General features: G+C 74.2%; 38 protein-coding genes (1 of these 38 cut by a window edge). 17 read left to right on the top strand and 21 right to left on the bottom strand.

What is annotated here, in order from left to right; all coding sequences use genetic code 11:
• Window positions 1-896, bottom strand: an 896-nt coding sequence (locus IEY99_RS09135) for an MFS transporter (RefSeq protein WP_229798373.1), incomplete at its 3' end; no start/stop codon positions are given.
• 206 nt (window positions 897-1,102) lie between these two features.
• On the opposite strand from IEY99_RS09135, the gene IEY99_RS09130 reads away from it, so the two are divergent.
• Window positions 1,103-3,028: a pectate lyase-like domain-containing protein gene (locus IEY99_RS09130; RefSeq protein WP_189201366.1), complete on the top strand. Its 1,926-nt coding sequence runs from the start codon at window positions 1,103-1,105 to the stop codon at window positions 3,026-3,028.
• A gap of 124 nt (window positions 3,029-3,152) precedes the next feature.
• The gene (locus IEY99_RS09125) at window positions 3,153-4,532 is read left to right on the top strand and encodes a hypothetical protein (protein WP_229798371.1); all 1,380 of its coding nucleotides are present in this window, start codon (window positions 3,153-3,155) and stop codon (window positions 4,530-4,532) included.
• An 82-nt stretch (window positions 4,533-4,614) separates the two neighbouring features.
• Here IEY99_RS09125 and IEY99_RS09120 read toward each other — a convergent pair whose 3' ends face one another.
• Window positions 4,615-5,082, bottom strand: a complete 468-nt coding sequence (locus tag IEY99_RS09120) for a hypothetical protein (protein WP_189201364.1) — start codon at window positions 5,080-5,082, stop codon at window positions 4,615-4,617.
• 218 nt (window positions 5,083-5,300) lie between these two features.
• Here IEY99_RS09120 and IEY99_RS09115 point away from each other — a divergent pair, with 218 nt between their 5' ends.
• Genes IEY99_RS09115 through IEY99_RS09105 form a run of 3 tightly spaced genes read left to right on the top strand, consistent with a single transcriptional unit; the run spans window position 5,301 to window position 7,997 of the window.
• The gene (locus tag IEY99_RS09115) at window positions 5,301-6,473 is read left to right on the top strand and encodes an EAL domain-containing protein (RefSeq protein WP_189201362.1); all 1,173 of its coding nucleotides are present in this window, start codon (window positions 5,301-5,303) and stop codon (window positions 6,471-6,473) included.
• A 29-nt stretch (window positions 6,474-6,502) separates the two neighbouring features.
• Window positions 6,503-7,243, top strand: coding sequence for a YdcF family protein (locus IEY99_RS09110; RefSeq protein ID WP_189201360.1), 741 nt, complete (start codon window positions 6,503-6,505; stop codon window positions 7,241-7,243).
• A 40-nt stretch (window positions 7,244-7,283) separates the two neighbouring features.
• Window positions 7,284-7,997, top strand: coding sequence for a glycosyltransferase (locus tag IEY99_RS09105; RefSeq protein ID WP_189201358.1), 714 nt, complete (start codon window positions 7,284-7,286; stop codon window positions 7,995-7,997).
• On the opposite strand, the gene IEY99_RS09100 is transcribed toward IEY99_RS09105, so the two are convergent.
• Together IEY99_RS09100 and IEY99_RS09095 are read right to left on the bottom strand one after the other, a co-directional pair.
• Window positions 7,977-9,800, bottom strand: coding sequence for a sensor histidine kinase (locus IEY99_RS09100; protein ID WP_229798369.1), 1,824 nt, complete (start codon window positions 9,798-9,800; stop codon window positions 7,977-7,979). The genes IEY99_RS09105 and IEY99_RS09100 overlap by 21 nt on opposite strands.
• Window positions 9,797-10,492 carry a response regulator gene (locus IEY99_RS09095; RefSeq protein ID WP_229798367.1) on the bottom strand — a complete coding sequence of 232 codons (696 nt, stop codon included), beginning with the start codon at window positions 10,490-10,492 and terminating at the stop codon, window positions 9,797-9,799. The genes IEY99_RS09100 and IEY99_RS09095 overlap by 4 nt, the downstream gene beginning before the upstream one ends.
• 143 nt (window positions 10,493-10,635) lie before the next feature.
• Here IEY99_RS09095 and IEY99_RS09090 point away from each other — a divergent pair, with 143 nt between their 5' ends.
• Complete coding sequence (locus IEY99_RS09090) at window positions 10,636-11,334, top strand: DivIVA domain-containing protein (RefSeq protein ID WP_189201354.1); 699 nt, start codon at window positions 10,636-10,638, stop codon at window positions 11,332-11,334.
• A 21-nt stretch (window positions 11,335-11,355) separates the two neighbouring features.
• Here IEY99_RS09090 and IEY99_RS09085 read toward each other — a convergent pair whose 3' ends face one another.
• Window positions 11,356-11,979: a TetR/AcrR family transcriptional regulator gene (locus IEY99_RS09085; RefSeq protein ID WP_229798365.1), complete on the bottom strand. Its 624-nt coding sequence runs from the start codon at window positions 11,977-11,979 to the stop codon at window positions 11,356-11,358.
• A 182-nt stretch (window positions 11,980-12,161) separates the two neighbouring features.
• Here IEY99_RS09085 and IEY99_RS09080 point away from each other — a divergent pair, with 182 nt between their 5' ends.
• Together IEY99_RS09080 and IEY99_RS09075 are read left to right on the top strand one after the other, a co-directional pair.
• Window positions 12,162-13,778, top strand: a complete 1,617-nt coding sequence (locus IEY99_RS09080) for a CocE/NonD family hydrolase (protein WP_189201352.1) — start codon at window positions 12,162-12,164, stop codon at window positions 13,776-13,778.
• Between the two features lie 119 nt (window positions 13,779-13,897).
• A complete protein-coding gene (locus IEY99_RS09075) occupies window positions 13,898-14,869 on the top strand; it encodes an EamA family transporter (RefSeq protein WP_189201350.1) in 972 nt (323 codons plus the stop codon).
• A 12-nt stretch (window positions 14,870-14,881) separates the two neighbouring features.
• Here IEY99_RS09075 and IEY99_RS09070 read toward each other — a convergent pair whose 3' ends face one another.
• Window positions 14,882-15,877, bottom strand: coding sequence for a hypothetical protein (locus IEY99_RS09070; protein WP_189201348.1), 996 nt, complete (start codon window positions 15,875-15,877; stop codon window positions 14,882-14,884).
• On the bottom strand, window positions 15,874-17,622 hold the full coding sequence (locus IEY99_RS34870) for a YncE family protein (protein WP_189201346.1): 1,749 nt from the start codon (window positions 17,620-17,622) through the stop codon (window positions 15,874-15,876). The genes IEY99_RS09070 and IEY99_RS34870 overlap by 4 nt, the downstream gene beginning before the upstream one ends.
• A gap of 149 nt (window positions 17,623-17,771) precedes the next feature.
• On the opposite strand from IEY99_RS34870, the gene IEY99_RS09060 reads away from it, so the two are divergent.
• Window positions 17,772-19,232: a GGDEF domain-containing protein gene (locus tag IEY99_RS09060; protein WP_189201344.1), complete on the top strand. Its 1,461-nt coding sequence runs from the start codon at window positions 17,772-17,774 to the stop codon at window positions 19,230-19,232.
• Window positions 19,233-19,246: 14 nt separating this feature from the next.
• Here IEY99_RS09060 and IEY99_RS09055 read toward each other — a convergent pair whose 3' ends face one another.
• Window positions 19,247-20,821 carry a methyl-accepting chemotaxis protein gene (locus IEY99_RS09055; protein ID WP_189201342.1) on the bottom strand — a complete coding sequence of 525 codons (1,575 nt, stop codon included), beginning with the start codon at window positions 20,819-20,821 and terminating at the stop codon, window positions 19,247-19,249.
• Between the two features lie 92 nt (window positions 20,822-20,913).
• Here IEY99_RS09055 and IEY99_RS09050 point away from each other — a divergent pair, with 92 nt between their 5' ends.
• Together IEY99_RS09050 and IEY99_RS09045 are read left to right on the top strand one after the other, a co-directional pair.
• On the top strand, window positions 20,914-21,762 hold the full coding sequence (locus IEY99_RS09050; protein ID WP_189201340.1) for a transporter substrate-binding domain-containing protein: 849 nt from the start codon (window positions 20,914-20,916) through the stop codon (window positions 21,760-21,762).
• 34 nt (window positions 21,763-21,796) lie between these two features.
• The gene (locus IEY99_RS09045; RefSeq protein ID WP_189201338.1) at window positions 21,797-22,987 is read left to right on the top strand and encodes a MarP family serine protease; all 1,191 of its coding nucleotides are present in this window, start codon (window positions 21,797-21,799) and stop codon (window positions 22,985-22,987) included.
• 48 nt (window positions 22,988-23,035) lie between these two features.
• Here IEY99_RS09045 and IEY99_RS09040 read toward each other — a convergent pair whose 3' ends face one another.
• Window positions 23,036-23,785 (bottom strand): SGNH/GDSL hydrolase family protein, encoded by a 750-nt coding sequence (locus IEY99_RS09040; protein WP_189201336.1) that lies wholly within the window; start codon window positions 23,783-23,785, stop codon window positions 23,036-23,038.
• Window positions 23,786-23,818: 33 nt separating this feature from the next.
• On the opposite strand from IEY99_RS09040, the gene IEY99_RS09035 reads away from it, so the two are divergent.
• Window positions 23,819-24,841, top strand: coding sequence for an alpha/beta hydrolase (locus tag IEY99_RS09035; protein WP_189201334.1), 1,023 nt, complete (start codon window positions 23,819-23,821; stop codon window positions 24,839-24,841).
• Between the two features lie 79 nt (window positions 24,842-24,920).
• The gene (locus IEY99_RS09030; protein ID WP_189201332.1) at window positions 24,921-26,030 is read left to right on the top strand and encodes a hypothetical protein; all 1,110 of its coding nucleotides are present in this window, start codon (window positions 24,921-24,923) and stop codon (window positions 26,028-26,030) included.
• 13 nt (window positions 26,031-26,043) lie between these two features.
• Here the strand turns inward: IEY99_RS09030 and IEY99_RS09025 are convergent, their stop codons facing one another.
• The gene (locus IEY99_RS09025) at window positions 26,044-26,823 is read right to left on the bottom strand and encodes a hypothetical protein (RefSeq protein ID WP_189201330.1); all 780 of its coding nucleotides are present in this window, start codon (window positions 26,821-26,823) and stop codon (window positions 26,044-26,046) included.
• Window positions 26,824-26,905: 82 nt separating this feature from the next.
• Window positions 26,906-28,672, bottom strand: a complete 1,767-nt coding sequence (locus tag IEY99_RS09020; protein ID WP_229798363.1) for a methyl-accepting chemotaxis protein — start codon at window positions 28,670-28,672, stop codon at window positions 26,906-26,908.
• Window positions 28,673-28,877: 205 nt separating this feature from the next.
• Here IEY99_RS09020 and IEY99_RS09015 point away from each other — a divergent pair, with 205 nt between their 5' ends.
• Complete coding sequence (locus IEY99_RS09015) at window positions 28,878-30,032, top strand: RNA ligase RtcB family protein (RefSeq protein ID WP_189201328.1); 1,155 nt, start codon at window positions 28,878-28,880, stop codon at window positions 30,030-30,032.
• Here the strand turns inward: IEY99_RS09015 and IEY99_RS09010 are convergent.
• The 3 genes from IEY99_RS09010 to IEY99_RS09000 all read right to left on the bottom strand — a co-directional run bounded on the left by IEY99_RS09010 (window position 30,029) and on the right by IEY99_RS09000 (window position 32,133).
• Window positions 30,029-30,394, bottom strand: a complete 366-nt coding sequence (locus IEY99_RS09010) for an STAS domain-containing protein (RefSeq protein WP_189201326.1) — start codon at window positions 30,392-30,394, stop codon at window positions 30,029-30,031. The genes IEY99_RS09015 and IEY99_RS09010 overlap by 4 nt on opposite strands.
• Window positions 30,391-31,173, bottom strand: a complete 783-nt coding sequence (locus IEY99_RS09005; protein WP_189201324.1) for an ATP-binding protein — start codon at window positions 31,171-31,173, stop codon at window positions 30,391-30,393. The genes IEY99_RS09010 and IEY99_RS09005 overlap by 4 nt, the downstream gene beginning before the upstream one ends.
• A gap of 117 nt (window positions 31,174-31,290) precedes the next feature.
• Window positions 31,291-32,133 carry a nitroreductase/quinone reductase family protein gene (locus tag IEY99_RS09000; RefSeq protein WP_189201322.1) on the bottom strand — a complete coding sequence of 281 codons (843 nt, stop codon included), beginning with the start codon at window positions 32,131-32,133 and terminating at the stop codon, window positions 31,291-31,293.
• Between the two features lie 331 nt (window positions 32,134-32,464).
• On the opposite strand from IEY99_RS09000, the gene IEY99_RS08995 reads away from it, so the two are divergent.
• The gene (locus IEY99_RS08995; protein ID WP_189201320.1) at window positions 32,465-33,049 is read left to right on the top strand and encodes an AMIN-like domain-containing (lipo)protein; all 585 of its coding nucleotides are present in this window, start codon (window positions 32,465-32,467) and stop codon (window positions 33,047-33,049) included.
• Window positions 33,050-33,177: 128 nt separating this feature from the next.
• On the top strand, window positions 33,178-33,981 hold the full coding sequence (locus tag IEY99_RS08990; RefSeq protein ID WP_189201318.1) for a hypothetical protein: 804 nt from the start codon (window positions 33,178-33,180) through the stop codon (window positions 33,979-33,981).
• Here the strand turns inward: IEY99_RS08990 and IEY99_RS08985 are convergent.
• The 6 genes from IEY99_RS08985 to IEY99_RS08960 form a co-directional block, all read right to left on the bottom strand.
• On the bottom strand, window positions 33,978-34,160 hold the full coding sequence (locus IEY99_RS08985; protein WP_189201316.1) for a hypothetical protein: 183 nt from the start codon (window positions 34,158-34,160) through the stop codon (window positions 33,978-33,980). The two genes, IEY99_RS08990 and IEY99_RS08985, sit on opposite strands and share 4 nt — an antisense overlap.
• Window positions 34,161-34,418: 258 nt before the next feature.
• Window positions 34,419-34,844, bottom strand: coding sequence for an SSI family serine proteinase inhibitor (locus IEY99_RS08980; RefSeq protein ID WP_189201314.1), 426 nt, complete (start codon window positions 34,842-34,844; stop codon window positions 34,419-34,421).
• A gap of 229 nt (window positions 34,845-35,073) precedes the next feature.
• Entirely contained in the window at window positions 35,074-36,096 is a 1,023-nt protein-coding gene (locus IEY99_RS08975) for an SMP-30/gluconolactonase/LRE family protein (RefSeq protein WP_189201312.1), read from the bottom strand.
• Window positions 36,097-36,228: 132 nt separating this feature from the next.
• Complete coding sequence (locus IEY99_RS08970; protein ID WP_189201310.1) at window positions 36,229-41,880, bottom strand: peroxidase family protein; 5,652 nt, start codon at window positions 41,878-41,880, stop codon at window positions 36,229-36,231.
• A 146-nt stretch (window positions 41,881-42,026) separates the two neighbouring features.
• Window positions 42,027-42,809 (bottom strand): hypothetical protein, encoded by a 783-nt coding sequence (locus IEY99_RS08965; protein WP_189201308.1) that lies wholly within the window; start codon window positions 42,807-42,809, stop codon window positions 42,027-42,029.
• A complete protein-coding gene (locus IEY99_RS08960) occupies window positions 42,809-44,479 on the bottom strand; it encodes a multicopper oxidase family protein (protein WP_189201307.1) in 1,671 nt (556 codons plus the stop codon). The genes IEY99_RS08965 and IEY99_RS08960 overlap by 1 nt, the downstream gene beginning before the upstream one ends.
• Window positions 44,480-44,676: 197 nt before the next feature.
• Between IEY99_RS08960 and IEY99_RS08955 the strand changes: the two genes are divergently transcribed.
• A complete protein-coding gene (locus IEY99_RS08955; RefSeq protein ID WP_189201305.1) occupies window positions 44,677-46,395 on the top strand; it encodes an AfsR/SARP family transcriptional regulator in 1,719 nt (572 codons plus the stop codon).
• A gap of 54 nt (window positions 46,396-46,449) precedes the next feature.
• Here IEY99_RS08955 and IEY99_RS08950 read toward each other — a convergent pair whose 3' ends face one another.
• Window positions 46,450-47,610 carry the 3' portion of a PKD domain-containing protein gene (locus tag IEY99_RS08950; protein WP_189201303.1) on the bottom strand. Its footprint extends 960 nt past the window's final position, so only the last 1,161 of its 2,121 coding nucleotides appear in the window; its start codon lies beyond the right edge, outside the window — the gene reads right to left on this strand; its stop codon occupies window positions 46,450-46,452.

Here is a 47,610-nt window from a genome sequence, read left to right as displayed (position 1 = left end):
CCGCCGAAGCGGTCGACGAGCCAGCCGGTGGCGGGCGACGGCAGGTACATGGCCGCCACGTGGACGGCGATGACCAGCCCGGAGGCGGCGATGCCGAGGCCGTGGTCGTGCATGTGGACCGGCGTCATGGTCATGACGGCGACCATGACGACCTGGGTGAGGACCATGATGGCGGCGCCCACCGCGACGCGCCCCGGGCCGGTGCCGGCGGCGCAGGGTGCGGCGGCGGGCGCGGAGCCGGCCTCGGCGGTGGCCAGCGAGCGGGCCAGCAGCAGCGGGTCGGGACGCAGCCAGCAGGTCAGGGCCAGGGCGGCGAGCGCGTAGGCGGCGCCGGAGAGCAGGAACGGCCCGGCCAGGTGCGGGACGCCGAGGGCGCGGGCGAGCTCGCCGGCGGGCGCGGCGAGGTTCGGGCCGACGACGCCGCCCACGGTGGTGGCGACGAGGACGGTGGAGACGGCGCGGCCGCGGTGGGTGCGCTCGGCGAGGTCGGCGCCGGCGTACCGGGCCTGGAGGTTGGCGGCGGTGCCGGCGCCGTACAGGAAGAGGGCGGGGAACAGCAGCAGCGCGCTGCCGGCCACGGCGGCGACGATGACGCCGGCGCTGCCGGCGGCCCCGGCGAGGTAGCCCAGGGCCAGGCCGGGCCGGCGGCCGCGGGCCTGGGAGAGGCGGCCGACGACCACCGACGCGAGGGCGGAGCCCGCGGTGAACAGCGCGCTGGGCAGTCCGGCGAGGCCGGTGCCGCCGAGCATGTCCGCGGCCAGCAGCGCACCGACCGTGATGCCGGCGGCCAGGCCGCCGCCGCTGAGGATCTGCGAGACCACCAGGACGGTCAGGACGCGGCGCTGGGTCGCGGCGCGGTCGGGGACGGCGGGCGGCACCGTGGTGGCAGCGGTCAAGGGACTCTTCCGGTCGCAGGGCTCGGCCCGCGGATGGTATCTGCGGGCGCTCCTCCGTTCGGGCCGGCCGGTTCCGGAACCGGGGCGGGATGTCCGCATGCGGACCTGAATGTGCCGGCGGGAGAGCGCTCCCTCCCTTGACATCGGCCCTGGCCTATCGCTTGCTGTGACCTGGGTCATGGATCCCTACGGAAAGGACCACCCGCATGACGACTCGCCCTTCCGGGCGCCGGCGCCCCGGCCGTCTCCTCGCCGCCGGCCTCGCCCTGGTGGCCGCCGGAGCGCTGACGGGTACGTCCGCGTCCGCGGCACCGACCGTTGCCGGCGACGCCGTGCCGGCCGTTGCCGGCGACGCCGTGCCGCCTGTTGCCGGCGGTGCCGTGCCGGCCCTCGGTGCCGGCGTGACCGTGTTCGACCCGAGCATGCCGGTCGAGCGGATCCAGGCCACTCTGGACGCCACGCACGCCCGGCAGGTCGACAACGAGATGGGCACCGGCCGCTACGCATACCTCTTCAAGCCCGGCACGTACGGCACCGCGGAGAAGCCGCTGCAGATCAAGGTCGGGTACTACACCGAGATCTCCGGGCTGGGCGCCTCCCCGTCCGACGTCGTCATCAACGGCAAGGTCGAGGTCTACAACCGCTGCCTCGCCGACGGCGGTACGGCCAACTGCCTCGCGCTGGTCAACTTCTGGCGTACGCTCTCCAATCTGACGATCAACGTCAACGGCGCCGGTCAGGACGGCTGCCGCGCCTCGGCCAACTTCTGGGCCGTGTCGCAGGCCGTGTCGCTGCGCCGGCTCGACATCAGGGGCGGCAACCTGTCGCTGATGGACTACTGCACGGCCGGCCCGCAGTACGCCAGCGGCGGCTTCATCGCCGACTCCGCGCTGCCCGACGTCGTCAGCGGCTCGCAGCAGCAGTGGCTCACCCGCGACAGCTCCGTCAAGAGCTGGTCGAACGGCGTGTGGAACCAGGTCTTCTCCGGCGTCGAGGGGGCGCCGGACGACGCGACGTTCCCGGTGCCGCCGTACACCACCGTGGCGCGGACGCCGCTGAGCCGGGAGAAGCCCTACCTGTTCGTCGACGCGCGGGGCCGGTTCCAGGTGCGGGTGCCGTCGGCGCGCCGGGGCACCGCCGGCACGTCCTGGGGCGAGGGCGCGACGCCCGGCCGTACGCTCGCGCTCGGCGACTTCTTCGTGGCCCGGCCCACCGACCCGGTGTGGCGGATCAACGCCCAGCTCGCGCTCGGCAAGCACCTGTTGCTCACCCCCGGCGTGTACGACGTGGGCCGCAGCATCGACGTACGGCGTCCCGGCACGGTGGTCCTGGGCATCGGGCACGCCACGCTCACCGCGGTCGGCGGCGCGACCCCGCTGACCGTCGCCGCGGTGCCGGGCGTCGTCGTCGCGGGTGTCACCATCGACGCCGGCACCGAGGAGTCGCCGGCGCTGCTGCGCGTCGGCCGCAAGCACGGCATCGGGATCAGCTCGCCGGAGAACCCGACCACCCTGTCCGACGTGTACTTCAGAGTCGGTGGGCCGCACATCGGCAAGGCCGGCACGGCGCTCGAGATCAACAGCGACGACGTGCTCATCGACCACACCTGGGTGTGGCGCGCCGACCACGGCGTCGAGGGCTTCACCGAGGGCGTCGAGGGCGACACCGAGCGCTGGCGCACCAACACCGGCCGGCAGGGGGTGGTGGTCAACGGCGACGACGTCACCGCGACGGGCCTGTTCGTCGAGCACTTCCAGCGCTACAACACCACGTGGAACGGCGAGCGCGGCACGACGATCCTCTACCAGAACGAGCTGCCGTACGACCCGCCGACGCAGGCCGACTGGATGAACGGGACGGTCGAGGGCTACGCCGGCTACAAGGTCGGCGACCGGGTACGCCGGCACACCCTGCACGGCGGCGGCGTCTACGTGTTCCACCGGAACGACCCGTCGATCCACACCGAGAACGGCTTCGAGGTCCCGCGGCGCCCCGGCGTCGAGCTGCACCACGTCATGACCGTGAACCTCGGCGCGGGCACCATCGACCACGTCGTCGACGGGGTGGGCGGCCCGGCCGACACCGGCCACGTCGGCGTGCCGGTCTACGTGAACGACTACCCGGCGCCGTGAGCGCCCCCGGCCATGTGCACCGCCCGCCTGCCGGTGCACATGGCCGGTCTCTCCGGGTTGTTTGCCGATGGGTGCGGCACCCGTTGTCCGGACGCCGCGGTGGCACTTACCGTCCGGGCATGGCGTGCGTGCCGGACGGCCGTCGCTCGCGGCCGGCCGGACCCTGGCCGCCGCGTGCGCCCCGGCGGAGGAGACGACCGTGCACTACTGGGAGCTGGCGTACGACCGCCACGGCACGCTGACCGCACCCGCCGAGGCCGCCTTCCTCGACGAGCTGGCCGCGCGCGCGGTCACCGACCTGTTCGTGTTCGTGCACGGCTGGGGCACCGGCGAGCACCGCGCCCGCGGCCTCTACCGGTCGCTGTTCCCGCTGATCGAGGGCATGGCGCCGGGCACACCCGGCTTCGCCGGGATCCTCTGGCCGGCGCTGTGGTTCCCCGACCCGCCGCCGGAGGCCGAGGCCCGGGTCCGGGCGGCGATGGAGGCCGACCGGCCGGGAGTGGCGGACGCGGCGGTGTCGGGGGCGGGGATCGCCCGCTTGCTCGTGGACTCCTTCGAGGAGGACCGGCACGCGGACCTCACGCGGATGGGCGAGCTCGTCGACCAGGGGCTGGCCGGGATCGGCACCGACCGTACGGAGGTCCAGCAGGCCCGCCTCGGCGAGTTCCACCGGCTGCTGGCCACGGTCTTCGGCACGGCGCCGCAGGGCGCGGAGGACTCGGGGGAGCAGGCGTTGTTGCTCGCCGAGCGCCCCGAGGTGGCGTACGCCCGCATCGCCGGCATCCTGGGCAGCGCTCCCGCCGGCGGCGAGCGGGGGGTCGGGGACATCTTCGGCAAGGTCTGGAACGGCGCCAAGAACGCGCTGCGGATCGCCTCCTACTTCGAGATGAAGGGCCGCGCCGGCGACATCGGCCGCCGCGGGCTCGGGCCGCTGCTGGAACGGCTCCGCCGGCGGCTGCCCGGCGTGCGGGTGCACCTGGGCGGGCACAGCTTCGGTGCCCGGCTGGTCTCGTTCGCGCTGGCCGGGATCGGCTCGGCGGCGGCCAGCCCGGTCGCCTCCCTGTTCCTGGTGCAGGGCGCGTTCTCGCACTACACCTTCACCCCGCGCGGCGCGACGCCGTCCGGCTCGGCGGGCGCCCTGCACGGGGTCGCCGACCGGGTCGCCGGGCCGCTGGTGGCGACGTTCACCCGGCACGACTGGGCGCTGTGCCGCTGGTATCCGAAGGCGTCGTTCCTCGCCCGCGACGACAAGGCGGCCCGGGTGGACCCGGCCCTGCGGTGGGGGGCGCTGGGTGCGCACGGCTTCCAGGGCGCGGCTCCGGCGCGGCGGCTGGCGGTGCAGCCGGCCGGGACGGCGTACCGTCTGACGCCCAGGACGTTCCACAGTGTCGACGCGGGCGCGGTCGTCGCCGACACCCGGCAGTCGCCGTTCTTCGGGGCCCACGCCGACATCGTGCATGCCGAGATCGCCTGGCTCGCCGCGGCGGCGGCCGCCACCGGCTGAGCGCCCCCCGGAAACCGCCGCCCGGATGGGCGCCGCCCGGAGGCCCGCCACCCGCTGAGCGTCCGGGGCCCGGCCGGTTCGCTCAGCCGATCCGGACGGTTTCGGGTGGGGGCCGCTCGGCCGCGGTGGCCGGGGCGGGCCGTCCGGCCGGGGCGAGCCGGGAGTGCCGCTCGGCCCGGCGGGTCAGCCGGGCGATGATCCGGCGCAGGCCCGGCCGGTTGCGGGTGGCGACCAGGGCGACCGCGACGAGGGCGGCCGGGACGGGCGCCGGTGACCCCGGTTCGTCGGCGCCCGCGGTGACGTGGGCGCAGATCTCGACCACCGCCGCCACCGCGCCGAACAGCGCCGCGGGTTTGCCGGCCCCGGCCGCCGCGGCGACCACGACCGCGAGCCAGACGGTGCACCGCAGGGTGGCGTCGAACGGCTCGGCCGGGCGCAGCAGCGGCAGCGCGGCGAGGACGACGGCGCCGGCCAGCGGCAGCAGGGCCAGAGCCGGGCGCAGCCTGCGGGCAGGGCCCGGGAGACCGCGATCGCGCGCCGTGGTGCTCATGGCCGGAGAATATACCGGTGTCCTGACTATGCGGAAAACGCTGGTCCTTTGGTCGGGATTTGCCGGGGGATCGACCTATTTATCGTGTTCCCCGGACCGTCGGGTGGTCGCCGCCGGAAGATGCGGGGAGGGCCGGGCCGCCGGGCCGGGCGGTCGCTCGAGTCCGCGGCCCAGGTGTCGACAAGAGTGCCGAAGCCGTCAGGTAGGGAGCTTTGATCATGCAAACCGCGTCCGCGCGGAGCACGGCGACTCCGGACACCGACGTCGCGATCGGTGCGGTGCTGCGGGGGCGGCTCGTCCAGCCCCTGTTCCAGCCGATCGTCGACCTCTCCAGCCAGGCCGTGGTGGGGGTCGAGGCGCTCGCCCGCGGCCCGGCGGGTACCGCCCTCGAGTTCCCGGATCGCCTGTTCGGCGCCGCCCGGGACGCGGGCCGCCTCGGTGAGCTGGACATGCTCTGCTCCGAGCGGGCGCTGGAGTGCGCCGTGGCGGCCCAGGAGGCGCCGCCGCTCGTCTTCGTCAACGCCGAGCCGGCCGCGCTCAACCAGCCGCTGTCGCCCCGGCTGGTCGAGCTGGTGCAGGGTGGCCTGCCGTTCCGCGAGGTTCTGGAGTTCACCGAGCGCGCGCTGCCCGCCGTACCCGGCAGCATGATGCGCATCGCCGCGCAGGCGCAGGCCTGGGGCACCGGCCTGGCCCTCGACGACGTGGGCGTCGACCCGATGTCGCTGGCCTTGCTCCCCGTCCTGGAGCCGGAGGTCATCAAGCTCGACATGAGCCTGATCCGCGACCCGGACACCGAGCACACCCGCGCCACCTGTGCCGTCGTGCGGTCGCAGGCGCGGCGTACCGGCGCCGTGGTGGTCGCGGAGGGCATCGAGACCGAGGCCGACCTGGCCACCGCGCGGCTGCTCGGCGCCGTGTGGGGCCAGGGCTGGCTGTTCGGCCGGCCGGCCCCGCTCGACCAGCTCGACCCGCACCGCTACGACCCCTCGGGGGTCCACGCGCTGCGCCCGCCGCGGCCCGGGTTCCACCGGCCCGCCGGCACGGCCTACGAGACCGCGGAGCGCCACACCGTGGCGACCGCCGCCACGCCCGAGAGCATCTCCGTGGCCCTCGCCCGGCTCCGGGACACCGCGGCGGCCCAGGACGCCGCCATCGTGGTGGCCTCCGTGCCGGAGACCCGGCCGGAGCTCACCGCCGCCCTGCAGGAACTCGCCGACCAGGCCCGATCGGTGATCCTGCTCGACCGGCCCCGTCCCGACGAGCTCACGGCGGTGGTGCTCGGACCGGGGCAGGGGTACGCGGTGTGCACCCGGGGCGACCACCTGGTGACCCTCGACGACCTGACGCCGGTGGCGGCGGTCACCCGCATCCTGCTCAACCAGCTCGCCTGAGCGCCCGGCGGCGGAGGTACGGTCGGATCATGCCGGCGCCGACCGCCACCGTGCTGCTCGTCTTCGGGCGCGGCGTGCTCCGCTCCGGCGACGGGTACGCGCTCACGCCCGGCAGCGCCGCGCGGGTGGACGCCGCGGTCGCCTACGTCCTGCGCCACCGCGACGCCTTCCTCGCCGCCGCCCGGTGCGGCGGACCGGCCCGGATCGTGTTCAGCGGCGGCTGGGCCGAGGCGTGCGAGGGCGCGGCGGAGCCGCCCGTCGGCTGCCGCGAGGGTGACCTGATGCTGCGGCGCGCGCTCGCGGCCGGCATCGGCCGGTACGCGGACCTGCGCGCCGAGACCCGTTCGCGCAGCACGCTGGAGAACGTGCTCCACGTCGCCGCCGAGGGCCTGCTCGCGGACCTGCGCGAACCGCTCGGCCTGGTGTCGCACTCGTGGCATCTCCCGCGGGCGCGCTACCTCACCGGCAAGGTGCTCGGGTTGCCCGGCGCGGGGCTGGTCGACGTGCCCGTCACCGGCGGGGACGACGGCGCCCGGCGCGGCGAGCGGCTGGCGTACCTGATCTCCCGGGTCTTCCTGCTGGGTACCCGGGACGCCGCCGCCCTGCTGCGCCGCGAGCGCCGCCTGGTCGCGGGGCTGCGGCGGGCCGAGCGGATGCTGCGCCGCGCCGAGCGGACGGTGCGCCGCCGGGCGCCGGTGGCCGACCCGGTCGCCGTCGACGTGCTCGATCGGGTCACAGAAGCGCGTTCGGCGCTGGACGGGCGGGTATAGGAGCCCGCGAGGCGGAGGGGCCGCGTCGAAAGGATTGCCGATGGAGTCGGGCGAGGATTCGGCGGTCGTGCTGCTGCCGGCGTACCAGCCGGGGCACCGGCTGCTCGAGCTGGCCGGCGGCCTGCGCGCCGCGCGGGCGGGAGTGTCCGTGGTGGTGGTCGACGACGGCAGCGGCCCGGCGGCGGCCCCGGTGCTGACGGCCGCGGCCGAGCTCGGCTGCACCGTGCTGAGCCACCTTGCGAACCGGGGCAAGGGCGCGGCGCTCAAGACCGGTTTCCGGCACATCGCCGCCGCGCATCCCGCGCGCGCCGTGGTCTGCGCCGACGCGGACGGCCAGCACAGCGTGGACGACGTGCTCCGGGTCGGTGACCGTACCCGGGCCACCGGCCGTGCCGTGCTGGGCGTGCGCCGCTTCGCGCACATGCCGCTGCGCAGCAGGGTCGGCAACACCGCCACCCAGCTGCTGTTCCGGGCCGCCACCGGGCGGCGGGTCGGCGACACCCAGACCGGGCTGCGCGGCTTCCCGGCAGACCTGCTGGGCTGGCTCGGCTCGGTGCCCGGCGAGGGTTTCGACTACGAGATGAACGTGCTGCTGTACGCGTCCCGCCGCGGCCTGACCTTCGACGAGGTCACCATCGCCACGACCTACCTGGACGACAACGCGTCCTCGCACTTCGACGCGGTGGGCGACGCGACGCGGATCTACTGGCCGCTGCTGCGCTTCGCGGTCTCCTCACGGGTCCCCGCCCGCTGAGACCGCGGACGGCAGCCGGACGGTGAAGACGGTGCCGGCGGCCGGTTCGCTCGCCACGGAGATCTCGCCGCCGTGGGCCTCCACGAGCTTGCGGACGATGGACAGCCCCAGCCCGCTGCCGCCCGTGGCGCGGTTGCGCGACCGGTCCGCCCGCCAGAACCGGTCGAAGATCCTCGGCAGGTCCTCGGCCGCGATGCCGGTGCCGGTGTCGCGCACCTCGATGGTGAGCCCGGCGCCGCCGGCGGATGCGCCGACCGTCACCGCGCCGCCCGCCGGGGTGTGCCGGATGCCGTTGGACACCAGGTTGCCGACGAGCTGGCGCAGGCGTACGGGATCGGCCGTCACCTGCGGATCGTCCACGACCTCCATGCTGAGCCGCACGCCCGCGGTCTCGGCCGCGCTGCGGTGCGCCTCGGCGACCTGGGCCAGGATGTCGCGGACGTACACCTCGTCCGGATGTACCCGCAGGTTGCCGGCGTCGGCCGCCGCCAGGTCGCTCAGGTCGTCGATGATGTGCTGCAGCTGCACCGCCTCCTCGTGCAGCAGCTCCAGCAGCTCCGGGCCGGTCGCGGTGAGCCCGTCCTGCGCGGCCTCCAGCCAGCTGCGGATGTTGGTCAGCGGGGTGCGCAGCTCGTGCGCGACGTCGCTGACCATCGCCCGGCGCAGGCTCTCCGAGCGCTCCCGGCGCTCGGCGAGGTCGTTGAGGGCCCGGGCCAGGGAACCGATCTCGTCGGCGGTGGTCACCGGCACCCGGGTGTGGTGGTCCGCGGGCCCGTCGGCGGCCGCGGCCAGCGCGCGCAGCGGCCGCACCAGGCGCCGGCCCGCCAGGACCGTCACCAGGACGGCGACGACCAGCACCGCGCCGGTCACCACCGCGATCCGCAGCGTGTTGGTCCGCGACAGGTTGAACACCGGCTGGCCCGCCTGGTCGTCCGGGTCGGTGACGAACAGCAGGGCCGGCGGGGCGACGTACTTCGCGAGCTGCGCCTGCCGGGCCGTCTCGATGCAGCGGGCGGTCTTCTCCGCGACGGCGGTGTCCGGCAGCGGCCCGGCCACGGGCGCCTTGAGCACCTGCGCCGTGAAGTCGGCATCGACCCGCAGGAACCGCGGGTCGGTCAGCCCCAGGCAGCCCGCCGCCCGTCGTTCCAGCTCGGTGAACGCCTTGTCCTCCGTGCGGGTCCGCCCGTACTCGGCCAGCCGGTCGCACCGCACGCCCAGTTCCAGCGGGGTGAGGTTGCCGCCGGTCCGCACCGACGGGCGTCCGGTGGCGGAGCTGACGAGCTCGCCGTCGAGGCCCGCGTCGCGCAGGCAGGCGAGCTCGGCCTGGGCGATCTTCTCCAGCAGCTTCCGTTCGTCCGCGGGCAGCCGGTACGGGCCCGCCACGCGGGGGTCGATGCGCACGTCGCCGCCGGTCAGGGCGAGGTCGAGGCGCAGCGGGTCGACCGTCGCGGACGGGCGCGCCGCGGCCAGCGACGGGCCCGGCGCCGAGTCGGCGATCGGCCGGCGATCCTCGGTCATCAGGGTGATGCGCCGGCCGGTTCTCGCGGCGCGCTCGGCGACGACCGTCTCCACGCCGGTCCAGTCGCGGTGCGTGGCCGCGTAGCCCACCAGCGTGTCGTAGACGCTCTTGTCGTCGGCGAGCGAGCGGCCCTGCTCCTGCTGGATCGCGCGGGTGACGGTCTGGGTGGCCAGCCAGGCGGTGGCCACGATCGCGGCGACGGCGACCAGGACGGAGGTCGCCAGCAGCCGGGTGATCAGGCTGCGGTGCAGCGGTACCCGCCGGGCGGCCGGTGCGCCGCTCACTCCGCGCCACCGGTGAGCTTGTAGCCGATGCCGTACACGGTCAGCAGCAGCTCGGGCCGGCGCGGATCCGCCTCGATCTTGCGACGCAGGTTCTTCACGTGCACGTCGATGGTGCGTTCGGTGGAGCTGCGGTCGATGCCGCGGGTGTGCCCGAGCAACTGCGCGCGGGTGAAGACGCGGCCCGGGTGGGCGGCCATCGCGGCCAGGATGGCGAACTCGCCCGGGGTGCAGCCGACCGGTTCGCCGTGGGCCCGCACCTCGTGCCGGGTGGGGTCGACGGCGAGCGGGCCGGCCCGCAGGACCGGTGCGGTGGCCGCGCCGGCCCGGCTCCCGCCCCGGCGCAGCAGCGTCCGGACCCGCGCCACCAGCTCCCGCGGGCTGTACGGCTTGGTCAGGTAGTCGTCGGCGCCCAGCTCCAGGCCGAGGAGCAGGTCGTCCTCGGTGGAGCGGGCGGTGAGCATGAGCACCAGCAGGTCGGACTCCTGGCGCAGCTTCCGGCACACGTTGAGCCCGTCGAGGCCCGGCATCATGACGTCGAGGACCAGCAGGTCCGGCGGGTCGCGGCGGGCGCGTTCGAGGGCGCTGCGGCCGTCGTGCACCACCACGGCCTCGTGACCCTCCGCTTCCAGGTAGCGGCGCAGCACCTCGGCCTGCCGCGGGTCGTCCTCGGCGACGAGTACGTGGGCACACACGCCGGCGACTATAGGTGCGCCCGGCCAGCGGCCGAGGGACGGCGGCGGCACCCGGCGGGCGGCTGTCTCCGGTCCGGCGTGAGCGGTTTTGCGCGGCGGCATAGGATCGACCCCCGTACGGTCGCCGAATCCAAGGGAGCGCGATGCCGCTGACTCCGGCCGACGTCCACAACATGGCCTTCAAGAAGCCACCCATCGGTAAGCGGGGGTACGACGAGGAAGAAGTCGACGCCTTCCTCGACGAGGTGGAGCAGGAGCTCATCCGGCTGCTGGAGGAGAACGGGGCGCTGCAGGACCAGATCCAGCGCGGCGGCGCGCCCGGTGGTGCCGCCACGACGATGGTGCTGTCCTCGGAGTTCGCCGACGTCGCCGCGAAGCTGGAGCGGATGCAGGAGGCCCGCGCCCGGGCCGAGCAGAACGCCCGTAGCCTGCAGGCGCAGCTGGAGCAGGCCCGCGCCGCGGCGCCGGCCGCCGCCCCGGCGTCCGCCGGGGACGAGGAGCGCCACGCCCGGGTGCTGATGATGGCGCAGCGCACCGCCGACGACCACCTGATCGAGGCCCGCCAGGAGGCCGAGGCGCTGCTCGCCGCCGCCCGCGACCAGGCCGCGCAGCTCACCGGGGAGGCCCAGCTGCAGGCCGGCACGATCGAGGGCGAGGCCCGCCGCAACCATTCGGACGCCATGACCAGCCTGGTGGGCAAGCGGGAGGCGCTGCTCGACGAGATCGACCGGCTGGCCCACCTCGCCCAGAGCTACCATGTCGCGCTGCAGAACCACCTGCTGCACCAGATGGAGGAGCTGGACAGCGAGCCGAAGCTGCCGCCGGGCGACGCCCTGGGCTGACCGGCGCCGCGGCGCCTCACCTCACGGCGCGGGGTGGTTCGCGGCCGGGAGGGTCCGGTCGCGCGGGGGACAGGCGTGGGACCCGCGGAAGACGCCGTCGAGCATCAGGTCGATCGAGCGGTCCGCGGCGGCCCGGGCCGCTGCCGTGTCGTCCCCGGTGGCGGCCACCGCCTGCACCATCGCGAAGAGCAGCAGCAGGTCGCCGGGCACGAGGTCGCGGCGCACGTATCCGCGCTCCTGGGCCAGCCGCAGCGGCTTGGTGAAGGCCGTGACCAGCCGATGCTGGTAGCGCCGCCGGACGCCGGCCTCCAGCCCGTCGGCGAGGGCGATCAGGGCGCGCATCTCGATCAGCCAGTGCAGGACCGTACGCAGCAGCGCCCGGAAGCTGACCGGGCGGTCCGTGCTCGCCGCGGCGGCCGCTTCGAGCTCCTGCAGCTGGTGGCCGATGACGGCGGCGGTGAGCGCGTGCCGGTCCGGGAAGTGGCGGTAGAGGGTGGCCAGGGCGACGCCCGCCCGGCGGGCTATCTCCGGCATCAGGGCGGCGGATCCGCGGCCGCGCAACACCTCGATCGCGGCCTCGACTATGGCCGCCCGGTTACGCCGGGCATCCCGCCGAAGCGACGTCCGGGCACCGTAGAGCACCACTGTCCCGCCCCCTCGAGTCGGCGTACATGTTACCGACAAGTAACGAGAATGTCACGGGCTTCAATTTCTCAAAACCGGCTCCTACGCTGCCGCCACTGACGCGCTGCAGCTCGCCGCCGCCCCCGACCGGGGGCGATGGCCGTCGGAAGGTCCACCGACAACCGACACCCTCAGGAGTGCCCATGGCGCCCCGTCGCCCTGTCGTGCCCGCTCTCGTGCTCTCGCTGACGACCGCCACCGTCCTCGCCGGCCCACCCGCGCCGGCAGCGGCCGCGACCACGCTCGCCCCCGCCGCCGCGGCACCCGCCGTGTCGGCGGGGTCCACCACCGGCCTCAAGTTCGTCGACATCACCAGCGGCGACGCGGTCCTCAAGGCCAACGTCGTCGCGCCGGCCGCCGCCGGCCGCCACCCCGCCCTGATCCTGCCGTCGAGCTGGGGCCTCAACGACCTCGAATACGCCGCCCAGGCCCAGGCCCTCGCCGGGCGCGGCTACGTCGTGGTGTCGTACACCCCGCGCGGATGGTGGTTCTCCGGGGGCGAGATCGACACGGCCGGTCCGAAGGACATGGCCGACCTGTCCCGGGTGATCGACTGGACGCTCGCCAACACCCCGGCGGACCCGGCCCGCATCGGCACCGCCGGCATCTCGTACGGCGGCGGGATCAGCCTGATCGGCGCGGCCCACGACAAGCGCATCCGGGCCGTCGTGATGATGAGCGGCTGGACCGACATGGTGACCTCGCTGTACGCCGAGGAGACCCGGCACCGGCAGTCCGCGGGCTTCCTGAGCATCGCCGCCGAGACGCTCGGGGATCCCAGCCCGGAGCTCGACAAGGCGCTCGACGACTTCTTCGCCAACCGCAACAAGCCCGAGGTCGCGGCCTGGGCCAAGTCGCGGTCCGCGGGGACGTACCTGGACGCCCTCAACGTCAACAAACCGGCCGTGCTGCTCGCCCACGGCTGGGGCGACAGCTTCTTCGCGCCGAACCAGCTCGTCGACTTCTACCGCAACCTCGCCGGTCCGAAGCGTCTCGAGCTGCGCCCGGGCGACCACGCGATCGCCGAGCTGACCGGCCTCGCCGGCCTGGACAACGAGGTCTGGAACAGTTTGTACCGCTGGTTCGACCACTACCTGCGCGGCGTCTCCAACGGCATCGACTCCGAGCCGCCGGTGGCGGTCAAGCCGCTCAACGCGGGCACCGAGAGCTACGCCGACTGGTCCGCCCTCTCCGGTGGCAACCGCCGCTACGGCCTCGGTTCCATCCGTACCTGGGACGGCACCGGTCTGCTGGGCGGGGCCCCCTCGACCGGCTGGAGCAAGACCCTGCCGACCGACAAGGACACCTTCGCCAACGGCGGCATCGCGCTGATCACCAACGGCCTGTCCGCCTTCACCGGATGGCAGCCGTGGGTCTGGCTCCCCACGGTGGACCGCTCGCGGGCCGGCGTCTGGGCCTCGGAACGGCCGTCCGGGACCCAGCGCATCCGGGGGATCCCGAAGCTGCACCTCGAACTGACCGGCACCGAGCCCAAGGGCACCCTCGTGGCCTACCTGTACGACCTCGATCTGCTGGGCAACGCCTGGCTGATCAGCCACGCCCCGACCACCTGGCTCGACACCGAGGGCGGTGCCCGCACCGTCGACCTTCCCCTCACGGCCACCGCGTACGACCTGCCGGCGGGGCACTCGCTGACCCTGGTGATCGACACGGTGGACTCGCTCTACTACGACGAGAACGCGCCCCACAAGTCGGTCACCGTCACCGGCGGCTCGTACCTGGACGTCCCGCTGCAGTGACCCGCTCCGGTCCCCGGTAGCCCGCCGACCGCGGGCTGCCGGGGGCTCCGACCGGATCGACCTAGGCCGGCTACTGTGTGGCTGGCCTCGGCGGATCCGGGGCGCGGGAGGGGTGTCGCATGCAACGGTCGGCCGGAGTGGGCTTCGGGCTGGCGCTGCTGTCCGCGGCCACGTTCGGCACCTCCGGAACCTTCGCGAAGTCGCTGATCGACGCCGGCTGGTCGGCCGACGCCGCGGTGGCCGCGCGGGTCGGTGCCGCCGCGGTGATCCTGCTGGTGCCCGCGCTGCTCGCGCTGCGCGGACGGTGGTCGGTGGCCGGCCGGTCGCTGGGTGACATCGGGCTCTTCGGGCTGCTCGCCGTCGGCGGGGCGCAGGTCGGCTTCTTCAACGCCGTACGGTATCTGCCGGTCGGGGTGGCCCTGCTGCTGGAGTATTCCGGGATCGTGCTGGTCGTGCTCTGGATGTGGGTCCGGCACGGTGAGCGGCCCCGCGGGCTGACCGTGGCCGGCGCCGTGGCCGCGGTCGCCGGGCTGGCGCTGGTGCTCGATCCCGCCGGCGGCGGCGCGGACGTCGATCCGGTGGGGGTGCTGTGGGGGATGGTGGCCGCCGTCGGGCTCGCCGCCTACTTCGTGCTGTCCGCGCGGGTGGATCCGCGGCTGCCGTCCATCGTCCTGGCCTGCGGGGGGATGGCCTGCGGGGCGATCATCCTGCTGGTTGCGGGCGCGGTCGGCGCGATGCCGATGCGGGCCACCTTCGCGACGGTCGTCCTCGGCGGGCACGTCACGAGCTGGGTCGTGCCGGTCGCCGGCCTGGTGCTGGTGGCGGCGGTCGTCGCGTACGTCACCGGCATCGCCGCCGCTCGCGTGCTGGGCGCCGCGCTGTCGTCGTTCGCCGGGCTCACCGAGGTGGTGTTCGCGGTCGTCATCGCCTGGCTGGTGCTCGGGGAGCTGCCGAGCGTGGCACAGGCCGTCGGGGGGAGCTGCATCGTCGCGGGCATCGCGCTGGTCCGCCTCGACCAGCTCCGCCACGCCGCGCCGCCGCGCGACGGCTGCCCGGCCGTCGCATCCGCTCCGGCCCGGCAGGGCAGCTGAACCGCAGGCCCGTCAGAGGTCGTGCCACGGACTCCCGGGCAGGGCCGGCACCGGCTCCGGCGGGCTCCCGGCGAGCTCCCGGGCCGGCGGCGCGGCCAGGGCGGCGAGGGCGCGGCACGGGGGGATCCAGATGGGCGGCGGGCCCCACCAGATGATCCGTTCGGGCGCCGGGGCGCGCGCCGGTCGCGGGCTCGCGTCGGACGGCGGCACGGCGATCGCGTGGGTGGCCGGCGCGGTGGCCAGCAGGACCGCGGCCCCGACGGTGACCAGTCCGGCGAACGCGGCCGGCAGCTGCCAGCCGGGCCGGACGGTGTCGCCGAGCAGCACCAGGGCGACCGCGGACGGCGCGACGACCTCGGCGGTCCAGTGCACCGCTGTCACCGGCCCGACCTGGCCCCGCTGCAGGGCGTGGGCGTAGAGCATCATGCCGGTGACCGCGAAGGTCAGCAGCGCGAGCATGAGCGGCTCGGTGAGCAGGTCGCCGGCCGCCGGCAGCGAGCGGCCGGTCAGGGCGGCGCCGCCGAGGCAGAGGCCGCCGAGCGCGGCGACCACGCCGGGCGGGCAGGTCCGGGCCGCGACCCAGCCGGCGACCGCGAGGACGACCGCCGCCGTGCACAACCAGCCGCGTACGTCGCCCGGGGCCACGTCGTGCTGCGGCCCGGCGGACAGCGCCAGGACGGCCAGCGCGGCGACGCAGACCACGACGGCGGCGACGTCGCGGCGGCGCAGCCGGGACCCGAGGACGAACCGGGCGGCGATGACGGTCACCGCCAGCGAGCCGGCGAGTATCGACTCGACCAGGTACACCGCCAGCTCGCGCAGGGCGACCATCGAGCCGAGCCAGGCCAGGGCGTCGCAGCCGATGCCGAGCAGGTACAGCGGGTGGCCCAGGGTGCGGACCGTGCCGGCGCTGCGCCGGGCCGCGACGGCCTGCAGGATCGACGCGGCGCCGTAGCTCAGCGCCCCGAGCACGGTGATGCCGAGCGCCACCCACCCCGCGGTGCTCATTCGCCGATCCGCAGGACGGTGACGGTGTCGTCGGCACCGTTCGACACGTAGGCGAGGCGGCCGTCCGGTGCGACCGCGATGGCGCGCGGGCTGCCACCCACCCCCACGGTCGCCGTCGCGGCGCCGGTGCGGGCGTCCAGCACGGTCACCGAGTTGTCGCCCTCGTTGACCACGTACGCGTGCCTGCCGTCGCCGGCGAACGCGACGGCCTGGGGCTTGCCGCCGACCCGCAGCGGCCCGGTGCGCCGCAGGGTGCGCGCGTCGATCAGGTCGGCGGTGCCCGCCTCGTAGCCGGCGACCAGGACCCGGGCGCCGTCCGGCGACACCGCGACGCTGTGCGGGGCGCGGCTCACCGGGATGGACCGCAGCACCCGGGAGGTGGGCATGTCGATCACCGCGAGCGCGTTCGACTCGTGGTTGGCGGTGAAGGCGCGCCGCAGGGCCGGCGAGAAGGCGACGGCGTGCGGGTTGCGCGGCACGGTCAGGCGCCCGGACGCGCGCTGCGTGCCGGTGGTGGCGTACATCTCGACCCGGCCGCTGCTGTGGATCGGCACCCACAGGCGGTCGTCCGGGCCGACCGCCAGCGTGAACGGCTGCACGCCGGTGGCCAGGTAGCGCACGGGCCGGCGGCCGGCGGCGTCGACCACGGCCACGCCGCTGCCGGTCATGTCCTTCTCGTACATGGAGACGAAGACCAGGCCGCCGTCGCGGGAGGTGGCGACGAACCGGGGGGTGTTGCGCAGCAGTACCGGAGTGACCCGCCGGGTGGCCGTGTCCACGACGGAGAGCACGCGGGAGCTCTGGTTGGCGACGTACACGGTCCGGCCGTCGGGGGAGACCGCGACGCCCTCCGGCTCGGCCCCGACCCGGATCGTGCCGACGGCGGTGGGTCTGGCGAGGCTCGCCGCGCGCAGGACGAGGGGCTGTCTCGCCACGGCCGCCGGGGCCGGTGCGGCGGCCGGCGGGCCGGACGCCGCCGTGGCCGGCGTCCCCCCGGTGGCGGCGGGCCGGGGTGCGGCCACCGGCGGGGGTGCGGCCGCGGGCGCCCGGTCGCCGGGTATGCCGCTGGTCAGCGCCACGGCCACGCCCGCGCCGCCGAGCAGCACCAGGGCCGTGAGCCCGGCGATCAGCAGGGTGCCGCCGGGGCGCCGGCGCGCGGGCGGGCGGAGCACGGTCACCCGGGTGGCGGGCAGGGCGCCGACGCCCGCCTCCGCCGCGAGCTGCTCCCGCAGCGCCGGGCCGGTCGCGGAGAGCGGTGCCGGGCCGGCCGGCGCGACCTGGCCGGTCACGCGGACGTCGGCCCAGCCGGCCGGGCCGCGCACGGTGACGGACCCGTCGAGCCAGTCCGCGGCCGGCTGCCACTCGATCCGCAGGCGGTGGCCGGTGAGCGCGGCGTGCAGACCCGGACCGGCGGCGGTCACCGTGGCCGTGGCGACGGCCAGGGGCGGGCCGTCCACCAGGACCTCCGTGACGAGCGGCGGCGTCTCCTGCGGGACCTGGCCGAAGTCCACGTGGTCCGGGGTGATGCGCAGCGCCGTACGCCCCAGGGCCGCGGCCGCCGCCGCGGCGACGCTGCGGCTGTCGTCCTCGGTGAGGTGCCGCAGGGCCAGCCGTGCGGCGGCCGCCACGGTGAGGTCGGCGCTCATGGCAAGCTGGGCCAGTTCGCCGACACCCAGCAGGCGGGCGTCCCGGCTCGGGCTGGCGATCTCGGCCCTGACGTGCGGTGGCAGGTCGTAGTCACTCATAGTGCCCCCTCGATCAGCATGCAGTTACCAGAGGGGTCAGGGGAACCCGTGGGGCTAAATTGGCATTCTCTTGTGGCCGGACGGCGGACGCTCAGGTCCGTACGGCCGCGACCGATCAGGGATGGCGGTCCCGACGGAAGGAGTCGCCGATGCCCCGGCGCCGCGGCACGGCGCAGGCCTGGCTCGTCCACGCCGGCTTCCTGGCCACCGCGGCGGTCGTCGGCACGGCGTACGCACTGGCGGGACCCGAATGCCGCCCCGCGATCGTCACGCTGGTCACGCTCCTGCCGATCGTCACCTTCCTGGCCGCCCTCGGCAACGGCAACCTGCCGGACCGCAGGCCGTGGCTCATCGCGGTCGCCGGGCTCGTGCTGCTCTTCGCCATCCAGGTGCGCTGGCCCACCTGGATCGGGGAGCTGCACCTGGGCCGCGCCGAGGGCTCGTCGAAGGACCTGACCATGTCGAGCGCGCACACGCTCTTCCTGGCCGGTACGGCCGCGGCACTGCGCCGCCGGGCCAGCGCCGACCCGGGCGGCATGATCGACGCCGCGCTCTTCGGGCTCTGCGCCGGCGGGCCGCTGTGGGAATGGGTGCTCCGGCCGCATCTGCCGCCCGGCGCGTCACCCGCGGGACAGCTGTTGCTGCTGGCCGACCTGCTGGTGCTCTGCGCCGTGGCGGGCTGCCTGCTGCGGATCGGCATGCTGGCCGAGGCCGGGCGCGGCACCCTCGCGTACCTGCTGGGCACCACCGTGTTCACGCTGGGCGCCATGATGACCTCGGCGCTCGCCCCCGGCGGGAGCGTCGTCTGGGGCGTCGAACTGCTGCTCGCGGGCTTCCTGACCATCGCCGCGGCACCGCTGCATCCGGGCGCGGGCTCGCTGACCGTGCCGCCGCCGGCGGCCGACCGGACCGCCCGCAAGCAGCGGCTCTGGTGGCTCGCGGTCGCGCTGAGCGCCAACCCGGTCATCGCGGCGGTGCAGGTGATCCGCGGCGAGACCACGTCGAGCCTGCTGCTGCCCGTCGGGACGCTGCTGGTGGTGCCTCTGGTGCTGCTGCGGATCCGGCTGCTCTCCGCCCAGCGGGACCGCGCCGAACAGACCCTGGCCTACCACGCCACGCACGACGAGCTGACCGCGCTCTACAACCGCCGGCACATCACCGCCGAGATCGACCGGGCCCTCGCCGACCTCGATCGCGGTGCGCTCGACGAGGTGACGATCATGCTGTGCGACCTGGACGGCTTCAAGCCCGTCAACGACCGGTACGGGCATGCGGCCGGCGACGCCGTGCTCCGGGCCGTGGCGGCCCGGCTGGCCGCCGTGGTCCGCTCCGGCGACCTGGTGGGGCGGCTGGGCGGCGACGAGTTCCTCATCCTGTGCCGGGGCAGCGCGGGCCTGGAGGCTTCCGCCCTCACCGCGCGGATCGCCGACGCCGTCCGCGCGCCGATCCCGGTCCCGGGCGCCGAGGTGTCGGTGGGCGTGACCACCGGCGTGGCCCAGGCCCGCCCGGGCGAGGTCGTCGACCGGGAGGCGCTGGTCGGCCGGGCCGACGCCGCCATGTACGCCGGCAAGGCGGCCCGCGGACCGCTCCGGGACCGGGCGCGGCTCTAGGGAGCCGGGCCGGGTCAGCGCCTGAACCGGTCCGAGACCAGGCGCAGCTGGCCGGAGAGGTGGGCGAGCTCGATCGCGGCGGACTCGGTCTGGTTGGCCGCCTCGTGGGTCAGCGACGTCGTGCCCGACACCCGGCCGATGGAGTTCGCCACGGCCGCGGCTGACCGCTCGGCGACGTCGACGTTCGCGACGATCCGGCCGGTGGCGCTGATCTGCGCGTCGACCGCGGCGGAGATGGAACGCTGCAGCTCGTCGATGCGGTCGATCACCTGGCTGATCCGGCTGATCGCCTCGAAGGCGCCGGCCGTGTCCGCCTGCATCGCCGTCACCTTGGCCGAGATGTCGCCGGTCGCCGAGGCCGTCTCCCGGGAGAGGTCCTTGACCTCGCCGGCCACCACGGCGAAGCCCTTGCCCTGCTCGCCGGCGCGGGCCGCCTCGATGGTGGCGTTGAGCGCCAGCAGGTTGGTCTGCTCGGCGATCGCCGTGATGATGTTGACGACCGCGGAGACCTCGTCGCTGGAGCTGCGCAGCCGCTCGATCATGCGGTTGGTGTTGACCGCCAGCTCCACCGCCTCGCGGGCCACCGCGTCGGCCTCGCCGACCGCGGAGGTGATGTCCTGGATAGAGGTGTCCAGGCCCCGCGCGGCCTCGGTGGTCTGCGCCACGCTGGTGGTCACCTGGTCGATGTCGCGGCTCGCCTCGGCGGCCTCCGACGACGCCGTGCCCGCGCCCTCGGAGAGGTGCCGGCTGGTCGCGGTCAGCTCCTCGGAGGCGGCCGCGACCGAGGTCGCGTTGTCGCCGATGTCGGTCAGGGCGGTCCGCAGCGACGCGACGATCGCCTGCAGGCTGCGGCTGAGCTGGGCGAGCTCGTCGCTGCCGCCCAGGGTGGCGTCCTTGGTGAGGTCGTAGTCGGCGATGGACTGCGCGCTGGCCAGGCAGTAGTCCACCCGGCGGGCGATCCGGCGGGCGAGCAGCATCGCCGCGCCGCCCAGCACCAGGGCCGCGAGCAGGCCGGTCACCAGCGTCGCCGCCTCCGCGCGCCGGGCCAGCGAGTCGGCGTCGCGGCCCGACCTCGTGACCCGCTCGGTGATCGCCGCCTGGAGCACGTCGATGGCCTCGGCGACCTTGGCGTCGACGGCGTCCATCGCGGGCCGGGCGGCGAGAGCCGCCGTCCGGGTGGGGTCGGAGGCGACCCGGCTGGCCAGCGTCACGATCCGCTGCCCCGACGCGATCAGCTCGTCCAGGACCGGCAGCACCGCGTCGGCCTGCGGGCGCAGCTCCGGCACGAACTTGATGACGTCGTCCAGGCCGGCGCGGGCCTGGCTCACGTTCTCGCCCAGCTTGTCGAGGACTTCCTGGCGCTCGGTCGCGTCGTTGGTGACCAGCGCGGCCAGCACGTTGCCGCGGAACAGCGACCGTGCCAGGTCCGCCGACTGCACGGCCTGCAGCGCGGACGCGGCGTCGCGGACCGTCCGCTGCTGGTCGCCGAGCGCGGACGTGCCGGTGAAACCGATGACGCCCGCCGTGATGACGAGCAGGAAGCCGACCACTGCGAGCGCGGCGATCTGCCGCCGGATGGTGAACGTCACGGTTTACCTCCTCCGATTCACGGTATTGCCCAGAGCCGCGATCGGTGGCCGCTTCGGCTCAGTTCGGTCCCCGGCCGACCGAAGAGGCGGTCATGAGGCGACGCATCGTTTCCTTGCTGCTCACCGGGCTGCTCCTCGGCGCGGGCGTGGCGGGCTGCGGCGGCGGGCCCGAGACCGGCAAGGCCGTGGACCGCCTCGCCGAGGCCAAGGCCGCGCTGCCCACCTCCGTCAAGGAGTCCGGCGTGCTGGTCGGTGGCACCGACCCGACGTTCGAGCCGATGACCTTCAAGGACGGCGAGACCTTCACCGGCCTCGACGTGCAGCTGGCCGAGGCGCTGGCGGCGAAGCTCGGGCTGACCGTCAAATGGCAGGCCATCGGCTTCGGCGAGCTGCTCGACGCGGTGGAGGCGCACAAGATCGACTTCTCGGTCTCCTCCATGTTCGACCGGGCCGAGCGGCAGAAGAAGGCCGACTTCGTCAACTATCTCAACGCCGGCACCTCCATCGTCGTGAACAAGGGCGTCGGCGACATCGGCGGCATGCCGGGCCTCTGCGGGCGGCGCGTGGCCGTGCAGCCCGACACCGTGTACGTCGACATGGCCCAGGCGCAGGCCGACAAGTGCACGGGCAAGAAGGCCGTCCTGGTGCGCTCGGCCACGCCGTCGGCCTCGGTGGCGAAGAAGGAGGCCGACGCGGCCCTCAACGACTTCCCGATCGCCGCCCTCGACGTCCAGAAGGACGGCAGCCTCGAGCTCTCCGGGCCGCAGATCGAGGCCATCCCGTACGGCATCGGCGTCGCCAAGGACCGCAAGGAGCTGACCATGGCGCTCCAGGCGGCCCTGTACGCGCTGATCAAGGACGGCACCTACGACGCGCTGCTGACCAAGTGGAAGGTCACCGAGGGGGCCCTGCGCACGGGCGCCATCAACGGCGGCGCCTGAGCCCGCTGGCTTTGCCTTTGTACGCTGCGCGCAAATGCGCGCCGTCGATACGATTCTGATCCTCCTGGTCCTGGTTTCCGCGGTGGCGGGATACCGGCAGGGCCTGCTGTTCGGCGCGCTCTCGCTGGCCGGGTTCTGCGCCGGGGCACTGCTCGGCGTGCAGGCCGGGCTGCTGGTCGCCGGCCCGTTCACCGGCGCCTGGCGGGTGGTGGTGTCGCTGGCGGCCATTCTCGTGCCCGCCGTGCTGGGCCAGCTCCTCGCCGCCCGGGTCGGACTGCGGTGGCGCGACGCCGTGCGCACCCACCGGCTCAGGCGGCTGGACGAGGCGGGCGGCGCGGTCATGTCGGCCCTCGCCGTGCTCCTCCTCGCGGCGCTGGTGGTCGTGCCGGTGCGGGCGTCCTCGCCGGCGTGGCTCGACCGGGAGCTGCGGGGCAGCGCCCTGCTCGCCGGCGCCGGCGAGCTGCTGCCCGCGCCGGCCCGGGCGCTCTCCGCCGACCTCGCCCGGGCGCTGGACGACGACGGCCTTCCCGCGGTGTTCCACGGGCTCAGCCGCATCTCCGCGGAGCAGGTGGACGCCCCGGACCCTGGACTCGCCGCCGCCTCGGTCGTCGCGGCCGCCCGGAGCTCGGTGGTCAAGATCCGCGCGGTGCCCGACCCGGGCCCGCACTGCGCCCGGGGCACGGTCGGATCGGGTTTCGTGTACGCCCGCGAGCGCGTCATGACCAACGCCCACGTCGTCTCCGGCGCCCGGGAGGTCCGGGTCCGCGCCGGCCGCGACGAGCTCGACGCCACGGTGGTCGCCTTCGACCCGGACCGCGACGTCGCCGTGCTGCGCGTCCCCGGCCTGGCCGCGCCGGTCCTGCGGTTCGCCGACGAGCCGGCGCGGACCGGCGCCGACGCCGTCGTGCTGGGTTTCCCGCTCGACGGGCCGTACGACGCCCAGCCGGCCCGGATCCGCAGCGTCGGGCGCGTCGAGGGGCCGGACATCTACGGTGCCGGCGCGGTGGACCGGGAGATGTACGCGGTCCGGACCCTCGTCCGCGGCGGCAACTCCGGCGGCCCGCTCGTCGCCCCCGGCGGTCAGGTCCTCGGCGTCGTCTTCGCCGTGGCCGACGAGGATCCCGGCACCGGCTTCGCGCTGACCGCGGCCGAGATCTCGCGCGTCGCGGAGCTCGGCGCCGCGAGGGCCCAGCCGGTCGGCACCGGCCCCTGCCGAACGCGTTGACAACCATCGATTGATGAGATGGGGTGGAGCCATGTCACCCCGCTGCGCTCAGGGGAGCCCGACCGGCGTCCACGACGGGAACTTGGCGGTCCGGTGATCACCGGACGAGCGGCCGCGCAGGCGCCGGTGGATCCAGGGCAGCACGTGCTCGCGGTAGTAGCGGGCCTCACCGAGCAGGCGGCGGCCCTCGGCGCCCGCCGGGTCGGCCAGGTGGGCGGCGGTGGGATGGCCCATCGCGGTGAGGATGAGCCCGGCCGCGCGCTGGTGGCCGGCCGCGTTGAGATGGAGGCGGTCGGGTGACCAGTAGCCGGCGCGGCGGATCTCGGTGTCGTGGAAGACGTCCGCGAACTCCAGGCCGTGGCGGACCGCCAGCTCGCCGAGCGCCGCGGTGAGCAGATCACCGCGGCGGCGCATCACGCCGCCGAACGGCAGCCGGTCGGACGGGTCCGCGCCGCTGATCAGCACCAGGCGCACGCCGGCGTCGGCGCAGCGGCGTACGGCCCGCTCGGTGAGCTCGATGAGCCGCTTCATGTCGCCGCCCGGGCGCATCATGTCGTTGCCGCCGCCGTTGAGCGTGATCAGCGTCGGCGCCGGGGTGAGCGCCAGCGCCGCGTCGAGCTGCTCGGTGACGATGGGCTCGAGCAGGCGCCCGCGGATGGCCAGGTTGGCGTACTCGACGGGCTCCCCGGTCGCGGCCAGCCCGGCGGCGACCCGGTCCGCCCAGCCGCGCACCGTGCCGTCGGGCAGCTCGTCGCCGAGCCCTTCGGTGAAACTGTCGCCGATCGCCACGTATCGCATCCGTCCGAGCCTATCCAGGAGGTGGACCGGGCCATGACCACCCTCCGCGTGCTCGGCGCGCTGGCGGCGGCCGCGGTGCTCGCCGCCGTCGCCGTACGCCGCCGCGCCGTCGCCGCCGTGCCGCCCGGGCTCCGGCACCCGGTCCTCTACCTGCCGCTGAGCGTCACGAACGCGGCCACCCTCGCCGCGGGCCGCCGGCTGCGGTTCCCCGGCGGGCGCGTCCGGCCCGGCGTCCGCGTCGAGCGGCGTACCGTCCCCGCCGGTCCCGGGTCGCCGCCCGTCGGCGTGGTCGTGTACCGGGGCGCCGCAGCGGCCCGGGCCACCGGTGCCCTGCTGTGGATCCACGGCGGCGGCACGGTGCTGGGCACCCCGGCGATCGGGCACGCCTGGTGCAGCCGCGTCGCCGCCGAGCTGGGCGTGCCCGTCGTCAGCGTCGACTACCGGCTGGCGCCGGAGCACCCGTACCCGGCCGCCCTCGACGACTGCCACCACGCGCTGCGCTGGCTGCACGAGCAGGCCGCGGCCCTCGGCGTGGACCCGGCCCGGATCGCGGTCGGCGGCGACAGCGCCGGGGGCGGCCTGGCGGCGGCCCTGGCGCAACGCGCCCGCGACACCGGCCCGGCGGTGGCCCTCCAGCTGCTGGTCTATCCGATGCTGGACGACCGTACGGTGCTGCGCGAGCGCCCGGACCGGCCGGTGTTCACCTGGACGCCCGCCTCCAACCGCTACGGCTGGACGGCGTACCTGGGACACCCGCCGCGGGAGGACGACGACCGCCCCTACGTGGCCGCCGCCCGGCGCGCCGACCTCACCGGCCTCGCCCCGGCCTGGATCGGCGTGGGCGACCTGGACCTGTTCCACCGCGAGGACGTCGACTACGCCCACCGGTTGCGCGCGGCCGGCGTCCCGTGCGAGCTGGTGGTCGTCCCGGGCATGTACCACGGCGCCGACGCCCTCCTCGACCGCCGCGAGCCCACCATGACGGCCTTCCGCACGGCCATGCTCAAGACCCTCCGCTCGGCTCTCGTGAACCCACCTCGTCCAGGTGTTCCATAATATCTTGCCTAGCAGTATATTGGGCGGTGGCCGCGTCGGCGGCTTGCTGCACACCGGTCCGTACCTGCCGGAGGTCGGGATGACCAGTTTGCTGGAAGAGCGGTATCGCCGGGTGCTGCGGCTGCTGCCGGCTGACTACCGGCAGGCGTGGGAGGAGGACATGGTCGCCTCCTTCCTGCAGGCGGCCCATGCCGCCGACCCGGACGATCCCGAGGGCGTGGAGATCGGTGTGCCGAGCCGGGCCGAGGTGGCCAGTGTCGCGGCGTTGGCGCTGCGTCTGCGGCTGGGCGGGGTCGGCGCCGCCCCCCGTCCGTTCGCCTGGGGCGAGGCGGTGCGCCGGGTCGCGCTGATCGGTCTGCTGGCGCACGCGATCGGCGCGCTGGTCGGCGTGCTGTTCATGGTGTGGATCGCCGGGCAGCTGCCGGGCCTGATGCGCCTGCCCGACGCCGAACCGGCCGGGTTCACCGACCGTTGGCTGGCGTTGTGGAGCCTGACCGGGCTGCTGTGGCTGCCGGCGTACCTGTCGGCCGTCCACGGCCACCGCCGCGCGGCCCGGAACCTCGCCGTCGTCGCCTTCGTCCCCGTCTTGATCTCCAGCGTGGTCGGGCTGGTGGACGGCGTACCCGGGTTCACCCTGACGCAGGTGTACTGGCTGCTCTTCGACGCCGTCCCGGTGCTGGCTCTGGCCGCCTTCGGCCCGCAGTCCCCGCCGGTGCGGGCCCGGCCGTGGCTGGTCGCGCTGCCCGTCGGCGGCGCGGCCACGTTCGCCGCGCTGCTGGCGGCGCAACCGGTGCCCGGCCGGGAACTGCTGGCGCAGGCCCTGGCCGACTGGCCCGGTCTGTGGTGCGCCGCGCTGACCGCGGCCGCCGTCGTGCATCTGGTCGCCGCGCGACCGTCGCGGCGGCGCGCGCCCACCTGGCCGCTGGCGCTGGCGCTGCTCGTCCCGGCCGTGCTCGGCCTGCGCCTGACGACGTTGCTCGACTACCTCGGCTTCGCCGTCCCCACGGCGGACAACGCCGCGCTGGCCACGGTGGGCGTCATTCAGTGTGCGGTGGTGGCCGGCGTCGGTGCCCTGCTGGCAGGCGTGGCCGCCCGCCGGCTGCGGCGCCTGCCGACCGTTGCGCCGTCCACCCCGGCGCCTTCGTCGTCGCCGGGCGGTCCCACCGCGACCCACACCCCTCGGAAGTGAGCGGCGGGCGTGGCTACCGTGGGCGTCCCTTGGGCTTGAAGACGAGCTCGTCCACCGGCGTTTCGCGCAGGGAGTCCACCAACGCCGACAGTTCGGGCGGGAGCGGATACCCGCCGCGGATGTAGTAGTTGCTGATGAGGACCACCGTGTCCCCGACGACGGCCGCCGCGAGGGTGTTGCCACTCTGGTACACGGGCCGGCCCGCCGGGGTTCGCTGTGCGGCGCCGAACCTGGAGTCGAGCCGCACCCGCCCGTCGGGTCCCAGTCGCGCCTCCAGCAGCGCGAACGCGGGGGAGTCCCGCACATAGGTGACCAGGATGGACGGCTGGCCGCGGACGAAGTCCGCGCCCAGGGGCTTCCGGGGCGGATCGAGCTCCAGGAAGCGCTGCTCGAACCCGCGGGGTGGCGGATCGGGCAGGTAGACCGTGAAGTCGATGTCACCGGTGTCGACCTCGGAGGCCGGGATGGTCACCGGGAAGTGGTTGTCGAGACAGAGGATCCGCTCGCACGGGTACGACACCGGGTCGGACTCGTGCTTGCTGACGTAGCCGTACTGGAGATAGGCCGGGATGTCGATCAGCGGGATCAGCAGGAGCAGGGCGACGACCTTCCGTCGCGTGACGAACCGGTGCGCCGCCTCCGGCCGGACGGCCTTGCGGACCAGGTGGAACAGCCCGTACAGGAGCGTGATGGCCGCGCCGGTGGCCAAGCCCAGCGGGACCAGGACGATCGCGAGGAAGATCGGGCCCCAGTACCACTCCGTGAAGATCGGCCCGGCGAGCGTGGAGCTCATGACCTCAGCCTGACACGTATCGTGCCCGGATCGGCCCGGTTGTGGCCGCTGCCGCCCGGGCGGGCAGCAGCGGCCGTCCCGGTCAGTAGCGGAAGCGGGAGACCAGGCCGGTCAGCTCGCCCGACATGCGGGCCAGCTCGGCGGTGGCCTGCTGGGTCTCCGTGATGCCCTCGCTGGTGGTACGCGCGGACGCGGCGACGCCGTGGATGGTGCGGGAGATGTCCTCGGTGCCGGAGGCCGCCTCGCCGATGCTGCGGTTCATCTCCGCCGTGGTCGCGGTCTGTTCCTCCACGGCCGAGGCGATGGTGGTCTGGAAGTCGCTGATCCGGGTGATGACGTCGGTGATGGTCTCGATCGCCGTGACCGCGCCGCTCGCGTCGGCCTGGATCGCCTGGACCCGGCGGGAGATCTCCTCGGTGGCCCGGGCCGTCTCCTGGGCCAGGTCCTTGACCTCGGCCGCCACGACCGCGAAGCCCTTGCCGGCCTCGCCCGCCCGGGCCGCCTCGATGGTCGCGTTGAGCGCGAGCAGGTTGGTCTGCCCGGCGATCGCGGTGATCACCTTGACCACGTCCCCGATCTCCGCCGACGACGCGCCGAGCTGGTTCATCGTGGCCGAGGTGGTGGTCGCCGCCTCGACCGCCTCCTGAGCCACCTGCGCCGCCTGCGCCGCGTTCACGGCGATCTCCTGGATCGAGGCGGCCATCTCCCCGCCGCCGCCGGACACGGTCATCACGCTGAAGGACACCTGCTCCGCCGACTCCGAGACGATCTGCGCCTGGCGCGAGGTCTCCTGCGCCGACTCGGCGATCTGGCGGGCGGTGTGCGACATCTCCTCGGACGCGCCGGCCAGCGAGACCGCCGAGCCGTCGATGGTGGATACCGTCTCGCGCAGCCGGGTGACGGCCGTGTCCAGCGCCCGGCCCATGCGGCCGGGCTCGTCGCGGGCGGTCAGGCCGCTGGTGTGGGTCAGGTCCCCGTCGGCGAGCGCGTTGCAGACCTCCTCGACGCGGGCCAGCGAGCGGACGATGTTGCGGGAGACCAGCACCCCGGCGAGGGCGGCGGCCAGGACGCCGCCGATCAGCAGTGCCATCGACAACGCACGGCTGGACTCGTACTCCTGCTGCGCCGACGCGGCGGCCTGGGCGGCGTCGGCGGTCTCCACGGCGACCAGCTTGTCGACCTTGGCGGTGATCTCGGACATGAGCGGCACCACCTGGGTGTCCCGGACCTTCGTCCAGGCCTCGACGTCCTGGTTCTCGCTGATCGACATCAGGTCGGACTCGACCAGGCGGGTGTAGGCCTGCCACTTGGTCTGCAGGTCGCCGACGGTCTTGGTGTTGCTGCCCGGCTGGCTCTCCTGGTACGCCGTCAGGGCCTCGTTGAACGCCCGGACGTCGGCCAGGAAGGCGTCCCGGAAGGCCATCTTCGCGTCGGGCGACGGGGCCAGCGCCTGGTTCGCGACGTTGACCTGCGCCTGGACGAGCGCGGCACGGACCTCGCCGATGGCGGTCACCGCGACGACGTTGCGGCTGTGGATGCGCTGCGCCGCCTCGCTCACCCCGGCCAGCGCGTGCATGCCGACCAGGCCGACGGTGAGGGCCACGAGCGCCGCCGTACCCACCGCGGTCAGGATCTTGACGCCGGTGGGCAGGTCGCCGAACCGGCGCGGCACGAACCGCTTCGGCCGGGCGGCTCCGCCGCCCAGCGCACCCCGGGCAGATCCGGGCCTTCGGCCGAAGCGGAGCTGGAACCGCGGACGCCGGCGGTGCGACGTCGGCTCGGCGCGCTCCGCCGGCTCAACGGGCTCGGTGGGCTCAACGGGCTCAGCGGGCACGGCAGCGCTCGTCACGGCGGCTCCTGTCGGTGGTCCGGCGGCCCGGAGCAGGCCGCTGGTGCCGGATTCATCGTCAAAGCCCCGGCCTACTTGACAGATTGGCACCACCGCCGGAATTCCGTTGCCGAGCCCGGGTGGTTACTCCAAGGTAGTGATCATGACGTTCTGACGGACCGCCTTCCGCCCTTCACCCAGCTACCCGTCCGTAGGAGAAACGTCCTTGTCTCAGCAGGAGTCCCTGCCGCAGTCCGCCCGCGCCACGGTCACCGTGTTCGCATCCCCGTCGAGCTGGATCGAGTCCGACGCCGTGGCGCAGTGCCACCAGGTGGCCGCCCTCGCCGGCATGATCCACGTCGCCGGGATGCCCGACCTGCATCCCGGCAAGGGCGCGCCGATCGGGGCCGCCATGGCCTCGACCGTGCTGTACCCGTTCCTGGTCGGCTCCGACATCGGGTGCGGCGTGGCGGTGTTCCCGATCAAGCTCAAGCGCGCCGTACCCGAGAAGCTGGCGGCCCGCTTCCCGGACCTCGACCGGACGCCGGATCCCGGCGACCCGGCCTGGGCGGCGGTGCCCGGCGACGTCCCGGCGGAACACCGCGAGGGCCTGGGCACGGTCGGCCGCGGCAACCACTTCGCCGAGCTGGCCCGCGTCGACGCCGTCCTCGAGCCGGTCCACGCCGGCCGTCTCGGGCTCGCCCTCGGCGACCTGGTCCTCGTCGTGCACAGCGGTTCCCGCGGCCTGGGTGAGCGCATCCTGCGCGACCACACCGAGGTCCACGGCGCGGGCCCGGCCCCCGACCCCGCCGCCTACCTGGCGCGCCACGACGAGGCCGTCCGGTGGGGGTCGCTCAACCGGCGGCTGATGGCCGCCCGGATCGCCCACGCCCTCGGCGCCGAGCCCGCCGCGCCGATCGTCGACGAGTGCCACAACTCGGTGGAGATCCGCGACGGCGGCTACCTGCACCGCAAGGGAGCCGCCCGCGGCGACGGCCGTGACGTGCTCGTCGCCGGCACCCGGGGCACGCATTCCTACCTGGTGGCGACCCACGCCGGGCCGGAGGCCGGCTACTCCGTCGCCCACGGCGCCGGCCGCAAGATGTCGCGCGCGGACGCGCTGCGCCGGGGCAAGGCCAAGCACACCGTCGAGGAGCTGCGCCGCACACCGGTCGGTTCGGTGGTGGTCTGCGGCGACCGGCAGCTGCTGTTCGAGGAGGCGCCGACCGCGTACAAGCGCATCGAACAGGTCGTCACCGACCTCACCGAGCACGGCCTGGCCACCCCGGTGGCCACGACCGTCCCGCTGGTCACGTACAAGACGGCCGCCGCGGCGCCCCGCGACCGCCGGCACGACCGCCGCCCGGCCGGGCGGCGCTAGCCGGGTTCCCCGACCGGCTCGATCAGGTGGCCGGCGTCGAGATGATGCAGGAGCCATCGGATGTGGGCGCGGGGGCGGCGCAGGCAGAACGCCGCCCCCTGGCCGAGCACGACCTGCCTCAGCTGCAGGAACATGCGCGCGCCCGCGATGTCGCAGAACTCGAGGCCCGCGACGTCGATGACCACCTGCCGGACCGGGCGGCGGTCGAGGATCATCCGCATCCGGGACGACAGCGCCGGCGCGGTGGCGCAGTCGAGATCGCCTTCCAGGGCGATCGTCAGCCGCCCGTGCACCGGGTCGGAGACGACCGTGATCCGGGGAGAGGGCGGAACGGTCGCGAAGCAGTGGCTGATGCTCGTCATCGGCGACGTGCCCACGGGTAGAGAGTGGCCCAGACCATCTTGCCGTCACGGGTGGGCAGGGCGCCCCACACGGTCGCGGCCGCGTCGACGAGCTGCAGGCCGCGTCCGCCCGTCGGCTCGCACGGCATCTCCTCGGGCAGCGGCAGGGGCGCCGGCGTGGCGCGCGGCGCGGGTGGTGTGGGCAGGCGTGGATCGCCGTCGGCGACCACCAGATGGATGCCGGTGCTGCGCCGGGAGACCAGCACGGTCATCGGCGTACGGGCGTGCAGCGCGGCGTTGGCCACCATCTCGGAGATCACCAGCCGGCCGCGGTGCAGCAGCGTCGGGGTCTCCCACGCGGTGCAGACCTCGGTGATCAGGGCACGGGCGGCCCCGGCGGCCTCGACCTCCGGGGGCAGCAGCAGCCGCCGGCGGTAGGCCAGCGACGGAGGCCCGGTCGCATCCGCCTGCGCCTGGTCCACGTTCTCGCACACCGGCAGGTACCGGGGGGCGCCGAGGCGGCGCAGCCGGTCCGCGAGCACGGTGTCGGTCGACACGCACACCAGGACCCGTACCGGCGGATCCATCGCCTGGCCGACCCGGCGGGCGGTGAGCCAGGCGGTGAGGCTGGCGGCGTGCGGGTCGTACATGCCCTGCAGATCGATGATGAGCGTGCCGGGATGCTCGCTCATGCACTTGTTGAGGATGCGATGCGACTCTGCGCCGAGGCGCCGGTCCCAGTTTCCGTGTACGGCCATGACCACCGTCTCGGTCTCGATGTCCGCGCTGACGGTCAGCATGCGAAGCTCGCGGACGTCGCGGTGGCCGGACCTCTGAGGGGGCTCACGTGGGCACAACGCCGCTCGGGCGCGGAAGTGACGGCCGTTCACCCGAAGGGGTGAACGGCCGTCACTGGGTCAGGCCGCTTGCGCTCCGTCGAGGACGGGAATCAGTTCCTGCTCCTCGTAGTCGAGGTGGCGAACCAGCGTGGCGGTGAGCTCGTCGACCCGGGCCTGGAGCTCGGGCTGACCGAGGCCGGCGTCGCCGAGCACCTCCTGGAGCTCGGCGAGGAGCGCGGCGATCTTCTCGTGCTCCGCCCGCAACCGGTCCAGCACCGGGCCCAGGTCGGGCCGTTGCCGGCCGATCCCCGGGAACATCGCCCCGTCCTCCATGGTGTGGTGCTGGTGCAGGCCGCGGCACACGGTGAGGCAGTTGACGCGGAGCTGGGCGCCGAGCACGGGTCCCGACTTCGCCACCTCCTCGCGGATCAGCCGCAGTTCCCGGCGGAACGCATCGTGGATCAGCCGCAGCGCGCCGCCCGCCGAGCCGGCGCTCGTCCGCGGCGGGCCGGGTATCTCGGTGAGGGCGACCACCGGCAGGACCCGGGTGGTCTTGGCTTGATAGTCCGCCCAGCCGGGGTCGTCCTCGACCGCGCGGGCGAACAGCCGGTCCCGTTCCTCGCCGGTCAGGACGGTCGCCGTCGCCTCGTACGTGAAGACGCCGTCCTCGATCGTCACGACCGGGTTGGCGAGCAGGTTGTGGTACCAGTCGGGGTGGCGCGGCGAGCCGGCCGCCGAGGCGATGACCAGGACCCGGTCGCCGCCGTCGGGCAGGTAGCCGACGGGCGCGGTGTGCGGCCGGCCGGACCGGGCGCCGACCGTGGTCAGCAGCAGCAGCCGGGCGCCGGCGAACCAGCCGCCGACGCGGCCGTGGTTGGCGCGGAACTCCTCGATGATGGGCGTGTTGAAGTCGTTCGGCATTCTCAGCTTTCTGAAAAGGGGGCAGCAAGAAAAGGGCGGCGACGAGCCGCAGACAAAGACGATGGTGTGACGGAGAAGGCGGTACGCGCACAGCAGGCGGCGCTCGGGGCCGCCCGGCGATCACGCGTCGGCCGGGTGCCCCACTCGGTAGTGGCCCAAGGCCGACCCGGCAGTCACGCCAGACACGGTAGTGCCATCCCGCACCTTTAGGCAAGATCCACAGTGGCATGCGGCGGATCGGACGCGCGGATTCCCGACTCGACGCCGCCACCTGGTCCGGCGGCGCTCATACTGCCCTGACCATCAGCCGCAATCGTCCTCGGAGGCAGTCATGCGGCGTCTTCGATCCATCACCGTTCTCATCGTCCTGCTGGCCCTGACCGGGGCCGGCTCGGCGGGTGCCACCGCGTCCCGCCCGACGCACCGGCCCGTTGCGGCCGCCGCGCCCTACTGCGGCATCACCTGGGGAAGCCTGCCCAAGGCGGGCGGCACCCACAGCGTGGCCTCCCTGCTGCGCGTCACGACGAGCAGGCAGGAGTGCTACGACCGCACCGTCTTCGAGTTCACCGGGCCGGCCAACGGCTACCGCGTCGAGTACGTCGAGGCGGTGCTCACCGGTGGCGAGGGGTTCGACGTCACGCCGTACACGGCGGGCGCGGAGCACCTTCAGGTCGTCCTGCTCGCGCCGGTCTACTCGACCGACGGCACGGTCACCTACAACCGCAGGCTCGGCGACCACGCGGTCAACGTGGTGCGCTACAGCACGCTGCGGGACATCCTGTACGCCGGCAGCTACGAGGGCTACACCACCTTCGACCAGGGCGTCCGGGCCCGGCTGCCGTTCCGCGTGACCACCTCGACCGGCTCGGACGGCCACGGCAGGATCACAGTGGACGTGGCGCACCGGTGGGAGTGAGGGCGCGAACTTGAGCATTTTTCTCGTGGAGAATGCCACATTCTAGACAAAAACTGCCATGAGGTACGTAGCCGCGCGGCCCGAACGGCTGACCTGTCCGCGCCCGCGGCTACCTACCGTTGATGGTCATGGACACCGACATTTTCCACAATTCGACCTCCCGCCGCCGCTTCCTCTCCCTGCTGGGCGCGGGCGTCGTCGCCGGCACGGCCGCCTCGGCCGGCCTGGCCACCCCCGCGCTCGCCGTCGGCGCCGGGACGAGCACGGGCAGCGACCTCACCGGCTGGACGACCATCGTGGGCGACGGCGTGTACGCCGCCGCGGGCCAGAGCCCGGTCACCGACGCCGACATCGCCGCCGAGCACGGTGGCACCCAGACGCGCCTGCGCGCCAACGTCCGCAACCGCGGCGTGATGGCCCACGTGCTGTCGTTCCACCGGCTCACCGACGTGTCCATGATGGCCATGGCGCACCGGGCCTCGTACTCGTTCCGGATGCCGTACATCCCCTCGACGGCCGGCGGCGCCCGCAACGCGCAGACGGTGGAGGGCGGGCTGTTCGTGTGGGACGGCATCAACACCCGGGTCGACCACGGCACCGCGTTCCAGTGGGTGCTCAACCCGTGGCAGTCGAACTTCGGCGCGATCCTGGTGTGGAACGGCTCCGGATGGATCAACGGCGGTTACCTCAAGCCGGACACCGCCTGGCACGCCGTGTCGTACCTCGTGGACCCCGTGAACCAGGCGGTGGAGCTGGTGATCGACGGCGTCAAGCTGCCGGCGCCGTACAGCCGGACGCCCAAGAGCGGCTGGGGCACGGACGTCTCCGCCCGCCTGCAGGCCGAGGCGATCTCCATCTGGCCCGGCTCGACCGCCACCTGGGCGCCGCAGCACGAGGCGGAGTTCAAGAACTGGAGCTGGACCCGGGGCTAATTGTTCTCGTCGAGGATTTCGCGTACCTGGGAGAACATCCGGAAAATCTCGACGCGACCGTCGAGGAAACCCATCCGGTAATCCGCTCCCGTCCGGGGATGCTGTGCCCGTTCCGCGTCACGGCATCCCGCCAGGGCGTCGCTGCGGCCGGCGTCGTACGCCAGCAGCGCGTCGTCCACGAAACCCTCCTGGGGTGTCACCAGTCCCGCCCTCCCGCACCGCTCCGCGCGACAATGTCGCACAGCACGGACGGGCGTGACACCGGCTGACCGCCCGACCCGGACCCGACCGATCCGCCAACCGATATACCGTCAGTGATCAATCGATCACGCCAGCGCGACGCACGGCCGACGCCCGGCTCATCCCTGAGGTGAGCCGGGCGTCCGGCATGTGCCCGGGCGAGCCCCCGGACTGCGGATGCTCGCCGCACGGCCGGGTCAGAAGTCGAAGAGCGGGCCCGTCTGGCGCAGCATCTCGCAGCGGTTCGAGAACGTCTCGCTGTAGCGGACCGGGCGCCCCTCCCAGGAGCCGAGGGCGCTCGCGGTGACCGGCTGGTATTCGCGGGTGCACGCGCCGTGGGGATTCAGGTCGAGCACGCCGAGGTGGCCGTTGACGCTCGCGGCGGCGGCGCACGCGCCGGCGGCCTGCGGGTGCGCGCCCCCGACCGGATCGCAGGTCAGCAGCGACATCCTGGGCGCCGCGCCGGTCTGGTCGTAGACCATCAGCGCCAACGTGGACGATGCGGTGCGAGCCGTCGCGGCGGTGGGTGCCGCGGCGGCGGGTGCCGCGGTCGCGGCGAGGACGCCCGTGCCCGTGGCACAGGCGGCGAGCAGGCTGAGGGCGCCGCGCGCGAATGCGTTCATGATTTTCCTCCTTGACCGGGGTCCGTCGTGGGGACCGTGCCGCCCGTCCGTCGTGTGGTCCGGGCCGCCGGTGAGCCTAAGCCGTTATTGCGTCGTTCCAAGAAACTGTCTGTTGCATTCCTGGGGGCCGGCTGTTAACGGCGCACGACAAATTCAGGCGGCATTGTGGAGGAAAAAGAAATGATCGGAGCCGGGCGCCCTTCATCATGACGGAAATCGCACGGCCGGGTCAGGACAGGGATGTGCGGGCGATCGCCTTCTCGGTGAGGCTGCCGAGCCAGAGCGTGTCGCCGTGCTGGCGCACCCCGGTCGTCATCACGTAACGGCCGGCCGGGCCGTGCAGGGTCCGCAGCACCGCGCCGTCGCCGTCGACCCGGGCGGCGATGGTGTACGGCTGCGGCTGTGGTTGCAGCCGCTCGGGCAGCACGGCCGCCAGGCGGCGCAGCATCGGGTACGGCAACAGCCGTTCGGCCACGGCCACCCGCGGGCTCGCGAGCGCGATCCAGTAGGTGCCGTCGCCGACGGCCGACATGTTGTCCGGGTACGCCGGCAGATCGCCCAGCACCCGTACGGCGCCGTCCGGCAGCGACAGCCGCAGCAGCCGGTGGGCCACGGTCTCGCAGAGCAGCAGCGCGTCCTCGTCCGGGGTGAGTGCCACCCCGTTGGGGAAGTAGAAGCCCTCGGCCACGACGTCGGTCCGGCCGGTACCCGGGTGGTAGGCCAGCACCCGCCCGTTGGGCCGGTGCTCCAGCAGGTCCCGCCGCCAGTGCGAGACGGGGAACCGGTTCGAGCTGTCGGTGAAGTAGACGACGCCGTCGCGGGCCACCGCCGCGTTGTTGCAGAACAGGATGGGGCTGCCGCCGGCCCGGGCGGTGAGGTCGGCGATGGCGCCGTCCGCGGTCACCCGCAGCAGGCCCCGGTAGGCGTCGCAGACCACGAGGCTGCCGTCGCGGGGGTCGATCTCGATGCCGAGCGGGCGGCCGCCGGTGTCGGTGACCAGCTCGGGCGCCGCGCCGGGACGCGCGTCGGGCGGCCAGCGCCAGATGCGGCCGTCGTCCGTGCCGGAGTAGACGTGGCCGTCCGGGCCGACGACGACGTCCTCGGGGCCGTGCCCGCTGGGCACGCTCAGCAACTCGGCGTCGTCGAGCCGGGTGTCCGACGGCGACCAGGCGCCGGTCAGCGGCGGCGGGGTGGTGGCCGGGAGCTTCACCGGCCGGATGAGCCAGGGCGCGGGGGGACGCGGAACAGTCATGACATGCATGATGCCTGCCGATTTCGACGGAGGTCGATCGCCACACCGTCCGCGGCGGCGGGGGAGCAACGGATCCGGCGGCGCTGCATGCGCAGCGCCGCCGGAAGGTGCCTCACCGGATGTGCGGAGCCGTCACCGCGTCTTGACGGTGAGCGCCCGGCCCCGGCCCGCCCCGGCCGCGTTGACGGCCTGGACGGTGCAGCGGTAGCGGCTGTTCGCGCCGGTGAAGGTGAACGAGCGGGCCTTTCCGGAGACCGTCGTCACGATCGGCGCGCCGCGCCGGGAGCCGTCGGCGTCGAGCCGCTGGCGGGTGATCCGGTACGCGGTGACCGGCGCTCCGCCGGTCGAGGCGGGAGCCGTCCACCGCAGCGTCGCGGTGAGCGCGCCGCGGGCCGCACCCGGGGTGCCGGTGAGGCGCTGCGGCAGGCCCGGGGCCGTCCGGGGCGTGACCGCCGCCGAGGCCGGCGACAGGGCGCCCGTGCCGATCCCGTTCACGGCCCGGACCCGGAAGCGGTAGGCCTTGCCGTTGGCGAGGCCGGTGACCGACAGCACCGAGGCGGTCGCGGGAGCGGTGCGGACCTTGCCCACCGGGGTCCCGGTCGCGGCGTCGAGCACCTGCACCTCGTAGCGGGTGATCGGCATGCCGCCGTTGTCCGCCGGCGCGGTCCACCGGACGACCGCGAGGCCCTTGCCGGCGGTGGCCCGCCCGATCCGCGGGCTGCCCGGCGCGGTGCGCTGCTCACCCGGCCCCGGGGCGGTGGGTGCACCCGGGTCGGCCGGCGCGCCGGGGGTGCCGGGGTTGCTGGGCGTGCCGGGGTTGCTCGGCGTGCCGGGGTTGCTGGGCAGGCCCGGGTCGCTCGGCGTGCCCGGGTCGCTCGGCGTGCCGGGGCTGGGGTTGCCGGGCGTTCCCGTGGCCGGGCCCGTCGGCACCACGCGGTTGGAGATCGCGGAGAACTCGCTGGCTCCCGCGGCGTTCACCGCGCGGACCCAGAAGGAGTACGCCGCGCCGCGGACCAGATCCGTGAACGTCATCTCCGTGGCGTCCGGCCCGGCGACGTCCACGCCGAGCACGACGCCCGTCTCGTGGTCCAGGGCCTGGATCTCGTAGCCGTAGACCGGGGTGCCGCCGTCGTGTGCCGGTGCGGTCCAGCGGACCACCGCCGTGCCGTCGCCGGCCGTCGCGGTGCCGATGGTCGGGGCGTCGGGTGCCGTCGGGGTGACCGGGCGGGTGGGCGTGGTCGGGTTGGTCGGGTTCCCCGGGTTGGCCGGGGTGGTGGGGGCCCCCGCGCCGGAGTCCACCGGCGTCTCCGGAGCCGGGTCCACCGGCGTCTCGGTGTCGCCGCCGGTGTCGCCGTCGCCGGGCTCACCCGTGTCCTCGTCGCCGGGCTCGCCGGCGTCGTCGTTCCCCGGCTCGCCGGTGCCCGCGTCGTCGCCGGGCTCCCCGGTGCGCGGCGCCGGGGTGACCGGTGCCGACCACGCGGTCCAGTCGCCGGGGCCGTCCGCCGTGGTGGCGCGGATCCGGAAGCTGACCGCCACGCCGTTGGCCAGGCCCGGGACCACCAGGGTGCGGGCAGTGGCGTCGCCGACCTCGGTCGTCACGGTGGTGCCGCCGTCGGTGCGCTCCAGCGTGAAGCCGGTGATCCGGTCGCCGGCCGTCTCGTCCGGCAGCGTCCACAGCACCGTGGCCCGGCCGTCGCCGGCGAAGGCGGTGACGCCCGCGAAGGCGACGGGCGCCGTGACCTCGACGGTCTGGTCGGCGAACGCCAGCTTCTCGATGTTGCGCAGGATGTCGGTGCCGTCCGGGCCGGACACGACCAGGGCGTCGCCGAACGGGTCGACGGCGTACTGGTGCCGGGTGCCGGAGAAGACCGCCGTGTCCTGGCCCGCGGCCGGCGCCGTCAGGATCTCCCGGACGGTGACGATGTCGCCGGGGTCGACCCGGCCGGCGAAGACGTCGGCCTGGAGCTCGGCCATGCTGCGCACCGAGCGGATCTCGTTGCCCTGGGCGTCGCGGACGCTGAGCCGGACGGTCAGGTAGCGGTCGCCGTCGAGGATGTCGTCGCCGAGGCGGCCCTCGATGGTGTCGTCGCCCGCGCCGCCGAGCAGGATGTTGCCCTCGCCCCAGACGTTGCCGTGCAGGTCGCACGGGCGGCCGCTCTGGTTGCCCACCGCGGAGGCCGGGGTCGGCAGGTGCGTGACGACCTGGTCCAGGCCCCTGATCCGGGCGATGCCCGCGGCGTCGAGGGCGTCGCAGCCGAGGAAGCCGCCGCCGTCGCCGCCCACGGTCGACGGGATCACGTCGTCGCCGCGCAGGACGTCGTCGCCCGCGCCGCCCGAGAGGGCCTCGAGCTCGTTGTAGCGGTCCCGGACCCCGACCGCGAGGACGTCCAGCGGGTTCAGCGGGAGGTCCAGGTCGGCGTCCATCGGCTGGTCGTCGCCGCCCTGCTCGCGGGTCGCCGCGATGGACCAGTCGTAGCCGGAGCCGCCGGCGTTCTTCTCGATGCCGGGGCCCTGCACCCCGATGTCGTCGCCGCCCTCCATGTCGTAGTCGTCGTCGCCGCCCTGGCCGATCAGCACGTCGTGGCCGGGCTTGTTGGAGTCGTCGAGGAAGAACAGGTTGCCGCTGTCGCCCTGGAGCAGGTCGGGGGAGTTGCCGCCCTCCATCCAGTCGTCGCCGGCGTCGCCCCAGGCCGCGTCCTCGCCGTCGCCGGCGATGAGGAAGTCGTCGCCCTCGCCGCCGAAGGTGTCGTTGGCGTTGGCGCCGCCGTTGGTGAAGTCCTTGCCCGTGCCGCCGTTGACGACGTCCAGGCCGGGGCCGGCGTCGATGGCGTCGTTGCCGTCGCCGCCCTTGGGCATGTCGTCGCCGCCGAGGTCGGTGAGGACGTCGTCGCCCTCGCCGCCGAGCGCGTGGTCGCCGCCGGCGCCGCCCTCGAGGACGTCGTCGCCCTCGTTGCCCCAGAGGGTGTCGTTGTCGTTGCCGGCCACGACGCGGTCGCGGCCCTCGGTGCCGTTGTAGACCGACTGGCCGTTGATGCCGGGCGCGTCGACGGTGTTGCGGGCCTTGTACTGGATGGTGCCGTCGGGCATGCGGACCAGCAGCGCCTGCTCGTCGCAGTCGGTGCCGGGGTCGTCGGTGACCCGGTTGCCCGCGGCCCGGTAGCCGGCCTCCGTGCCGTCCAGGTGTGCGAGCTGGAACTTGCAGTCGGCGGTGGCGAACACGTCCGCCTTGAGGGTGTGCGCCGAGGTGTTGCGCATGATCATTTCGGCGAACGAGTTGCCCTCGAGCTGCGCGCGCAGGTTCATGCCCGGCGTACGGGCCAGGTAGTACAGCCGGTCGCCGTTCTGCAGGTTGGTGAGCTGGCTCTCGAAGACGTAGTCGAAGGTGCTGCCCAGCAGGCCGCCGAAGGGCTGGGTGGTCTCGGCCAGGCCGCCGACCCACAGGTCGACGTGGTCGAGGCCGGAGGTCGCCGTGGTCCAGGCGCCGGTGGCGTTCATGAACGCGGCGGCGTCGGCCGGTGCCACGTCGCCGGGCTGCGGGTCGACGATGGCGCGGGCCGCGGCCCGCTTCGCCGCCACGGTGCCCGCGGCGCGCACCGACGGGTGCCCGCCGTACGCGGCGACGAAGTTGACCAGCGACTCCGGGTGCTTGAGGTGCTCACCCAGGTCGACCCAGCTCCGGTACGGCGCCAGCCGCCCGTCGTTGGTGCGCTCGTGCAGGATGCGGCGCAGGTTGTTCAGCGAGGGCACGCCCTCCGAGCGGCCCCGGGCGATGTTGATCGCGGCCAGGTCCATCGGCAGGCCGAGCAGGTTGTTGCGCAGGGTGTCGGTCATGAACTCGTCGAGCTCGTTGCCGACCTGTTCCGACATGCCCATGACGATCCCGCCGGCGGCCTGCTCGGGGGAGAGCGTGCCGTTCGCGGTGTACGCCATCGGGTTGAGGAACCCGTCGAGCAGCGACATCGAGGTGTCCGCCCCGTCCGCGTCCGTACGGGAGATCGACTCGGTGAGCATGGAGTGCCCGAAGCGGTAGACCGAGTGCGCGAACTCCGCGTACACCGCCGGGTTCAGCTCGCTCTGGGTGAACGCGAACGGCTGGAACGGGTTGATGCCCGGCTGGATCTTGCGGGCGAACTCCTCGAAGACCAGGTGCTGGTACTCCATCTCGTTGACGAAGCGGGCCGCCTGGAAGAGCCGCTCGCCGTTCCACGCCTCGCCCAGCTTCCACTCGGCGAGCGCCGGGCCGCCGGCGTCGGTGAGCACCCGCTCGATGTCGCCCACCAGCCGCTCGTGCTCGGAGTGGAAGATCTGGTGCACGGCGGTCAGGCCGATGTTCTCGTTGGCCCGGCCGTCGCCGGCGATGTAGTGCGCCGCCAGCATCTCGTCGTCGTACGTGCCGGCGGGCTGGCTCGCGAAGTCCGCGGAGGCGCCCTGGTCGTCGTCGGGGCGCGGCGCGACCCTCGGGGTGGCCGGGTTGTGGTCGGCGTCGACCGGGGTCGGGTCGGCGTGGTGCGCGATGTCGGTGACGAACGGCGTGTCGAAGCGCAGCGTGTTCGCCGGCACCGGCACCGGGTTCGCCCGGTCGCCCTCGACGAGGCCGGTGGCGGTCACGTACTGGGGCAGGCCGCGGGCCGGGCCCGGGACGAACTTGCCGTACGGGTCGGTGAGGATCGACGGCACGTCCAGCACGTCGGCGTCGGTGAGGGCGAGGCCGAGCCGCTCGCGCGCCTGCCGCTTGGTCTCCGCCCAGGTGGGCAGGCCGCCGGCGGCGCCGGACAGCAGCCGGCCGGTGGAGACCGGGCGGCCCGCGGCGTCGTCGGCGTACTCGCGCAGGAAGACCTGGTGCGCGGCGTGCGAGGTGTACGTCTGCGAGAGGTCGACGAACGGGGAGTCGGTGTTCTTGGCGTCCTGCACGTCGTCGGCGGTGCCGAGCTTGCCGTCCGCGCCGGGCTGGTTGGCGGCGCGGGTCAGCGCCATGAACCGCATCGACGGGGGCACGTAGCGCGCGTCGCCGGGCTTCGGGTCGTCGGCCGTGCCCGGGGTCCGGTCGGGGCCGGCGATCAGCGGGTCGTCGGCGCGCAGCGGGACCACCACGGTGCCGCCGCCCTTGACGGTCTGGTCGATGCCGTGGTCGAAGAACTGCCCGAAGAGGGTGAACCACGAGTTGTACGGGGCGCTCAGCCCGACGTCGGTGGTGACGTTGGGGATGAACAGCGTCGTGGCGCCGTCGGTGGCCGGCGTGGTGGCGCCGGACTGGCTGCGTACCGGGTTGCCGGCCGCCGCGACCGCCGCCGGGTTGGCCGCGGTCTGGTCGACGATCAGGTTGCTGATCAGGCGCGGCTGCGAGTCGACGACGGTGTTGTTCGCGCGCTTGTCCGCGTACGTCGTGGGGAATGCGGGGCTGCCGGGGCCGAAGAGGCCCGCGGGAGCGTTCTCCGCCGCCGTGAAGTCCTTGCCGCTCAGCCGGGGGAAGAGCTGGTCGGCGGCGCCGTAGTGCTCCTGCCCGGCCACGAGGTTGTTGCAGGAGCCGTCGACGGTGCGCAGGCCCTGCGAGAGCAGCGGGCTGGGCAGCTGGTCGGGCCCGGTGCCGAGCAGCGCCCCGCAGGGGCCGGTCTCGCTGGTGGTGGCCGCGGCGTGCGCCTCGGCGATCTTGATCTGCTTGAGGATGTAGGCCAGGTCCGCGGGCGTGATCGTGAAACCCTGGCCGGCCGGCGCCGCGGCGGCCGGGGTGGCGATCAGGGTCGTGGCGAGCAGGCTGCCGACGGCGAGACCGAGGGGGAGCTTCATGAGGCGTTCTCCGGGGGAGTCAGGGGAGAATCCGTGTGATTCGCACATCCTGGACGTGGCCGGTGTGGTCGCCCTCAGGTCCGGCTGAGCACGAGCTGAAGGCCGTCCCCTCGACGGAGGACGGCCTTCAGGCAGGCGTCAGAGGCTCAGCCGTGGTGCGGCCGCGGCCCCTCCACCAGGTTCGGCAGGCCCTGGGAGAGGTCCACTCCCGGGCCGGGCAGGTTGGCCGACACCGCCACCCGCTCCGCGGGCACCCCGGCGGCCCGGCCCAGCGCCTCGCGCACCGCGAGGATCCGGCCGTCGCTGAGAACCGCGCCGAAGTACCGCACGGTCAGCCCGGACTTCTGCACCGTGGGCACGTAGTGGTTCAGCGAGTCGGCCAGGATGCCCTCGCGGTCCACCCGGGCCAGCACGTCGGCCGGGTCGACCCCGGGCGCCGGGACGACCCCGAAGGTCAGATCGTGCACGACCACCGGCTCGACCAGGTAGAACGCCACCGTACGGGGCTGGTGGTCGCGCATGAACGCCTCGCCGTCCGCCACCGCGGTGCCCTCGGGGAGCACGAACGTCATCTCCGGCACCAGATACTCCAGCATCTGGGCGCTGAAGACGGCGAAGGTCGCGTCCGTCAGCGTGCCGACGCCCGCGGCCGCCGCCGCCGCGCGCAGCTCCGAGGCGATCTGCGCGCGGTCGGCGCCCTTCGCCGGGTGGATGGCGATCGCGGCCCGCTTGCGCACCATCGGCCCGTCGAAGGTCGTGGTGGCGAGCCCGTCGCCGGCGTCGTCGGTGACCACCCCGGCCGGCTCCATCGCCTCGACCGGGCCGCCGAACCAGCCGCCCGCGCGCAGCGCCAGCGCCACGCAGACCAGCACCAGGGCCACGGCGAGGCCGCGGCGCAGCCGGGTCCGGATCCCTCCCGCGGTGCCCATCAGCTGCCCAGCGGGTAGGACGGGGCGTAGACGACCGGAGCCACCGGCTCGTAGTCCTCGTACGCCGGATCCGACGAGATCGGGTCGTTGGCGTTGATGTCGCCGACCGCGAACTGGATCATCATGTCGTTGTCCTCGTGGATGAGGTTGTGGCAGTGCACCATGTAGCGCCCGCCGGCGTTGCCGTCGCCGGTGGTGAACTGCATCAGCACGCTGACGGTCTCGTTCTCGCCCAGGTAGAAGACGTCCTTGCCGCCGTTCTCCCAGGCGTGCGCCTTGCGGTCGGGCGTGGTGTTGCGGGCGATGATCCTGCCGTCGACGAGGTGGATGTGCAGCGGGTGGAACCAGCCGCCCGACTCGTTGACCAGGTCCCAGATCTCGACGGCGTACGGCTTTGGGTTGGCGAAGACCCGCTGGAAGTTGGTCTTCTCGACGTCGTCCCAGGTCTCCCCGTTGATGGTCCAGAGGCCGTGCTTGCGCTCCAGCCGCATCTTGCGGCGGGCCGTGGCCATCTCCGGCTTCAGGTGGTTCACGTCGATCGCGCCGCGGTTCGCGAACGGCTGCGGCCCGAGGTCGAGCACCTTGGGGATCTCGTACGGGTCCGGGCCGGCCGGGTCCGCGACGACCTCGAACTGCATCACCTTGCCGGTGTTGCGGAAGTCGGTGTTGTTCTTGTTGCTCAGGTTGCGCAGCTCGATCTTCGTACCGGGCTTGTACTTGCGGAAGTCGATGAGGATCTCGTACCGCTCGGCGGGCGCCTGGCGGAAGGAGGACACGGCGGCGACCTTCGGCGTCATGCCCGCGTCGGTGGCGACCACGTGCATGGGCTCGCCGGTGCTGAGCATGAACCGGTACGAGCGCGAGATGCTCGCCACCAGCACGCGGAACCGGTAGACCCGCGGCTTGACCCGCATCTTGGGCCACGGCACGCCGTTGACCAGGATCACGTCGCCCATGAAGCCCTCGTGGTCCTCGCCGTCGAAGGCCACCGAGCCGTCGGCCTTGAACGCCAGGTCGCTGACGATCAGCGGGACGTCGTACTCGCCCTGCGGCAGCTGGGCGCGCTCGTACCGGTCGCTCAGGTGGTACTGGGCCGCCAGCCCGGCGAAGACGTTCTGCGCGGTGGTGCGGTGGTTGTGGTCGTGGTACCAGAGCGTGCGGGCCTGCTGCCAGTTCGGGTACTTGTAGGTCTTGCAGTACGCCGGGTCGGTGTGGTCGTTCGCGTAGCCGTCGTACTGCGGCAGCGACGCCGAGCCGTGCAGGTGCGTCACGGTGCTGAACGGCTTGCCGTGCAGCGGGTTCGTGGTCAGCTTGTTGGTGATCCGGACCTCGGAGCGGGTGCCCTGGGGGACGCGGATGGTCGGCCCCGGGAAGATGCCGTTGTAGCCGGCGATCGGGGTCAGCAGCCCGGGCACGATGCTGGCCTGGCCGACGCACTGGGTCAGCCGGTACCGGTGGTACGGGCCCTGGTCGTCGACGCCCTGCTCGGACGGCATCAGCACCGGAGGGCGCCGGAACATGGTCGTGAACGGGGTGGGGGTGTTCCTCGACGCCAGCTTGCTCGACTTGGCGACCACCTCGCCGCCGGCGGTCGCGACGAGCAGGCCGCCACCGCCGGCCGCCAGCGCACCTCTGAGCAGGCTGCGCCGGCTCACGTTGCCACGGGACATCCGAAACTCCAAGGGGGAGACGTGCAGGTGACCGCAGACCCTAGGAACCGGCTCTGAGGAGCGCCGTTGAAAATCCTGGAGTCGCGGCCTGGATCGTCGCCCGTCGATTCAGCGGTCCCTCAGGTGCGGCTCAAGGCGGCCGCAAAACGTTCAGCTTCGCGCTCCGCTGCCGATCTGATCCCGTCGAGGAGGTGGCGATGCGCGTCTGTGTGCTCGGACAGCTGGCGGTGACCGACGGCGACGGGGTGGTTCTGCCCGCCGCCGAGCTGCCGCGCCGTGCCCGCCAGGTCCTCGGCGTGCTCGCCGCCCGGCACGACCGCATCCAGTCCAAGGACGCCCTGGCCGACGCGGTGTGGGGGGCGAAGCTCCCGGGCAACCACGTGGCGGCCCTCGAACACTACGTGTCGGTGATCCGGCGGCGCCTGCAGCCCGCCGGCAACGCGTCGTCGTGGTTCATCGTGACCCGCAGCGGCGGCTACCTGTTCGACACCGGCCGCGCCGAGCTGGACCTGGCCGAGCTGCGCGCCGCCATCCGCGGCCTGGACGCGCTGCCGACGGAGGGTCCGGAGCGCCTCGTCGCGCACGCCGGGATCCTTGCCCTGGCCCGCCAGCTGCCCTTCCCCGAGGACCCGTACGCGGACTGGGCCGACGCCGCCCGCAGCGAGGTCCAGTTCGCCGCCGTCAACTCCCTGCTCGAGCTCGCCAAGGCCGCGCTGCCGAGCGACCCGGCGCGCTCCCTGCGCCTCGCCCTGGACGCGATCGAGCTCAGCCCCTACCTGGAGAGCGGGTACGAGGCGGCGATGGCCGCGGCGGTGGCCATGGACCGGCCGGACGAGGCACTGCGCATCTTCGACCGCTGCCGCCGGGTCCTCGACGAGGAGCTCGGCGTGGCGCCCTCGGCCGGGCTCGTCCGCCTGCACCGTGAGGTCCTGGCCGGGCGGCACGCCGTCGCCGCCGCGGCGGAGCCCGAACGGGTCGCCGTGCTCCCGGCCGTGCGGGCCTCCGCACCCTCGCACCGCTTCCTCGGCCGGGCCACCCAGCTGAGCATCCTCTTCGGGCCGGACGCCCCGCCGCTCGTGCACGTGGTCGGTCCCGCCGGGTCCGGCAAGTCCGCCTTCCTGGCCGAGGTCGCCCGGCACGCGCCGGGCCGGGCCGGTGTCGGCCACGGCGGCTCGTCCGCCGGCGTGTTGCGCCTGACCTGGCTACGGACGGCGCTGGCCGAGCTCGGCGCCGGCCCGGAGGTGCTGGCGGTCGTCGACGCCGCCAGCGACCGGCCGCTGCGCGGCGACGAGCTGGAGCTGGTCGCCACGGTCCTCGCCGGCCCCGAGCCGTGCTTCCTCGCCGTCGACGACGCCGCCGACCTCGACCCGGCCAGCGTCACCGAGCTGGCCTGGCTCGGCCGGCACTGTCCCGGGCTGCGCATCGTGCTCACCTACTGCTACCCCTCGCAGCTCGTCGGGCGCCCGCTGGCCAGCCTGAACACGCCGGTGGTGCTGCGCCTGGGCCCGCTGACGGCCGCGGATCTGGCGCCGCTGGGCGACGACACCCTGCTCGACCGCACCGGTGGGATCCCGGCGCTGGTGGCGGTCGCCTCCCGCCCTGCGGAGCTGGCGCACGCGGTCGCGATGCAGATCGCCCGCGAGCGGACCCGGTGGATGCCGGAGCTCGCCTGGCAGGTGCTGCGCTCGTGCGCGGTCCTCGGCCCGCTGGGCACGGCCGACCTGGCGCCGCTCACCGGCCGTAGCGTGCCCGAGCTGCTTTCCTGCATCGACAGCCTGGTCCACGCGTTCCTGCTGAGCGAGGAGCCGGACGGCACGGTGCGCCACCGCAGCGCGATGATCCGCGACGCCATCGCCGAGCAGGTCTCGCACGCCTCCAGCACGCACCTGCGCAACCAACTGGCGGCGGCCTCCTGAGACAGGAGACCGCCGCCGTTGTGCGCACGGCTCAGCCGTGCCTGTTCACCCGGGTCAGTTCGTCACCGTGACCGGTACGCCGAGGCGTACCGCGCCCGTCGACGTGACGAAGCTGATGTTGCGGATGGCACCCGGCACCGGGCCGGTCACCCGGACGCTGAACGCCCCGGTCGCATCCACCGTCGCCACACCGATCACCCGGCCGGTCAGCGTCAGACCGAGCACCACCGCGACGCGCTGCCCCGCGGGCAGGTCGCTGGTGCCGGAGATCCGCCACTCGTTGGTGTTGGTGCGGTAGCGCACGGCGAAGTTGGACAGCGTCTCCGGCTGCGGCCGCACGGTGACCAGGTCGGTGGCGATGCCGGCCGGGTTGCGCACGGTCAGCTCGAGCACCACCGGGTCGTTGTTCGCGACGTACGTCGCGTTCGGGCCGGGCACCGCGGGCAGCGCCTGCGCCGGGTAGACGAACCCGGCCCGGGCCGAGGTCGCGCCGGTCAGGGTCACGGCCGGACCGGACACCTGCCGCCACGAGTACGACTCGGCCGTGGTCGACTTCGAGCCGTCCAGCGTCACCGAGCGGCCCCGGATGACGGTCAGGTCGGCGCCGGCGTCGGCCTGGGGTGCCGCCGCCGCGGTCACGTCCACGGTCACGCTCACCGGCACCGCGGTGCCACCCGGTCCGCGGACGGCCAGGCTGAAGACGTACGCGCCGGGGGTGGTGGGCACGAACGTCGCCAGGGCGGCGGTGGGGTTGGTCAGCGCGACCGGCGGCCCGGAGACCTGCGTCCACGCGTACGAGTCGACCTCGCCGACCGTGGCCCGAGCGTCGAGGCGCACGCTCTGCCCGACGATGGCCGGGGTGTCGGCCGTGGCCGCGGCCACCGGGGCGTTCGGCTGGAAGGTGCGGCCGGAGCCGATCAGCGACGCCGTCGCGGTGCCGCCGGCGGCCGAGGTGACCGTGATCGTCGCGGGCGGGGCCACGACGCCGGTGAACGGGGAGCCGGTGAGCGGGCCGAAGCCGGCCACCGTCAGCGCCGGCCGGGAGGCGAGGTCGCTGGAGGACGCGGAGACGCTCAGGGTCTGCGCGTCGGCGTCGTAGGCGACGTTCTCGACCCGGACCACGTCGACCAGGGCACGCTTCTTGCGGGCCGCGGGCTGGTCGCTCCTGTTGACCACCTCGACGGTGGTTCCGGCCGGCACCGGGCCGGTGACCGG

The sequence above is a fragment of the Couchioplanes azureus genome, from assembly GCF_014648355.1.
In the GTDB taxonomy this organism is placed as follows: Bacteria; Actinomycetota; Actinomycetes; order Mycobacteriales; family Micromonosporaceae; genus Actinoplanes; species Actinoplanes azureus.
This window is presented reverse-complemented; position numbering and strand designations above follow the sequence as displayed.

Coding starts and splice junctions, on each gene's coding strand:
- IEY99_RS09130 (WP_189201366.1), top strand. CDS start 1,103: ATGACGACTCGCCCTTCCGGGCGCCGGCGCCCCGGCCGTCTCCTCGCC.
- IEY99_RS09120 (WP_189201364.1), bottom strand. CDS start 5,082: ATGAGCACCACGGCGCGCGATCGCGGTCTCCCGGGCCCTGCCCGCAGG.
- IEY99_RS09115 (WP_189201362.1), top strand. CDS start 5,301: ATGCAAACCGCGTCCGCGCGGAGCACGGCGACTCCGGACACCGACGTC.
- IEY99_RS09110 (WP_189201360.1), top strand. CDS start 6,503: ATGCCGGCGCCGACCGCCACCGTGCTGCTCGTCTTCGGGCGCGGCGTG.
- IEY99_RS09105 (WP_189201358.1), top strand. CDS start 7,284: ATGGAGTCGGGCGAGGATTCGGCGGTCGTGCTGCTGCCGGCGTACCAG.
- IEY99_RS09090 (WP_189201354.1), top strand. CDS start 10,636: ATGCCGCTGACTCCGGCCGACGTCCACAACATGGCCTTCAAGAAGCCA.
- IEY99_RS09080 (WP_189201352.1), top strand. CDS start 12,162: ATGGCGCCCCGTCGCCCTGTCGTGCCCGCTCTCGTGCTCTCGCTGACG.
- IEY99_RS09075 (WP_189201350.1), top strand. CDS start 13,898: ATGCAACGGTCGGCCGGAGTGGGCTTCGGGCTGGCGCTGCTGTCCGCG.
- IEY99_RS09070 (WP_189201348.1), bottom strand. CDS start 15,877: ATGAGCACCGCGGGGTGGGTGGCGCTCGGCATCACCGTGCTCGGGGCG.
- IEY99_RS34870 (WP_189201346.1), bottom strand. CDS start 17,622: ATGAGTGACTACGACCTGCCACCGCACGTCAGGGCCGAGATCGCCAGC.
- IEY99_RS09060 (WP_189201344.1), top strand. CDS start 17,772: ATGCCCCGGCGCCGCGGCACGGCGCAGGCCTGGCTCGTCCACGCCGGC.
- IEY99_RS09050 (WP_189201340.1), top strand. CDS start 20,914: ATGAGGCGACGCATCGTTTCCTTGCTGCTCACCGGGCTGCTCCTCGGC.
- IEY99_RS09045 (WP_189201338.1), top strand. CDS start 21,797: ATGCGCGCCGTCGATACGATTCTGATCCTCCTGGTCCTGGTTTCCGCG.
- IEY99_RS09040 (WP_189201336.1), bottom strand. CDS start 23,785: ATGCGATACGTGGCGATCGGCGACAGTTTCACCGAAGGGCTCGGCGAC.
- IEY99_RS09035 (WP_189201334.1), top strand. CDS start 23,819: ATGACCACCCTCCGCGTGCTCGGCGCGCTGGCGGCGGCCGCGGTGCTC.
- IEY99_RS09030 (WP_189201332.1), top strand. CDS start 24,921: ATGACCAGTTTGCTGGAAGAGCGGTATCGCCGGGTGCTGCGGCTGCTG.
- IEY99_RS09025 (WP_189201330.1), bottom strand. CDS start 26,823: ATGAGCTCCACGCTCGCCGGGCCGATCTTCACGGAGTGGTACTGGGGC.
- IEY99_RS09010 (WP_189201326.1), bottom strand. CDS start 30,394: ATGACGAGCATCAGCCACTGCTTCGCGACCGTTCCGCCCTCTCCCCGG.
- IEY99_RS09005 (WP_189201324.1), bottom strand. CDS start 31,173: ATGCTGACCGTCAGCGCGGACATCGAGACCGAGACGGTGGTCATGGCC.
- IEY99_RS09000 (WP_189201322.1), bottom strand. CDS start 32,133: ATGCCGAACGACTTCAACACGCCCATCATCGAGGAGTTCCGCGCCAAC.
- IEY99_RS08995 (WP_189201320.1), top strand. CDS start 32,465: ATGCGGCGTCTTCGATCCATCACCGTTCTCATCGTCCTGCTGGCCCTG.
- IEY99_RS08990 (WP_189201318.1), top strand. CDS start 33,178: ATGGACACCGACATTTTCCACAATTCGACCTCCCGCCGCCGCTTCCTC.
- IEY99_RS08980 (WP_189201314.1), bottom strand. CDS start 34,844: ATGAACGCATTCGCGCGCGGCGCCCTCAGCCTGCTCGCCGCCTGTGCC.
- IEY99_RS08975 (WP_189201312.1), bottom strand. CDS start 36,096: ATGACTGTTCCGCGTCCCCCCGCGCCCTGGCTCATCCGGCCGGTGAAG.
- IEY99_RS08970 (WP_189201310.1), bottom strand. CDS start 41,880: ATGAAGCTCCCCCTCGGTCTCGCCGTCGGCAGCCTGCTCGCCACGACC.
- IEY99_RS08965 (WP_189201308.1), bottom strand. CDS start 42,809: ATGGGCACCGCGGGAGGGATCCGGACCCGGCTGCGCCGCGGCCTCGCC.
- IEY99_RS08960 (WP_189201307.1), bottom strand. CDS start 44,479: ATGTCCCGTGGCAACGTGAGCCGGCGCAGCCTGCTCAGAGGTGCGCTG.
- IEY99_RS08955 (WP_189201305.1), top strand. CDS start 44,677: ATGCGCGTCTGTGTGCTCGGACAGCTGGCGGTGACCGACGGCGACGGG.